This is a genomic window from Haloarcula sp. K1, assembly GCF_001647155.1.
In the GTDB taxonomy this organism is placed as follows: Archaea; Halobacteriota; Halobacteria; order Halobacteriales; family Haloarculaceae; genus Haloarcula; species Haloarcula hispanica.
This window is the reverse complement of sequence record NZ_LRHL01000046.1, coordinates 57,672-115,342: the sequence shown is the minus strand read 5'-3', so window position 1 is coordinate 115,342 and position 57,671 is coordinate 57,672. Positions and strand designations below refer to the sequence as shown.

Sequence of the window (57,671 nt, the reverse complement as noted above, 5' to 3'; positions counted from 1 at the left end):
TGATTTGTAGGTGGCTACTTGCCGAACCTGTGTGGAAGCAATCCAATCACATTTTGTATAGCGTGATGCAGTTTATCAGAGTGGATTTGTTAACTCACACGGGTTGAGGAGGGTGAAACTAGCCGATTCAGGGGTATAGGTAACTACTCTTGATTAGAATAGTAATCAAGAGTAGATTGAAGTACCCCGACGCCGTCGGTGAAGCACGAAACGTGAATCCAACTCAGCACAGCCTTCTATTACCAGAAATCAACGGTACAGCCGACACATGGAGGGGAGCGTATGCTCGGTGACGCAGACGCCGGCACCTCTCTGGATACCACGTTCGACCGCTACTTTCTGGACATCGGAAAGGGTCGAGGCAGCGACGGCGGCCACTACCGCCGGAATAGCAAGCGAGAATTAGAACGGTTCATCGAGTGGGCAGCTGGTGATCGAGGCCCTGACGAGTGGAACGGAATCGTTCCCGACGACGCCGACCGCACCCCCACGTTCACCGACCTCTCTGAAAGCGTCTTCCGTGAGTACGCACGTCACTTAGCCAACGATCGGGGGCTCAAGCAAAACACTGTCCAGACCTATTACGCCTACATCTCTGCGTGGTGTGGATGGTGTGTCACCGAGGGGTACCTTGAGACGCACTACGCTCAGCGAGCCAGCGCGACGGCCCCACTCCCCGATGACGACGGTCGAAAACCGGGAGACCAGCAGGCGTGGACCTCCGAACAGCGACACGCTATAACCAAATACGTCAACGAGGCCGCCTACCAAGCGAGTGAAAAAGCCGCAGACATCCCCAGTGACGAATCCGAGAAGAAGTCTCGTGCCCGCTATGATGCACTCTGCGCGGCCCGTGATCGGGCACTCGTCTATCTTGTCGCCTACACCGCAATCCGAATCGGTGAACTGGTCCGTGACGTAGACGACCCACGCCGCCGTGGGGTGCGGTGGGAGGACGTCAATCTCGACGAAGGTAGCATTGACGTCTATCGGAAGAAGCAGTCGTGGGACAGCGCAAGTCTCCCCGAACCCGTGATTGACCCGCTCAAATTCTACAAGCGGCGTCTCGATGCTCCCTCAGAGAGGTGGCCAGTCTTTCCCACACTCCACTTCGCGACGGTCTCGAAACAGATTCAAGAGGAATTGGAGGATCGGGGCTTGAACGACAACGAGATCGCCGTCCGGCGTGATGAGTTTGAATACGACCTCTTCCTCGCCCTCGAAGAGGACATCCGTCTTCCGTCAATTTCCACTGACGGCGCGCGCCGTGCGCTGAAGCGAATCACCGAAGAGAGCGACATAGAAATTGAGCACCCGAAACACGAGTATCTCGCTCCACACGGTGGCCGTCGGGGGATGGGCGAAGTCCTGGTGAGAGCGTTCGGATACACCATTGCCGCCCGATATCTGGATAACTCTGAAGAGATGGTTAGGAAGCGATATTCCCACATCGAGGCCGGTGAACTCGGTGACTCTGCTGCCGAGGCGATTGAAGACATTGACGGATAACTTGGCTACAGAAGTATTTAAGCAAGACTGTACTCAGTATATAAAGTTTTTATAGTAGTGAGCCGTAATATGGCACATGAGCCATCAGACGGAGCCAAAGGGGTCAGACGGAGTTTCGATTTCTCTCTCAATACCCGCCCAGAACCCTGAATTGTTCAAAAGCAAGGCTACGAACGACATCCTGCTATTTTTAACGAACCACCGATTCAATCAGTTCTCACTCCGCGAAGTCGCCGAGCAGATAGAACACTCCCAGCAGACGGTTCGAAGGGCCGTCAACACCCTCATCGAAAACGGGCTGGTAATTGAGTCTCCCGAGAGTAGTCGACGCCTCGTCCAAATCAACCGGACGCGACTCTCCATCCCAGATGACCCGATCCTCCGAATCCCACAACCGGAATACCAAGAGCCTACTAAAGCCGCTATCGACGACCTCACCGCCCGTCTCGACAGCGTCGTCGCTATCATCCTCTTTGGAAGTGTTGCGCGTGGGGAAGCTGACCGACGAAGTGACATTGACCTCTGGGTACTCACCAAAGGAGAGCGGGCCACGAACCAGCGAGAAGCAAACGCCGTTGCCCGCGAACTTGAAGACATGGAATTTAACGGAAACAGATACGCCTACGACATTGACGTTGAGGCAGTTCAATCAGTCCCTGCGTACACGGAGGATATCCGTGAAATCGTTGTCTCAGGCATTCCAATCTACACGACTGCCACGTTCGAGACCGTCGAAAAACTTCTACTCGAAGAAGGTGATAGCAATGAATAGCGGATCTGATCCCACTGAGGTCCGAGATGGACTGGACCGTGCCCAGGACGCTTTTGAAATGGTCGGTCGTGGTAAAGCAGAATTCGAGACTGGGATCAGCGACGGCGATGATTGGGAAACTCAGCTGACAAAGGCTTGCCGGCTTATCGAAGTCATCGGCACCCTCCAAGCGGAAGGTAGCTACTACACAGCGGTGATTGAACTCAGTTTCGGGGCCATTGAACGGTCAATCGAAGCGTATGCGCTCGCGATGACGAACGACTCGATTCAGGACTTTCAAGATCACCAGTCCGGGTACGAGCGCGCGCACGAGGTCGGACTGTTCACGAAGGAGACTGCGAAGAGTATGAAAGACCTGTACGCTGAAAACCGGACAGAAAGCTACTACGGTGGTGGACGACCGACAGGAGAACAAGCAGGCGCAATGGCTGACCTCGCAACTGCTGTCCACAGGTTCTCCGTAGACCAGATTCGGGAAGGTGGTGTCTGCCTCTGTAGGTAGCAGAAGCTTAGGGTTCAAATAGTCGGTAATATACTGTATGTCGCTATAATATTCTCTGGGGGTGTTCCACCACGTTTTCGGGATCTCAAATTCTACCAACCACTAGATTGCTGATAAATTCGTTGGGCAACAATACCGTGGGACTAGACAGCTATGAGTTCGGTCAGATTCTGAAACAGTCGTTTTTGCGACTAATGTGACGACTTGAAACCACTCGCCGCCGCGCTCAGAACTACGATGACTTCAAAACGGATGTCGACGGTTGATGACGACGCCCCCGCGCTCGCGGGGGCGATCGTCTATCACGCTGGGGAAGTCTGTGAATCAGCGGATCATCTCTGGCGTGTCCTTGGAGAGGTATCGATTCCAGTTGATGGACTTACCGACGACCGCCAGCAACACAAGGCCGCAAACGGCACTGAACCGATGGCTCGGGTGTATCTCTATCAGGAGATCTACGACCTCGCCCAGAGCGAGGTCGCAGATCGCCTCGAAAACCGACCGTCACTCCTGAAGACGCTTGATTTGGACAAGGCACCGAGCCAGCAATCACTCTCGTACGCGTGGAAGCAGTTCAGTGAACAGACCAAACGGACGCTCAACGCGGCAGCTACAGGTATCGCCCAAGAAGCCGTTGACCGCGGCGTCATCTTGAAAGCACGAGTTCCACTCATCCCAGATGAAGATGATATCGAAGAAGACGGTGATGAACCAACCGTCACACGCGAACACGTTCGAAAGCAGGGGACCAAGATCGTCGAGCTCGCCCGAAGGCACGCCTTCGGCGAGTTCGACTCTGATAGGGCTCAAAATAGAGTTTACGAGGACGAACAGATCCTCGATCTGTTCGCCTCGGCATGCCTCACTCAAGGAAGCGCCCATTCAGAGGGTGAAGCTGGCTGGTTTCTTGACGAGAACGATGCCTGTGACGACTCTACGTTCCTCCGAGTGATCAAGCAGTTCGCAATGCCGGCTGATCGAGACGTGCCCGTCTCGCTCCAAGACCAACAGATCGAGGATATCGTCGCGTTCACCGAGGTGTTCCGCGAGTATCTCATGGACGCGTTCGATACTGCCACCGAGAACATCCTCCAGACGATACGTTACGAAGATCCATTCGACGACCGCCACGTCGTGGCGGCCGTCGATTTCACCCACGTCCCCTATCACGTCTGGCCGTGGATTGACAAGGACGAACAGATTCCAAAGTCGACGTACCCGCCGATGGTGAGCGGGTACGTCGACGACGGTGAGTTGAAACACGGCTACACGTTCGCGACGATCACAATCGTCGGGAACGACGTTCCGATTATCCTGGGGATTGAGGGCGTCAAAGAACACTCAGACTGGGAACCAGCCGAGGCGCCGGCTGACTCGAAAGCAGACGTCGTTGGGCGTCTGCTTTCGAGAGCCCAGCAGTACGTCGATCTGGACGAAATCCTGCTGGATCGTGGCTTCTACGCGAAAGAGGTCCGTGCAGAGATCAACAGTCGTGGCCTACTGTACACGATGCCAGTACCGAAATATGAGTCAGACTACAAGGCGATCAAACACATCAAGAGCAAAGACGGGGTAGACGCCGCTGTCAATCACGACGTCCCCGTCGGGATGGACGGGGACGTCGATCATACTGCAGAATATCTGTACGTTCCAGCCACCAGTGACGACGCTGAAGGCAAGTATGCCGTATTCGTGACCAATCGCGATCACGTCGCTCCCGACGAGATCGCTCACGTGACGAACGGCTACAGCCGTCGCTGGGATATCGAAAACCAGTACAAGTCGGTGAAGGCGTACCTTCCGAAGACCTCCTCAACAGACTACCGAATACGGTTGTTCAACTTCACGTTCGCAGCGTTACTGTACAATCTGTGGCGTCTCACTGACTTTCTGGTGAAAGTCGGCATAGAACGAGAGATCAGGTCGCCACCGGTCGTGACCGCCAGGACGTTCGTCCGGGCGGTCGGCCACTCTCTCCGAGAAGTCGGATGAGAAGGTGATACTGCACCTGTCGCTCGCCTGCGGCAAGCCGCAGGACTCGCGGTCTGAGCACGATATCGGCTGTTCTCTTCCAATCGGCCCGTCTCTCCTCGTCAGCCGGCGACTGATGCATAGCATCTCCGTGAGAACATCTCAAACTACGTCTGATTCGACCGATATTCGTTTGTAGATGCTCTATATCCCGAAAACGTGGTTCCACGTTTTCGGAATCACAAATTCTACCAACCACTAGACTGCTGAAGACGTTCCTTGCGGAGACCCAGTCATCCGACCACCGGTTCCGGTAGACGTGAAACCTATGCATCGTAGAAGTGTCATGACAACACCAGTCTGGGGGCGGGAGCCTCTCACACGAGTCTTTTTAAGATGGTACCGACAAAGAAAAATCAGGAATGAAGAGACGCAGCTTTCTATCGTCAGCAGCCGGTGCTGTCGTGTTAACAGCGGGTTATACAAGCAGTGCTCGCTCCAGTGCAGCAGAGAATTACCACGACATCATCAATCCAGATCCCTCCGCTTCAAACGCTGGTTTAGCCTCAAACCCAGCTGAAGTCGATGCCCGTAACGTTGAGCCGTCCTCATTCGAGACCTACACCGCCACTAACGAGGCAAACACGAACCTCCGAATGGTGCCTCTCGATATCGCTCGATACTGGTATCACACTCAGAAAGCGAGATTTATCGACACGAGAACGGCCTCACAGTACCAAGAATCACATATTGCGGGTGCTGTTTTCAGCCCCGCCCCAAATGGTAAGGAAAACGATCCAGTGGCCAATTGGGATAGGAATGAACGTGTCGTAGCCTACTGTACATGCCCACACCACCTCTCAGGGATTCGCGCCGGAAACCTCATTGAGGATGGGTTTACGGGCGCATACATCCTTGGCCCAGGGATGGAACCGTGGGTCAAGAAAGGCTACCCGACCGCTGGGATGCAGAAGAACAAAACCGAGTTCGTCGACGACTATTCCAACGTCAACGGAAACGACGAAAACGAGAGACAGGAGTGATAACCTCTCCGTCTAAACCGATATATATCAGAAAATGGCAGGAAAAATCATCGTCGTCGGGGCCGCAATACTGGGAATAATTGCCCTGATCATGCGGACTGCTTCAGTATCGTTCGACACAAGTGACGACGAAGTTGACTCCGACGTCGAGATCGCAACCGGAGATACTGGTCGCGGTGGCGGTGGTGGAGGTAACCACGGGAGTAGCTTGGAGAACACAGTAACCGCCACAATCAGCGACCGTCCCGGTGGAGGCGACATCAAAGTCACCACACACAGCCCGATCAAACCACCTCACACAAAGGGTCGGGGGCGACAATCCAGAACCCAACGAAGTACGTCTTGCGACCACTGTGGAGCAGCTAACAAAAACAAGGATTCTCGATGCTGGAGTTGTGGCTCAAGCCCGCAGGCAACGTTCAGCTCGGAAAGTCTGGAATCAGTCAACAAGCGTCTTAGAGACGCCGCTGCTGATGAGTCGTACGTCGTCAAAAAGAGCGGGGATCCAAAAAGCCGCCCTGTAGAAAGCCCTGCGATTCCTTCAGACGAAGAAGATGATTCATACGGAAACACTGCGACCGAAGAGGATGACATTGAAAGCCGTGAGGACATTCCGATCTACTGGACGTGGATTGGATTGTTCTTCGGTTGGATGGACAAATGGCGCACACTCACGAACACACATATACGGAGTATTAGCCTCGTTGCAGGAGTGACGCTTCTTTTTTGGGGGACTGGTATCATCGCCGGAGCGTTCAAGTACGGCACAAGCGGATTGACTGCGCTAATAGGAGCATCCCTCATCGCCGTCGTTACTGGGGCTGTCGCGACGTTATTCTATCTTGCTCCTGGACGAGTCAAAACCGTCGCGATAGCCCACCCATTTGCCATCAGCACACTCTTTCTCCCTACGACTGTCATTGCGCTAAACGAAATAGCGTTCAGCGGTTTCTTATATTTCAGTTGGTTGATCGTAGAATTCACCAACAATACGTTCCTTGCCCCTATCGGCTTAGAGACATTCTTCCGTACCACCTTTGACTTGGAGGGTTCGAATTATCTATTGCTGTGGTTCGCAATCTCCTTCCCGGTTGGGTGGACTTTCGGGACTGGCTCTTACCTTTTCCACAAGCTCATCGAGCAGATGAAACACACACTCCAATCGCGAGAGTCCGATTCTCCCCCTGCTGGTCCAACGCGAAATGGTAGCGATGAAGGTGAGTGATTCCTGTGGGGGTTGAGAGTCCTTCTTTCTACCATCCCAGGAGAGGTAGAGATTGATTCCTTATGGGAGACAACGTTCAGTTAGATTCATTCAACCAGACCGCAACTGAGGAGCCGGGATCACCGGGTGACACGGAGGACGCAGAGAGTCCATCCGCCCCAACCGAAGGCGTGTCGGCTTCCGAGAACACCGGGAGTGACGAATACGGGACTCCGCGTTGGCTAATTCGCCGGCTGACCGACCACCAGAAGTTCGACCTTGATCCCGCTGCTGGAGCAGAGCCGATGGCTATCGCCCAGTCGCGATTCACAGAAGAGGACGATGGATTGTCTCAGTCGTGGACGGGGCCAGGCATCGACAGCATCTACCTCAACCCGCCGTACTCTGACCCTGAGCCGTTCCTCCGGAAGCTCAAGCACTCCGTCGACCCAGACGACGACGATGCAGCTACGTACGGCATCAGCCTCACCAAGTCCGACACCTCCACTAACTGGTTTCACAACCATCTCGTTCAGGCGACTGTTCTGTGTTTCCCCGATACGCGCCTGAAGTTCCACGGGGGGAAGCAGGGTGCGAAGTTCCCGAACGTCCTCGGGGTATTCGGGGAGCCGCCTGAGCCACTTCTGGATACGCTCGCCGATCTCGGTGAGCTGTATTCGCGCGTCGAGGTCAATACGGCAGTCGAACAGCAGCGTCTCGACGACCTCATCGCTGACGGTGGATGTACTGCGGCTGCCATCCCGGTCACCACAGACAATGGTGGATTCAAGAGTCGTTACGCGAGTCTGGATTTCGTCGCTCCGGGTGACAAGATCGAACTGACGTTCGATACCGATTCGCTGGCCACTCGCCACAAAGACATCCCTGAGCGCGTCCGTCTCACAGTTCTGCCGGAAGGCAAGGAAATCGAAGCCCGTACGGGAAGCATCCTCATCGACACAATCGGTGAAACGGGCGACGGGACTGATGTCTGCGCTCAACTGCGGAACTCTGCCGAGATCGTGAGTCACCTGGAGGTCTCGCTCGCAGTCGGGATGGACCACTGGGAGCTCGTCACACCAAGCACCGTCCGCCTCCTCCCGTGAGGAAAGGGATTCCCACGGCAAACCTCAAGGGACTTCGGTGTGCAGTTGTGCTATGGAAGATCCGATTAGGAGGCAGGACTACGAACCGACACCTGATGGTATGAAACGGTGGGCGGCAAACGAACTCCCTCACGGCGTACCCCTTCTCTACGCCATCGTCGGGTTCGCCACAATCTCCACGCTCGCCACCGTCATCCTCGCGACTGTACAATTCGCGTTCAACTGGAGCGCGCCGACGTGGATGCCTGTCGGAGTCGCTTTCCTCGGCGTGTTCTGGGCGTTCGGCGGCTGGCAGCACGGCGTTGAGGCCGAAGCCGACCTCGACACCAACTCGGACGCCCGCGCCTCTGATTCGGGCATCTAAACAGCAAACTTCCTCCTCGAAATTCCGTGTCGTGAAACAGCGTAACTCTGTTTCACCACCCTCTCCCAGTGCAGGCTCGACACCAGTTCTGTCCAAGACCCAACACAACACCTATGGGAGCACCTTCCATATCTGTACGTAACGATGTCTGAAAGGAGTGAAGGGGAGCAGCAGCCAGAATCCCCGTCCACACAATTCACGAGCAAGGTGTTCGACGTCGAGGAGTTCGACGATGTCGTCGTTGGGACGGTCGAAGGGTCGACAATTCCAGAACGCGACACCAGACGACTCCGGGATACCATCCGCAGCGCCCAGCACGGAGAAGAAGTGGAACTCACGCTTGGCACGGGCGAGATGCAAGCCACTCGCCGTGGGAAAGTGGTCGGTAAGAAAGGCCCGCGATGCACGAACCCGCCTCACCTTGATTGGGAATTCGCTCTCGAGGTTGAGGTGCCACTGGATGAGGATGAACCAAGCCGGCTCTATCGGATCGGGACTGGCGATGAACGGTTTGGGGAGTGGTTCGTCTTCAGCTACGACTACCGTCCTGAACTCGGCGTCTTCAGGAACGAAACGGAAACAGCCCACGGGTGGGCCATCGAAGTGACTCGGAATCCCTAGTCCCTGTTAGAGGTCTGTTTGTATCTCCCCTCCGTGGGTAGAGGAGAGATTCCAGATGAGTGAACATCCAGAGGGCTACGTAGAGCTCCAGCCACAGGGTGAGGTCGACGGTCTCGGAGATGCCGCCATGAGTAGTATATCCCTCAGAGGCGGCTTCTCGCCCGCGTTTGACATCCCTGTCGAACTCGTCGTGGATCGTTTCAAGGAGGAGCTGATTGCGCGAGCAGCAGACAAAACGTGGGAGAACGACTACGACGGGTTCGACACCTTCCACACGAAAGCGATTCGGTCCATCGAAGCAGTCGTCGACCACGAGATCCCTCGCGTCGATCGGTGTTCCGCGGCGGGTATCGTCAAAGAGAACATCGGCCCGCAAGCAGAACAGCACTATGACGACTGGGAAGTGCTCGCTGAGTCCTGGATCAGCCAGTGGTTGATGCTGTACAACTCGATTCTCGAAACGAACGTCGGTGCAGACGTCGAAGCATTCGAGGACGCCCTTCGAGGCGTGTACGCGAACGAATTGATGGATGGAGAAGACGCTCGGGCGCTCGCAGAGCACCTCCTTGACCAAGTAGAGTCGGAGTGACGCCCACGGGTGAGTAGAGTCTCCGCAAGTAGTTTTTCACCCCCAGAATAGGTGAAGGGATTTCCAGTAAGTGGATTCAGTCCAATCAAATCGTCTCATATCTCACACAGGAGAGTGAATACAATGTCCCAATCAGAGTCTCCGTCAGGAGGAACCCAGCAATTCCAGACGGCTGCAAGCATCGTCCCAATAACCGATCTCGTCGAGCAGGAAGGAACCGTCCCGTTCCTTGGAGTAAACGGAGCAGCTGACGCCGAGTACCCCGAGGGAACGGCTACAATCGGTTCCCGGTACGTCGGAGACAACCCACGCTCGTTCAAAGAAGCGCTCGATGTTCTCCCCCATCCCGCAGAGGGGGATTTGTGGGCGGACAATGAGTTCGTTACTCCCGGCGACAGCAGCAACAGCGTTAATGTTGATCTAGAAGCGATCCGTGACGTCCATGGTCTCAACATCAGCGACCTTGAACAGCGTACGGGGATGACGCTTCGAGAGATGGTGAACGCGGCGGATCCAGATCCACTTATTCCAGTCAACTCGAACAAGGACATCATTGACCACCGCCGGCTCGCGCTCAACACGCTAGGGTTCGACTGTAAGTTCCGATGGCAGATCGCATCCAGTCGATACGACACTGGGAATATGCGGGAATTCTTCAAGCGGAAGATCGCGGCCTGCCAGCAGCACAACGCCGATGATGCGTTCGGGTGGATTCGACATCACGACTGGGGTGGGTCGGTCACCATCACGACCATCTATCCGAGCAAGGCGTACGAGGTCGGGATGCCGGACGATACGGACATCGACATCCAGCAGGACCAGCTCACCATCGCGGACAACCCCGTGGGGCAGAGCTTCAACGAGCGAGAGGACGGTGACGGTGAAAGCATCACCATCTACTACGGGGACCGGATGGGGTACGACTTCCGGGGGACGCAGAAGCTCTGGGCGAAGCCAGTCATCTTCGTGCCATCTGTGGGCGCGATGATTCCGATCCCCTACGACGGGACGGATTTCAGCCGGAAGCACACGGGCAACCTGATGGAGGACGCGATCAAGTGGCACGGGAAGATCCTCTCTAAGATCGACGACCTCACCGAGTCCGTCAACCAGACCATCGTCCGGGCACGAATCGCGGCGCTGGACTTCGAGGAACTGCCGTTCGCCATCGAGGACTTCTATCGGTACGTCGGCATCAAGAACGACACGTACTGCGAGAAGGCCGCAAAGCGCGCGCGGACACTCGCCTCGCCCGAGACGCAACCGAGTCTGTGGAACCTTCAACTCTCCCTCAAGCTCGCGATTCTGGACAACTACGAAGGGTCGAAGGCGGGGAAGACCTACCAGGAGTATCAGGAGATCGCCGGCCAGATTCTTCGCTACCCGTCGACGCAAATCCAGCTCGCGATGGAGCAATACGAGTACGAAAAGGACACCGTCGACGATGACGAGCCGCTCATCGACGACGAGCAGCAGACCCTCGTGGAATCTCTCGAGGACGTCATCGACCTGAAGGGCGTCACGGAGAACCGCCTGAACGCAACCGACGCGCAGAAAATCGAGAGCCGTATCCAGCAACGGCTCCCGACCAGCGGCGACTGAATCGCTCGCGAACACGTCTTAGTGATACAAAATGTCGAGCTCAGCCACCCCAACTGACAGCGCAACCGACGAACAGATTCTCAGCCACTTCGTCTACCGGCGAATCCGCGAGAACGGTGGCCCGGTCGGGTACGAAGAAACCGTCCTCTCTGTGAGCGACGTAGCGAATCTGACCAGCCAGCAAGCGAAAGACCTCATCGAATCCGGGAAGCAGTCCGGGGTCTACGAGACCAAGCGTGACCCCAGTGGGAGCATCCTCATCACGAGTGCGTCCCCCATCGGCCAAGAGCCCGCAGTCATCTCCCAGCGCTTCGGTAAGCGAGTCCACCAAGGGGCGGACTTCATCGTCCTCGATGGCGTCGACTCAGAGACTGAAACCATCCTCGGGAACCACTACGACTCTTTCGAGGAGCTCGCAGACGCCGACCCCGCCACCGTTGCGAACTACGTGAACACGGGGTTGGACGCTCGCGCAGAACCGAGCGAATTCAACGAACTCACTCGCCTCACAGGAAGCGAAGTGGCGGCCCTCCAAGACAACGGGATTACGACCAAACGCGATCTCGTGCAAGCCGACCCTGAGCAGCTTGCGTCCATCAAGGGGACGACGCTCACGGAGGCGAAGGTCACGCGAGCCCAACAGCAAGTCGAGGACGACGTCAACGTTCTCACTTCGGCGGACGCGAGTACAATCATCGCGAGCGCTCGTCAGCACATCCCTGTCGGTGGGAGTCTCGCTGAGTACGCGGTCTCGAAACACGAAGAGCGGAAAGCCGTCCTCGGCGCTGCGAAGGCGAAGGTGTCGAAGGTCGAAGACGAAACCGGGCGGGTCGGAGAACCGTTAGCGGTTGTTCGCGGCGACCTCGATGCGAGCGATGAGGAGGCGAACTACGTGAGCGATACCGGGCACAACGAAGGCAACCCGGTCAACACCGGCCTGCCGGTGCTCGAGGATGTCGGGTACGACAAAGTCCCGAAGCTGGCGACAGAAGCAGACGCCGGCCACTCGGCGCTCCCTGTCGACGAAGACGGGAACGTGGTTCCACCCACCATCCCGCTGGAACGTGACCTGAAGATGCCCATCGATGAACTGGTCGCGAAGAAGCTCGCCCGGAACGTCCCGGTTCGAATCGTCGGGCCGCGTGGGTCGGGGAAGAACTATTTGATGAAGTATCTCGCCTACAAGACGAATCGCGGCTACCGGAGTCTGGACGTCGACAAGGCGACGATGCCACAGGACCTCTTCGGACACATCTCCCCCAACAAGGACGGCGTTCTCGAGCCGAAGAACGCGGACGTGAAGCAGGGACTCATCAGCGGCGACTTGATTGTGATCAATGAGTTCCCTGTGATGACTGCCGGGGCTGCTATGTCGATGCACCAGCTCCTGAATGAGAACAAGATCGTCATCAAGGAACACGGCGAGGAAATCGAGCCTCATCCGCAGGCGCGGATCATCATCACGATGAACCCGCCGACGCGCGAGTACCGCGACAGCGAGCCAATGAACTCAGCTACTCGTGGTCGGTTCCGGACGTTCTGGCAGGGCTATCCGGACACCGTCGAGGACGAGGTGCGGACGCTGGACCAGCAAATCAACACGACTGAGACGGTCGTACAGCAGGGGACGCTCAAGAAAATCGTCGAGTTCGCGCACCGGACGCGGCGAGACAATATGAGCACATGGCCAACGCTCTCCACGCGGAACCTGACTATCGTCTGCGAGCACATCGGTGACGGTGCCTCTCCCGCCGCTGCTGTGAAGAACGTGTTCCGGAACGTCGCTGAGCCGAATCAGAATCCCGAGGATGCGTTCGACGCGATCGGAGACCTCTTCTAGAGACCAACAACCGAGTTGGTCTGTCTACTTCGGGCCATAGCGCTTCTCGCAGGTTGTTCCACGAGACCCGTCATTTGTGACACATAGCGCCACCCAGTCACCCGACGCGAACGAGGGGAAATCTCGGGAGCTGTTTTCGTATTCGCCACGCCTGAACTCTTGGACGACAACGCGACCACCTGAATCCAAATTGCCCGCTTCTGTCCCACAATTTTCGCATGCATCTGCCATAATTTCTATTCTGGACTACCCCTTCTTAAAACCAACGAGAGCGCCTGCGGCGAACCCGCCGCTCAGGGGTGCTGCCGAGGGGATATCCGCGACGAACGGTGGTATCCCAGACTCACCCGCCATAGTGCTGAACGCGGCTGCGTTCTCGAGTTGACTCCAATTAACGGACACGATGCCCTGATTCTCCAAGTACGCAAGGGACCCGAGTTGCACACCAACCAGGACAGCAACCAGTTTCACGATCTTCTTCGCGGCAAAACCGATTACGCCCCCGACAACGGCACCTCCACCTGCCTGTACGCCTAACTGTGTCGGGTCGAACTCCATACGCTCGCTTGATGGGAAGCCTCCTAATACATTCCGGTCAGGCTAGACATCCCCTTAGAGGGACGCAGTGAGGTTTTTTACTCCTCCAGAGGAGGTAGAAGGAGTTCTGTCCAGATGAAGTTGGGAACCCAGATTGAACTATGAGCCAATCAGCAGACACCCCTACGTCGCACTCCCGCGCGGCTGAGATAGCAACCCCGAGTCCAGCCGAGGTGCGAACCTCGAAACAGCGGGCGGAAGAAATCAAGCAGTACATCCTTGGTTTACTCCCCGCTCACATCAGCAAGTCCGTCGACGTCGTCATCACCGAGCAAGTCCCGACAGCAGCAGTTCTCCCGGCGACAGAAGATGCCTTGCTCACAGACGGACAGGCGGAGTTTGACCGACAGCAGGCCCGCCGGCTTATCGAGTCAGTCGACGGCGACTATCTCGTTCTCATCACGGCACGCGAGACGCCGGACGCTGGCCCACTCAACGACGAACAATCCGCTGATCGGGCACACCAGTTCGGGCTTGCCTTCCACGAGACTCTCCACATCCTGAAAACGGCATTCAAAGGCATCCAGACGCTTCTCGCGGACGATGTCGAAGACCAGTACCGTGATTTCGTCCACGACCTCATCAACGCCACCGAAGACGGGGCTATCGAACACGAGGTCTACGTCGGGGAGGACTTCTCAACGCGGGCTGGGAACCGCCTCCGGCTCGTTCGCGAGATTCACAAGCGCAAGCCAGAAGACTATGAGGCACTCCCTGACGACCGGTCGGAGTTCACATTCAGGGACGCACTCCAGAAAGCGCTCCACGATAACGTCATCCTGCCCCCATCAGGGACGACGAGCGCTCTCCTCGACGAGGACGACGACCGAGTAACGTTCGCCTCAGACGAAGAGCGCACAGTCTTCTTACAGATATACCCCGAGATCGAGCGGCTGGCAGACGACATCCACAGCACCCGTGGGGACGTTGGGACAGAACTCCACCGGAACGACGCTGAGGCATCTATCCGGCGAGCGAAACGGACGATCAAGTTCTGGCACGAGGTCGTGAAACCGCTCGTTGATACCGATGCGAGCGAACAGGAGCAAGACCAGCAACAGCAGCAGTCGGGTGGTGATGGACAGCCCAATCAGTCCGACGAACAGGGGCAAGGGCAGGACCAGCAACAGCAACAGGGGCAGGCGGGTGAATCGCCTTCCAGTACCCAGAGTTCATCAACTGGCAATGATGGTGACTCTCAGCAGGATGCTACGCAGACGGGGAGTCAGAGCCCGGATTCTCCCCAGGACAGTAGCGGTGAGGCAGCGCCGAGTGACGACATCAGTCCCGAAGACCTCTCCTTAGAACGGAACGCGGTCAGCGACTCTCTCCAAGGTGTTGCCGACCACCCGTCGATCACCGACGAACCCAATCCCGACGACGTCGACCTCAACCAAGACGGCGCAGAGGATGAATCCGGTTCGGACGACAGCACCAACTCGTCCTCTGTTCGTGAGAACGGGGACGAGCTATCCCAGCAAGAGAGCGATTCCGGCCCTTCGACAGACACCGATTCTGACTCCACGCCCGGTGAAATGCCGGACGCTCCCGGTCAGCCTGATTCCGATGGGGGAGACGACTCGGAGGGGGGTGAGTCCAGTACTGGCGATCAGGACTCTGCCACCGATGCTACTCCTGAAGACGACGCAGGCGAGAGTGAGTCTCATTCGGGAGGCGAGGTAGAAGTCGAATCCGAATCCGACAGCTCTGACCTTGCATCGAGTACGCAGTCATCTTCGGGAGCATCTACTCAGTCTACGTTCGGGGATTTCGCCCAGGATGAGTCTGAGTCAGAAGGCGTGAACGGAAACGATGACGGAGGTGAGGCCGGGTGCGAATCAGGGGCCGAGGAGGGTCAGACGGCTGGAGTCAGCGAAAACGAGGATGCGTCTGGCGAGCAGAAATCAGAATCCGGCCAGAGTGGAAACACCTCCGGGGAATCGACGTCCTCTGAGGACGCCGAGAGCGCCGACCAGAACGGCACTTCGCCTGAGGAGGGTTCTTCCCCATCCCAGTCCAGCGAAAGCGGGGAGAGTGGCCAGCCAGCCGAAGACGGCGCTCCTACAACTTCGGGCGGGAGTCAATCGCAGGATTCGGAGAACGGCCAGCCTGATGCAAGCCAGCAGTCGAGAGGGAGCTCATCTACCGGAGGAGAGCAGTCCACGTCATCAGCATCGACCAGCGGCGTGTCGGGGCCTGAGCAAACCGAAGATGAACTATCCTCCGAGGACTTCGAGAGTGACCGCAAGCGCGCCCAGCAGACCGCAGACGAAATCTCCAGCGACGGTGACGCACTCCAACGTGAGCTTGAGGCCCTCGATAAGATGCTCGGTGATGAAGCCGAAGCAGACCCCGACAGCGAAGCCGGCGGTTCTGGTGCAGGAGCCGGCTCTATCAACGAACTTTCGGTGCTCCCAGACCCGCAGGATGAGAGTGCATCCGAAATGGACTGGGGGACGGTCGAAAAGGCCGCCGGGACGGTCGCGGATACCCTCGCGAAGCAGCTCCAACTCGATCAGCAAACGGGCGTTCGGTCGGGATTGACCTCTGGAACAACCGTCAACCGGAAGGCTGCCTACCGACTCGGGTACGGAGACCCGCGTGTGTTCGATACGCAGATTCCGGGCGATGAGAAGGAATACTTCATCGTGATCGTGCTTGACCGCTCGGGGTCGATGGACCCGGCGCGGTACAACAGCAACGGCTCAAGTGGGCCGACGAAGATCCAAGTCGCAACGAGCGCTGTCGCCCGTTTCGCAGTCGCCTGTGAAGACCTCGGCATTGACGTGGCTGTCGTCGACTTCTACGACGATACTGCTCGGCTCGCCAAGCCTGCCTCCGTCGACGCTGAGTTCGCACAGGAGGCGCTCCTGAACACGGACGCGGGTGGTGGAACACCGCTCTCGGACGCGCTCACGCTCGCCACGTCGCTATCAGAGATGGACTCCAAGGAATCCATCATCATCACAATGACCGACGGTAAGCCACGAGACGTAGACGCAACCGCTGAGGTCATCAAGCAATCGTACGCTCCGGTCTGTTCGCTGACTGTCGCCACGGACTGTGAACCAGGGAATCCGCCCGAACGGGCAGCAGAGTTGGAGCCGCACTTCGACCAGACAACAACCGTGTTCGACCCGGAGAAGCTAGACGACCGCCTAGACCAGTTCGCAGCACTCCTCGGGATGTACTAAGCGCTAACTGTTGGGTAGGGGAGTCGCAGTAGGAGGCTTTTGGCCCCCTACGGTAGTGAAGGATATTCAGAAATGAGTAGTACCACGACTGCTACTGTCGTCGTTCCGGTCAACCCCGCGTCTTCCACGGACGTGGACGAGCAAGCCGCAGACCACGCCCGAGGCGTGTTCCACGACTTCGAAGACCATCGGTTCTTCTACCACGACGTCCAGATCGATGAGCACTGTGAGGGGGACGCGGTCGTCGCCCTCGATTCCAAAGCTGGCGAGGAGCGCGTCGTCAAGCGGATGGAGCGGACTACGAAGGAGCGCGTGAACAACCTCGAGGAGGTTCTGGAGGCTGCCGAACAAGAAGGGACTGTCGAGAAGGCGGCGCAGAGCCGCGACCTGTTCAGCGCCGCGCACCGACTCGGTGCCTACCACTACCCCGAGGCGGGCTACCTCTTCGACGGGTGTAACTGGGCGTACGGTTCCCCGATCCTGAACCGCGAGCACCTCGACAAAATCATCGAGCACCACGACGAGGACCTGTATCTGGTCGACCTCAGGCTGACCTACTAACGAGCCTCTGTAATGACGACTGAGCCGCTCCACACCCACAGCGAAACGCACCTGTACGGGGATTCCTTCGAGGAATTCGCCGCTGGGCGGATTACTGAGGGAGACGAGGTTCTCGTTGCCGCCCCAACCGACGAGATCACGACCAGCATCATCGACCAGCTCGAATCGGAACCCGGTATCAGTACAGGGAGCGCCGAGGCCTATCTGAAAGCCGCGATTGGTGTCTCTGGGGATGAGACTGAGGCTGGACATCGTGAAAGCGTCTGTAGGAGTGGTGAAGGCCTGTCGGGTGCTGGTAGGACCACGAACGCAGACTGATTTTTCACCCCCTACGCGGGGTAGAGGGATTGGAATATGTCCAAGTTAGAGTACATCCGGAAGTTGGAGGAGATGGAAACAGACGTGAAGGTCATCGAAGCAATCGATGAAGAGGGCTCTGCTATCCTCCTAAGTGATCCTGCCACGCGGGAACTGTGTCTCGCCCTCAACGACTATCTCGACCACATCGACCCACACAACGCCGACAAGCAGGAGTCCGTTGCGTTCTTCTACGAGTCGATTATGGACAACTTCACATTCCATCGTGGTAGCTACCTTCTTTCGACGTGGATTTCCCAGACCGAGGCCAGCGAACTGTTCGAGAACTACACGGCTAATGATTCCGAGGTGTGGGAAGAACTCCGTGAAGCGTTCAGCGAAGTGCTAGAGTGACCAGTCTTATGGCTACCAAAACAATCCTCTCGGCGAACGCCACCGGGAGTGGAGGCTCTCCGCCCTCACTCAGGTATTACTCAGACACAACCGAGGGATCAACGTTTGAGTCACCGAAGCTCCGTCAGTGGACAGAGTCGTACCTTGAAGGGGCGGACCGCATCCTGAACCCGTGTGCTGGGAACGCCCGGTTAGGTGTCGATGGCGAGGTCCTCCGAGTTGACCTGAATGAAGACGCCGATGCGGACCTCCACATCGACTTCCGGAACCTCCTCAAGCACGCCGATCCTGAATCCTTCGACGCGATCGTCTACGACCCTCCATACTCCTACAACCAAGCAGTCTCGAAATACGGTCTCGGTATCGACCGGGACGGCTTCTACTTCTTCGACGACGAAGTGATGGAGCTGTTCGACACGCTGCTTGCGCCCGGTGGTGTGTTCATCCAGTTCGGGTACACAACAGCAGCGATGCCACCGGAACTCGGGTACAGCGTGGCCGCCGTCGGCCTGTTCAACAAGCTCGGGTCTCAGAACGACTACCTCGGAATCGCCCTCAAAAAACCCGAAGTCAAGTCCTCGAAAACGCTCCCACTCACCGTCGAGGACGCTGTCCTTCCGAACGTCGATGCTAACCAGATCTCCAACAACAACGTATCCGCTGGGGGGAACGGTGGCGACCCTATCGAGATGCGCTACCAGCGTAGTGGGCGCAACACCGAGTACGAAGCCGCCGTCTCGGATGCAGTCAACCAGTGGGTCAACAACACCGACCATGTGCTCCACATCTACGAGTCGAACCCAACCGTACAACCTGCAAGTGCCGAAGTGACGCGGTGTGCATATCGATGCGTCGACCTACAGGCACCGAACGAAGAGGTTGCTGCCGACGTCGTCGAGACACCGTGGAATATCGCTTCGACGTTCGCGACCGGCGTCTTTGATACGGTTATACTGGACCTGCCCTACTCGGCGTTCCAGCAGAACATTCGGACGCCGTGGAAGGAAGCAGCGAGCGGTGGGGACAAAACGCACGTCGCGACGGCACTCAAACGAAGCATCACGGACCTCGTGTGTGGCGACGGCGGGCGCGTGATACAGATCGGTCGAACAGCGACGTTGATGAGCGGCCTAGATTACGACTACCGGAGAACTGGCGTCAGTATCATCCAGCACCCGTCAAAGGATACCGACCGGATCGTCGTCGTCGACGAGAAGCCCCACGAGAACTTAGAGACGGTGGGGCTGCCAGACGGTGAAGTAGACCGGTACGAAAACCACCACATCATTACAGGCCGAGAGAACGCGACTGGAGCGGCCAGCAAGCACAGTCGAACCGACCTGCCACCAAGCGATTCAGCGCATTTCTGCGTTCACTGCGGTAACCACTTCTACTACCATCCGGCGATGTATCTCTCGTGCGTTGAATGCGGAGCGCAGCCGGGGAACTACTGTGTCGATAGCGACAGAGACGTGCTCTACAACACCATCCACGACAGTCGCATTTCTGACGCGACAAACCGCCACAGCGGGTCGTGCAACCACAAGAAGCCATCCTACCTCTCCGCCAGTGAAGACCGCGTCGAGGCCATTGTAGGCGCTCTGGAAGAACACGTCAACCCAGAAGAACTGGACGAAGGGTTCACCGAAGACACCCTCCGGAGACGCCTCGAAACCGAGGTTGCAGAGACACCACGGTCGACCGATATTGTCGAACGTGCCCTATCTGAACTCCAGACACCTACGCTTGGTGCAGCTCCTCACAACGGGAAAACTCCGTCCCGTACAACGGAGACGTCTCTAAGCGACTACCTCTGATTGTAGGGGCACCGAAGGAACCAACACACGCGATCACAAACAAACACGACAACTAATGGCGACTGAAGATACTGAAAGCATCTCCAGTACGGCCAGTGGAACCGAACCACCGAATGACGCCGGCCCAGAGAACGAGGCCGCACCATCGCAGTTCCGAGCGTTCCTTTCCGCAATCGGCATCAGCGTCGTGTCGATGCTCCTCCTCGGATTGTGGACGGCGTTCCTGGGTGCGTGCCATTACGCGCTTACTGGCGGTATCGATAGGCCAACAAGCCTCCTCCTCGAGAATCTGGGATTGCTCCTCAGTACAATCACTCTCGGCCTGCTCTTTCTCCAATTCTCCGACCACAGCACCAACTTCTACGACTTCGAACTCCCATCGGTGAAGCAAACGCTAATCGGTCTTGGTGGTGCAGTCGTACTTCTCATCGCCTCTAACGGGATTGCCTTCATCTTCCAGCAATTCGGCGTATCCGGGTCGCAGCACGCGATCACTCAAATGGCGACCGGCGAAAACGCGGTCTCACCAGAGTTCTTCCTTCTGCTCATTCCCGTCTCGATCTTCCTCATTGGGCCGTGTGAGGAATTCATTTACCGGAACATCGTCCAGAAGTCCCTCTATCCGACATTTGGGAAGACGTACGCCATCCTCTCTACAAGTATCATCTTCGCTGCAATCCATTTCCCCGCTTATCTCACGGGAACGCCGGGAGAAGCAGTCATCACGCTCCTGTCTGTGCTCGCGCTTTCGCTTGTGCTGGGTGGAGTGTACGCCTCTACGGAGAAGTTAGCCGTTCCTGCGATTGCTCACGGTGTCTACAACGCCATCCTGTTCTTCGCCCTCTACGCGGACCTCACTAACCTAATGTGAATCCGCAGGGGGAGCGGCGTTCGAGTGGAGGTCATTCGGCTCTTACCTAACATTTGGAAGAGATCCTGTGGATGTGTTTGGTAAGACGCGACCAAGATTTCTCTCTCCTTCCGTGATGTCCTGTTTGTATCTCCCCACACAGGTGAAAGGGGGTAGTGAGTCAGGAAGTGGAGAACACTCCCTGTAAACCCTCTCAAAGCCACCTATGACAGACGCAACTAACGCTGACTCCGCAACGTTCACATGTAACGGATTCGCAGGACGCAACCTCAACATCGAGGTTTCCGCAGAAGCCGGTGACTACAAGCAGGCTGAACAGGAAGCCCAGCAGCAGGCCGAAGAACAGCTCGAAGCACTCGGCATCGACCCGTCCACAGTCCTCATCGAGTTCGACGAGATCGTGGAGGTCGACGATGAGTGAGTCGAAACAGCACTACGGCCAGGAGCGCGGTGTCTACAGGGGAGACGCAAAGGTCGAGATCGATGAGATCGCTCGGCGTCGAGGCGGGTTCCTCGCCGAGTTCACGGACGCCCAAGACGCAGAGCGGGACGACGAGAACCCGGAGACTGTCTTCTACCTCACGTACACTGCCGTCGCACCCGGCGAGAACGAAGCGTACCATCGGATCGCGAAGCTCATCGAGGCGAAGGCGTGCGTCGGTGGATACAGCGGGCACTTCTCCATCGAAAACATCGACGTGACTCACACCGCGTAACCAGCCGCCGACTTCTCGTTTCAACTATGGCCATCAGAGAAATTCCCACCAGTCAGGGACTCCCCCCGCTGCGGCTCCCTGCTGGTGCGCTATCGTCACAGGATAGAGAGCACAGTATCGACCCGGTCCAAGACCAGCCCGCGATCGAGCCTATCGAGCACAAGCTCCGGGTCGACTTTATGCAGGCAGGTCCGCCGGACAACCTGAAACAGCTGTTGGACTCCTACGTCCACTACCAGTCCGGGCCGGGAGATGAAGACCCGTGGAGCGAAGCCAGTGTAGGAGAGAAGCCGCTCGCGCTACAGTACGCTGAAACGACCATCGAGAAGCAGTGGGAGTCTGAGCAGCGTTTCTTCGAGAACTTCGAGTCAGACGACGTCCTCGCGGATGCGCCTGCATATCTCGCGAACGCCCTACGTGAGTGTCGGAGCAAGTCGAACCCAGAGCAAGCTGTTCAACAGGAGCGAGAGAACCGAGCCAAGTGGTATCGGCTGATGCCCTGGAAGAACCTGTACGCCGTCTTCAAGCGCAGTACACTCGGTGATCTCTCGCGGCCCCTGATTCAGAACCCTACTCCTGGTGCTGGCTACGGTGGGTCAAACTCGTCCGAAACCCGGTATGTCGGCGTGCTCGTCATCCCCAGTGACGCCAATGTCGACACCGTGGCGGATGAATACGGTGTCAATCCGACATACGTTCGCCGCGAATCGGAATTCGAGACACACCATTCCAGCAGTGCCGAGATGCCTGTCCCATCTGACTACGGGATCGAGCTTCCCGCACCCCTCCTGTTGGGGGATTATCCCGGTCAGAGCGAGTACCTCTTCATTCCGTGGTCGTCTGGGTTAGTCTGTCAGGGGCCGTTCAAGCAGGAGCACGCTTATCGAGTGACCTGTAAGCACGAAGTCTTCGCGTCCTTCGTCCTCCGTGAGGAGGGGAGTGTCTTTCTGCCCGTCGACGAAGGCATCAGCGTCCCAGCGCGCGCCCGTCGGTTCATCGACCCACAGGTAGCCGTCAACCACTCCCCAGAACAGTGACCCGAGATGCTCCACGCGACAGCGAGATGTACTGGAAGCCCCGTGGACGAACTCCTCACCCCGACGATACCCCGCTCGACCCTTACAGTCCGAGAGAGTTAGACACGGAGCCAGAGACTGAGTTCAAGCGTCCGTTGTTGATGATCGCGAAGAAGATTCGGACAACAGAGGCGCAACTGAAGTCCCATCTCTCAAAAGCGGGTGTGGCTACGTCCGATGACCTTCGTGACGCGACCATCAATCCACAACGTGAGATGGTGCTGAATCCAGCGAAGTACCCTGCGTCGAAGCGGGCGAAGACAGCGCAATCGCATCTCGAGTCTCACTACCGACGGTGGGCAACTCTGTGCGAGAAGCATTCAGCAGCTGTCCAGATGCTGGACGAGCAAACAGACGCTGACTAATAAGGATCCATCAGAATGGTAGTGTTTCTTTCTGCGGTCTCCGGTCCAGACAGGCCTGCGAAACTCCAAGAGTTTTATCGGAAACTCGGTGTGCTCCACGAGAGGACTGACGGCCCCTACTACCTGTCCGATGCCGACGGTAGTCTTGATTGGCCAGACCGTGGAATCTACATCTTCTTCAGCACGGACACCGACCTCAAGTTAGATCCCGTTGAGGAGTGGCACATCACTCGGATTGGCACCATCGGTGACTGTGCCGGGTCAAAAAGCACCCTCTGGGAACGACTCCGAGCGCACCGGGGAACGAAACAAGGCGAGTACGCTGATGGAGGGAACGCGCGTGGGTCGATTTTCCGTAAGCACGTCGGGCGGGCAATCATCGAAGATGAAGGGCTGGAAGAAAAGTACCCTAATTGGGGGACACCCCACCGGAACCTCCCTGATGAACTGAGCACACCCGAACTCCGAGCTCAGGAACACTCGCTTGAACTTCGGGTGTCGGAGTATATTCGCGACCTCCCGTTCTTAGTCATCGATATCCCCGGTGACCCTGGCCCTGACTGTGACCGCGCCCGGTTCGAGAAGAACCTCATCGCTCTCGTTGCACACGCACGAAGAACCACACCAGCCCTCAAGAAAGACGGCTGGGTCGGTCATTGTTCGCCACACGCGGAAGTGACGAAAACGGGACTCTGGAACATTGACCACGTAAACGCCTTCTACACAGGGAGTATTATGACCGAGCTTGACCCCTTCATTGAGAGTACCGACCCCGTGGGGTACGCCGACACCGATTGAGCATCCCCCTCATTTTTGATGGTATAGAACCGAAAAAGCAGTACCAGACCAATGCTCCCCGAACTATCTGAACAACAGCAGCGCCGTCTCGCACCCGTCAAACGGTACGCTCTCTACGTGATTGGCCTCCTATTCGTGATGAACGGGCTGGGGTACTTCGCGGTCTACACGTACGCGGGCGGTGTCTTGATGATCGCAGCAGGCCTGTTCCTCTTCCCTGCGGTGCGTTCATCTCTCGAAATCCGACTCGGGGTTGACATCACACCGTTGGTCGCTCTCGGCGTGTTCGGGCTTCTGTTCTTGTCATCATCGGTGTTCGCCCTTACAGCGGTCGATATCAGCCAAGCACCCGATATCGTGGCACCGTTCCGATAACGGATGCCGGAGCGCAGAAGCCCAAGAGATTATATTTACCGCCGATAACAATCCGGGTAAGAAATGGCCACCGTCAGCTTTCTAGTCGCACTGGTGCTCGTCAGTTTCATCCTCGCAATAATAGTCGGGTTCGGCGTACAGCTCGCTGCTAGCCAGTTCGAACTCGGCCCGATCCCGCGTGCGTTCATCGGCGGATTCTTCAACCTATTCGTCATCATCGCTCTCGTCATCGACTTCGGCGTCATCTACTTCACCCCGATACTCCTGTTCGTCTACTACCTCGGGACGTTCCAAATGGGAACGCGAATCGGACACGCCGTAGGCCTCCAAGCTCCTGACGATAACGACCCGCCGGATGTCTTCTGGGAGATGATGAACCGCTACCAGTAGTTATTCTCACTCGTTAGTTTGTATCCCCCAGCCCGAGTAGAGGCTAAAGTAATGAGAGTTGCCACCACAGGCGAGAATGAGCCATTCAACCGCGCTTCAGTCCCATCAGAACTCGCCCCATACTGGCCGTCACGTATCGAACACGACCGCCTCTGGTACCGGAAACTCGCCGTCGAAGGCGAGCGCTTCTATTGCCCTCACGAAGACCACGTCTACCGGCTCACCGACATCCAGAACGATGGAGACGTCTTCTCGCTACACCCCTGCGCGAAGACAGAAGACCTCACAGATGGGTTTGAGGAACCTCTCTCCGAGCCTAACTTCGTCGACAACGTGTGTGCGCTTGCCGGAGCCATCGAAGCCGGCGACCTCATCCACTTGGAGTCCGGTGTCATAAAGACGGTCGGAGACGCGGCATTTCTGACAGTCGGTGAGCTAACGGTTGAACTACCGGAAACGGAAGCAGACTCCAACGCACTCCTCAACCGACTTGACCCACCGAATGGGCCAGCCTCAACTGACATCGCGAAACTCGCGCCAACCCTCCGCTCACTCCAAACTACCCCTCTAGTATACGTTCCAACAGCCACCCCCCGAACAGAATCTGCGACACCAACCACCCAAACACAGTCCTCTGCCCGAGTCGGAGAAGATGTCGATACGCAGTTCTTCTCAGTACAACCATTCAGCCGGTGGACGTTCGAAGACGCAACCATTCGAGCGTGGGTCGAGTCACACTTTGAATCCGGAGACCGGATTCTAAACGCCTGTGCGGGTGCTACTAAACTCACACCACCGCCGGGCGGGGATATCGTTCGCAACGACACGAATCCAGACCGAGATGCTGACTATCACCGGGATGTAGCAGAACTCGCAGCAATCCCTGACTTCCAAGCCGATGATTTCGATGTAATCATATTTGACCCGCCATGGTCCCTCTATCAGGCGAATCTCCGGTACTCAGGCGAATACGTAACCAAGGAAGGTATACCGGAAATCGACCTATCAACGTTGCCATTCGAGACGCCCGATCCGGAAGAGAAGACCCAACTTGGCCACTCCCGATTAGCGAAGGAGGGCTTTAATCATCTACTACGTTCTGGCGGCATCGTAATCGAACTGACCTTCCACGGGACCGCAATGCCGAATCGCCTCGGCTACGAGCAAGTTCGGCGGGCAATGTTCAATCCGCTTGGAGAAGCGAAAGCAGTCATCGGAAGTGTCGACCGTAAAGTCCGACAAGAACTGACTGATTTCTTCTGAGTGAATAACCTTCGAGACCAGTTTTTATACCTCCACAGGCGAGTGAAGTGTTGTGTGAGTTAATCTCAGCTCCACAGAGGAATCCTAGTTATGACCACGCCACGAAAAGCCAAAGACCCGACAAAGACGCTACTTTCCAAGTCCAAGTTACACAAGAAGTATCTTTGTGACTACGTGCTGAACATCTGCTCGGGTTGTCGTCACGGATGCGTCTGGTGCTACGTCCCAGGAACCCCTAACATCCGAGCACGAAAGAAGATGCTTGCCGAAGAAGTTGAAGTAAACGATCCGCAGGAGGAGTGGGGTGAGTACGTCCTCTATCGTGACCAAATCCCAACAGAACTCCCTGGAACCGTAGAACGTAAGCAAAAATGGAAACGCACAGACAAAGGTCGGGGAATCATCGGCATCAGTTTCCATACAGATGCATATATGGATCAGCGGGCAGCCAACCTCGCAACTCAAGCAGTACGTATCCTCACTGACAGGGGCCGCCACGTTCGCGTGCTTACTCGTGCACCGATGAACGCCGTAACACACCCAATCCGCCACGACCCAGCTGGACGGGTAACTACCAGAGGCATCGACGCACTTGCGAACGCTGGAGACCGCTTAACTGTCGGCTCATCAATTAACTCTCTGAATAACGATGAGGTGACGGCCTTAGAAAGGAATGCTCCGCCAGTTGAATCACGGTTCGCGGGTTTAGAACGACTCAACGAAGCTGGTATCCAGACGTTCGTGTCGATGTCCCCAACATACCCGACACAAGAGCGAAACGACCTCCGGCAATTGATGGAACGAATCGCCTGCCTCGATCCCGGAGTCGTGTTTCACGAACCAATCAATCCTCGGGGTAACAACTTCGAGCTCACCGTCGCCGCCGCCGAACGTGCTGGTGAAATTGAATTGGCACGGGCGTTGACAGAGATTCAATCACCCTCCGCATGGCGTGAATATGCATGTCGACAATTCCAAGCAGTGCAGGAAATAGGGGAGGAGTTGGAACTTCCTATCCACCTGTGGCCTGACAAAGCGCTGGTAGAGTCCTGCGAAGGCAAGCGTAAAGAGTGGCTTCAAGCGTGGCGTGACCGGCAATCTCCTGAAAAGTTCGCTGGTCGTAGTACCCCCGACATTCCGATGCCGGACCCGCCAGCAAAACAGCAGTCGTTAGTCTGATTGCTTGGGAGAACCGCTGAGTATAGTTTTTATCATCCCACCGTAGATGAAGAACGTTCAAAGAGGTAGTTAAGAAGATGTCCAAATCGAACACCCAGAGCAGCAGTGCTGCAGAGCCATCGAACAACGAGTCGGACTCCGGAATCGTCATCACTGGAGGCCTCGACACTCCCGATCAAGAGCCCGAGTCCCCAACCCCTCCAAACAAGGAAACGGAGTCCAAAACCGACGACGAAGAGCCCGAGGCCAAACCAGAACCCAATGTCGAAAGTGCTGGCAAAGAGCTTGATACCGGAACTGAAGAAACTGAAGAGAGGGTAGAGGCAGACTCCGAAGCCAGTGTGGACCGAAACGAGGCCAGCACCGACGACACGCTAGGAGAGGAGATCGAAAAAGAAGGAGCATCCACTGTGGATGCTGACAAGGAAACCAAACCTGCCGTCGAGGAAGAACCAGAATCCACAAAGGAAGTTATCGACGAAGCGGAGGCAGCAGAGATAGAAAATAGCGAAACCGGAAACTCGCCTAGCATGACTGAAGCCGATGGGACTGAGGCTGAAGCCGTCGAAGAGACAGACGCCGACGACGACGACAGCGAGGTCGATGTGGAGGACGAATCCATGGAGACCGGAGAGGTGAATCACCCACCGAAGCGATTCAGTGCGACCGCCGAAGCAGACGAACTCGCCAGGTTTCTGGACAGCCTCACCGTCATGGCCGATGAGTGTAAGATCCGAACTTCCCCGAATGGTCTTCAGGCTCGCGCCGTTGACCACGCTAACGTAGGAATGGTGGATGGAGAACTGAACGCCGATGCATTCGAGAGTTTCGACACGACAAACGGTGTTCTCGGCGTCAACCTGACTCGGTTCGAGGATGTCGTCAATTTCGCTGACAGTGGCGAACTTGTCACGCTGGAGTACGACACAGAGAAGCGGAAACTACATATCACGGTAAACGGTATGGAGTACACGCTCGCACTTATCGACGCCGACACGATCCGGCAAGAGCCAGACATTCCTGATCTGAACCTTCCCAGCACGTTAAAGGTCGAAACAGGCGACCTCAAACGTGGTATCAAGGCCGCCGATATGGTGTCTGATCATATCGAGCTCAAGACCCAACTCGCACACAGCAGTGACCAACTCATCATCGAAGCAGAAGGTGACACGGACGACATCAAACTCGAACTGGACGACAGAGATCTCATCTATTCATCCATCGGCGATAATGTCGCGTCCCTGTTCTCACTCGAATATATGAAAAATATCAAGAAAGCTCTTCCGACCAACGGCTCTGTCGAGATGGAAATAGGCGACGAGTTCCCCGTCAAGCTCCGATACGGCAACGAAGAAGAGACGCTGAGCGTGGAGTTTATGATCGCTCCACGCATTTCCTCCGAATAGGTCACACTATACAGAGCAGGCAGCGCTCACTCTAGTTTCATCAATTCGTTCAACGAGGCTCCGGATTGGAGGCCGTTATTCTATGCTAGCGCCCTTCAATCAGCGAGAGAAACCACGATTAGTTATGTTTTAAAGGTGCTTCTTAACTCACGATAGCAAGGAAGAAGATCAATCTCTTACTTCCGTGCCCGTTTTGCGATAGGTTCGATTTCGGAGTGGACGACCTCGGCGTCGACCTGCGTCCAGCCGCTAACGGAAAGTTCTTTCGCGAAGTTGAGTTGGACGGACTCTGTGTCTTCGTCTTCTTTTACGGTGTGTTCACGCACAAGCGGGATAATTTCGTTCTCGGCCACCTCTGTCTCGATAGGTGTCCAGTTCGACAGATTCGACTCAGCACCAAAGTAGATCTTCGAGTACGACACCGCCCCACCTTGGTCGGGGGTAGAATCAGTCGAGCTGGTCTGCTCTCTTGTTTCTCGCGAAGTTGTCGCCGTCTCGGTCGTGGGAACAACGTCTTGGGTTGTCGCGTCAGCTGTAGGCTCTTGAGCATCACTCGACTGTTCGCCTGTTTCGGTCGCGGCCTGGGCTGTTTGCTGCTGGCGCTCGTCGATGTCGTCCCAAAACGTCGAGAGGACTTGGGTCGTACTCTCGGGGCGGACGGTCTGGAACTCTTGTCGCTCTTGTTCGGAGAGGTACTCGTTCACACCGTCCCAATCCATAGACCCATAGCGTTCATCGATGAGCAAGCGGAATCCAGCCTCATCCGGCCCACGGATCACGCGCCCGAATGCCTGACGGACCTTCCGGACAGCAGGAATCGTGAGCGCAGTTTCGAACCCAGACCCGGAACTGATTCGCTCGTCGTATGCGGCAATCGTCGCGTCGATGCGCTTGGAGTTCGTAGGGAGGAGCGGAATCCCGACCGCGATACAGCCGTGGAGTTTCTCGCCGTCGTAGTCGACGCCTTCTGTGATTGTGCTGCGGGAACTGGTGAAGATCACCGCGTCACCCTCTGCAAAGAACGCTTCCAGCGTCTCGTCGGTTTCGAGTGCCGAACTGGACTGGTCGAGGTGGAAGCGCTTGGAGATTCCTGTGTCTTCCAAATACTCGTACGACTTTCCCGAGTCCTTCAAATAGTTGTATGCCCACTTGGCTTCTCGGTAGTTCGGCATCGCGACGAGTATGTTCCCCCGCGTCTTTAGGACGTTCCTGATGAGGTTGATGTATTGCTTGCGTACGGGCTTCATATTGCTGGGGTTCTGTGTCTGCTTTCCACGGTTCCGGTTGGTGTACTTCGGCAGGTCCGCGATCAGAGAGACGCGGTTTTCTTGGGGGAATCGGAGTGGGTACTGCTCGAACGCGGTCGGGCGAGTGTCCGAATCATCGAGGTCAGAACTATCCGACGGTTTCGACGAGACGTTTATGCTCTCGTCCTCGTCGTCCTCGTCGTTCTCCTCATCTTTTGTGGGGTAGGGGATGCCGTTGATACCCACTGCTTCCTCGAATACGTCTTGTGGCTGTAGTGTAGCACTCATCAATACGCCACCGCCGAGTTCCCCAAACACAGCGCTGAGCTCGTCGCGCGGGATGCAGTTGTAGAGCTGGAACTTTGGCGTCCACGCTTTGACCCACTGGGGGAACTCTGTGGGGATGGTGTCTTTCATCCGGTCATCGAGTACCACTTCTCGGTGATACTCTACAGAGTCCTCCGATGCCCATCGCTTGAAGAACTTCCCGACCTCGACGCCCTGTGGCGTCCGGTCGTAGAGTCCGGCTTCCTCAAGTGCTTCAAAGACAAACTTCGTGGCCAGCATCGACGGATAGACCTTGAGAAATGAGCGTGTATCGAACTCGTTCTCAGAGATGACGTCCGTGGTGAATTCGTCAGTGCTGTCGAAGTCGTCAGGCTCAGCAAGCGCCTTCTCGACAGGATCGGCACCCCACCGTTCGACAGCCTCCTGCCAAGATCCGTCCTCATACCGCTCGTTCAGCCCTTCAGAACCGTACTCAGACAACTTCTGCTTGGCAAACCGGAGCAATCGCTCAGATTCTGCAAGGTCGTCGACGGAGACTGAATAGTTACCGACCGTATCAAGCGCCCCATCTGCGAGCGACTCTGCGAGTCGCGCATCACTATTGTCGAGGTTCGGTGTTGGCGTCTTCGGGATATCACCCACCGCGTACTGCCGAGCTATTTCGAGGTCGTTTATCGCGCGATCAAGTGTGTAAATGTCCAGCGACATTGAGAGCATATCGCGGACACGCTCCTCAATCTGGTGAGCTTCGTCGACGGCAACAATAGTCTCGGAATCAAGCAGGCCGATTTTCTCCTCGGTGAGCAGGCGCGTCTGGGGATCAGCTAGGTGGTAGTAGTTACCCAGAACGACTTCGGCCTCGTCCGCTAGCTCTGCCATCGCTTCGTGCGGGCAGATCCCGCGAGATGCAGCTGCGGTGAACAGCGACTCTTGATCGAAGACGTATTTGTCCGAATCTTGGAATCCGAAGGGGAGTCCCCGCTCGTCAGCGAACGCGCCTGCGTAGAATGGATCAAACTTCCCTTGAAGATCTAAGGGAAGTTGCCCTGTTCCACGAGACTGAAGCACATCCGTATCAACGACATCGTTCGTGTGCGGAACGTACTCGGGGTACGGTGTTTTTACGCCGTTGACGACGAGGCGGTCATAGCCCCCAGTCGTCTCGGGTTCCATTTCAGCAATGATGCGCTTGACAGCCTTTGCTCGTTGCGGGTCGTACCGTAGCTTCTCTCGGTGCTGTTCCGCCGTAACCGAGGCCTCCTCCCAATTGTAGGTCGACTTTGAGAACTCTGGTGGAGACATATCCTCCGGCCAGTCGAGAGGAATGTCGCTTCCGAACTTGATGATTTCGCGCGTCATCTCGCGTAGATCGTCCATCTTCTCGCCGACGCCATGGTGGTCGAACGGCGGCAAGTCGACGTAAGCGTACGGCATCATATCTCCCCGGCCCCGGATGACGACAGTCGGGACTGGGGACTTCGTCTTAGGGAGAGATTGGTTGATGGCTCTCATTTCCCGGACGAATTGTCTTAGCTGCTGCTTCAACGGTGTGACCACGAGCATTCGGGAGAAGTCGGGGAACTCATCGGCTCCCTCGTTGAGGGTTTCGGTCAGCTGGTCTTGGTCGCGGATTGCGTGGATACCACCAGTAACCGCAGCCAGCGTCTTACCCGTCCCACACGCGCCTTCCAGTGCGTAATAACCGTTCTGTGACAGAAGAGTGAGGAACGTATCAATCGCATCGATCTGATCTTGGTAGACCGATTCGTAGCGGAAGTACGGTGCCCACGTCCGGTCGAGGTCAGCAACGTCAACCCGCTTAAGCCCCCGCGACTCAGACGAGTCGCCGCTAGCAGACACCGAACTATTCGCACCAGGACCACCTTGGATGACTTCCGGTTCGGGAGACTCATCACCCCTAACAAAGGGGGGAACCGGAGGAGAGTCGTCTTTTCCATCTCCGTTGTCGGGTGCCATTATATACTCATTCTTTAGCCGCTATCACTCTTGAACCTTTGTCTCTGAGTGAACGCTACATCCCGATATCGCTACCACTCCCCGAATGTATTCAAAAATCCCCTGTCCATGACTGAGTTATGTGAGAGTGTACACGCAAGTTTTTATCTGTCCACTCTGAAAAAGACGCTAAATTCAGCGTACAGGGTGAACTCACTGATGATACAACACTATATCCCCAGCTGGAATCGAGTTCAGAGACTTCTCTTGATCGCAACTGCGTTCGGTGTGATCATTCACGAACTCGCCCACAAGGAGATGGTTGAAGACTTCGGCCTTCGAGTTAGAGACCATTGCTACTTCCAGTTGAACAATCCTTCTGGGTACGTCATCCACGACGAACCGCGCGGATACTTTCCGACATTCGCCATTTCGACAGCTCCATTCTTTCTGAACAGCGCCGTCACATACACCACATTCACTATCGCTGGTGGGATGTTGACCTCTCGGCCCATCGGTAGCTTATCACAACTCCAAGTCGGCGGCATAATCGTTCTCATCTGGCTCGGGATTTCCTCGGGCGTTCACGCATTCCCCAGCAGTCAGGACACGAAGAACATCTGGAACGCAACAAAACGACGTTGGTGGAATCCGATTGCGATTCTGGGCATCCCAGCCATCATCTTCCTTCTCTTCCTCGATAAAACGAAAGCTATCGGCTCCAACTACGTGTTCACTGCTGGAATTGCATATCTTTCATACCGATTTCTCCGCTTCCTCTTCACAAGCAACAGTCTTGGCTGGTTCTAACAGGCGAACTCCGTTATTGGGGCACTTTGATATAGCGCCCGGTTCAATCCACAATTAGCCATGAGTAACGTCGAGAGCCGCATGAATTATATCTATACACAATCAGGCCAACGTCAGCTCCTTCTCGCGATGCTCACTGCCGGAGTTGTCTTCCCGGTTTTGTTCGCTGAGTTCCTCTCGCCAGTCATCGTTCTCTCTCCGGTTGTAGTCATTGGAGGGACGCTATTCGTCCGGCATGGGTTCCCCAAGGGAATCCCGACCTGGATCACATTCAACTGCGTTAGCTTCTTCATTATCATCTATGCGGCGTACACAATCGGGACAACATTGCCCGTCCACCTGCTGTTGCTCTTCTTGCTTGGGCTGTTGGTCTACGATGTCGTTGGAGTCGAGACAGGGAAGATGCAGAAGATGAATCAGACGATGCTTCTTTCAGGCCTCCCTATTGTCCTGTTACTCCCGCACTCCCCAGAATTCTCATACGACTCATTTCGGGATATTATCCGAGAAGACGGCTTAGAAGGACTTCACGGGTCCGCCCACGGCGTGACGATGCTCGGCATCGGAGACGCTGTCCTCCCAGCAGCACTTGGAGTCGGAGCCGGTATAGTTGGTACAGCATACCACTTCGGGCCGGTCACCATCACAACGGTCCAATGCTTTGCTGCGCTTGGCGGTGTTTTAGGACTTGCAGCGCTGATCTGGGCAGACCTTCCCCGACCAATCGCAGCACTCACGGTCTCAGTTCCCGGCGCGCTACTCGGGTTTGTTGTCGGACTCCTTGTAGACCCCACGGCCACCCTATCGTGGCTCCCAGTCTAACAGTAGTTAGTAATATAGCTTCTTTATTCAGCTCGCAGGGTCAACTCCCACTAAATCGGCTTTTGTCCTGACTCGGATGCAATAACGTCAGAAAGAACATCTGTGTCCGCTAGTTCGCCTTTCAAGTTCGAGAGCGGCGTTCCAAAATAGTTCACCAAATCCTTACCTGCTTCCGCATAATTCTCATTTAGCACTTCAACGGCATTCAAAATTGGCGTATACCCCCCTAACCTCTCTGCTGTCCTCTGCAGACCAGATATGGTTCCGGCCAGTGCTACAAGTGGATCGTAGTGGTCGCGTGACTCATATTCGATATCAAAGATACTCGCTGCAAAATCCGGCTCAGAAACGGGATTTTCGGGGAATCGGTGTTGCTCAAGCTCACTAATCACCTGTCCATATGCCCGCCCCTTCGTTTCAAATAAGAGAAGATGCAGTGAGATAGGCGGGCGGACACTTTCAGAGGGAATGAACTGAGCAACAAGTACAGGCTGATTGCAGTACGTCCGCGCATCCTGAAACAGTCGGGGATCACATCCTGGTCCATAGTCCATATGTATATCACTCAAAGGGGATTTACAGATTGATAGTCACAAGTCGAGGTTAAAAGTCCATCGGGGACGCAGTTGGCGGCGGTGGCTCCGGTTTCATTCTCCTCTCTACGACGTTCTCACATCCATCTGGGAAGGAACAGTCGGCGAATGGGTGGCTTCTCGAACAGACCTAAACATTCCACCCGGCCACGACTTCGACAGTTGGCTGACCAACCAGTTCAAACGGTTGATAAACGGACTCCAAACAGACTACGGATCTATCATCGATATTAACATCGATTTGATCAGGAGTTGAACCATACACACCAGCGTAACGCTTTCTCAGGTGTGACTCCTGGGAGAGGAACTATTAAATCCCTATTCTCGGTATATTCGGTATTCAGAAGGTCGTTATGAATAGGAAAGGCCATATTGGACTTGTGTTACTGGTAAGCGTGCCGTTCGCCCTCTTGCTTGGGCTGATACTAAATCCGCCTTGGACAGTCATCGTCGTAGGGACCGCGCTCCTCGCTGACCGAATTCCAGATAAGGACCACCAAATCCCATTCATCTTGCACCGTGGAATCACTCATACAGTCATCTTCGGGGCCATCGCCAGCTTCGTTCTCGCCGTGTCCTTCACAACCATCGCAACCATCACGCAACCGTCATCACCGTTCGAGGTGGGTCTCTTTGAAAGCATAGCCACCAATCCCCTCCTGTTCGCGGTCTCGCTACTCGGGTCCGCCCTCGGATTCACAGCCCACCTTCTCGGAGATATGCTGATAAAGGCCTACGATTACGCAGTCACTCCATACTGGCCGTTCTCAAGAAGACCAGTCGCCTTAGGCTGGGCTCGCGCAGAATCAAAGCATCTCTGGGATTGGGGGCTCCTCTTATTCGGTATTCTAACGAGTGTCGGTCTAGTGGCCGGCGTTTTCGCTCTTAACTAGCTACACCTGAATCAATTGTCTGTTAGGGAGTTAGTCTCTCTTTCTGTTTATACTTCCCAGAGATGGTGAAAGAATTCATTCCATAAAAAGAGACTATGTCTACGAATGCATCCAGTGCCGAATCAAGCAGTACAGACACTAAAACTCGGGATATCGAATCTGCCCTCAACGATTCTTCGGAAGATATCTCCGTAGGAGAGACTTCTGAAGGTACCAAGGATACAAATGGTGTTGAAGAGCATAAAATCCAGACAGAACAGCAGATGCAGTTCGGGGATAACGGATCTCTCGAACCCGCGGAAGAGACGGTCGAAACGACACTCGGACAATTCGATGTAGAAATCAGTCATCGCGACCCAGATACTCGACTTGAACAGCCCAAAGCATCCGGCATAATGCGCGACGACCGCCCAGAAGCACAATCCCAGAACGCGGGCGAGCAGACGAACCTACTGCCCGACGTTGAAGACGACCAGATCACCTTGGATGGAGGCAGTGCCCAAGATCGGACTCTGTTCAAGGACGACGATTAGCTAAAACCAGAATCCAAGTTTCTCTCTATTATGAGTACTAATTGTATTACAGTGACGTCGACCACTACTCCGTCTCAAAAAGGCTGTCACAACGACAGTGAACTGACGCAGTGGCGAAGTTTAAATGCGAACGGGAGACAAAGATGGCGTATGAACAACGAAGAAAACCCCGACACCCGCCTTCCGGACGTCGAGAACCCTGGCTCAGCTGGAACGCACCGGCACTCTGGTCGCCAGTACCACCAGCACTCAACAAACTTCGAGCAGGGTATTGGTGAAAGCAGTCCCAGTAACTGCGAAGTCTGTGGATGTTCAATCCCGCCAAACCGCTTCCGATGTAGCGACCACCGACAGTCCGGTTCCGAAGCACGGACGAACTCCGAGTTCGAGTGGTCTTTCTCTCATATCGCAATCGCAGTCGTCCCTGCATCGAACATCTTCCACGCAACTGCGATGGGGAGTTCTGCGTTCTTCTTGCGTGACGATAGTGATTCAAAGGACAGTTTCGACCTGATCTACGACTTCAACGAACCATCGAAGACATTCACCTCCGGTTGGAGTGAAACCCTGCCTGACGCTGTCCCGATCGACTCCGAGGACGGGCAGCGGCTACTTGAGTGTGCCAAGAAGAAGACGAACTGGGGAGGCGTGCTCAATGTGGAGAAGGCACTTGGTGTCGACGAGTCACCCCTCTCAGATTCGAAGACATACATTTTCAGCGAGGGTGGTGAAGAGATTGTTGAGAAAGAGCAACTGGAGTCTATGCTTGATGAGTCTGAAAAGGAGCTCTGGGTCGTCCCTGCCGCACTCTACAATCGGAAGCGAAACACATCAGGAAAGACAATCCGCAATCGCCTTTGCCCGTCATGTGATGCGAGGACGAAACACGTTTTCGACGAATATGACGGTGGTCACCCGTCCCTCCACACCGGCGGAGTGGCCATCTGGGTCTGTCTCGAATGTGAGACCTCGCACGCTGGATCTCCTCCCACCGGTAGCATCCCCGACGAGCCTTGGGAGGACGACAACTTTGCTGGCGGTGACCGCCGTAACGTTGATACTGCTGCTGACGAGCAGCATCGTGCTGTGATGAACCGGTTGGACGATGAAGGGAAACTTGATTAGACCCTCTGCGATAGGTGTACAGTAAGGCGACTCCCAATGTTGAACATACTACCCTTTGGGGGCGACTCTGAGGCCGACTCAACCGACCCCCCAGATGATTCCAAGGAAGACTCAGCAGAGAAACTGACCCGCGCCGAGAAAGTCGGCCAGCTCACATACGGTCTGCCTCAGACATACCGGATACTCCGATCCGAATGGAAAGAAGAGAAGGCCCAATTCTATTTTCTCCTGTACTCCGTTGCTGCCGCATTCGCAATGCTGTTTTCGATACTCAACGAAAAACAACTTATTCTCTACGGGATCTTTGCAGTTTACGCTATCACCGCAATCCCGCTGCTCTATATTTATGAAGAAGAGCGATACTTTAGTCACGACGAGAATCCGTTTAGCAATGACGAAGACTGAACTTGATTCCGCTCCGATTCCGTGCTCACAGTGACGAGTTTTCTAGTCGGTCCTCTACTTCGCGGATGCTATTCATTACGCTCGAGGATTGAATATCTCGGAGAGAAGCGAGGGCTTCAGGACTTGCGTTCGGTTTTGATGCGTTCGTGTACAAGAAATAGTACACCGCCGCCACAAAGTGCTCGCTGCCCACCTCTTTCAGAATCTGAGCGAGTGTGTCTGCTTGATTGGTGGGGTGGTCCTTCCATTCGAGTGAGAATGTCTCGAACTGGTCCGTTTCCCTGTTGTATTCGCCAGCACACCTCAGATGGCCTTCTCGCCGGAGTTTTGTCCTCGCCCACAGCGGGAGACTCTCCAATGTTTGGTGGAGTAATGGAGTACTCTCCAAGATTACTGATGCGAGAACATCGTAGATTGGGAGGTTAGCCATCGACTCAGGAACGAATCGAATCGCATAACCTGTCACAGTTTCCGGTTCCTTGTTCTGTACTTGATAGCCCTTCTCGCTGTGATCGGTGGTCCCAGTAAATGTATCCTTTGCAGGTTCTACGACCTCTTGTAAAGCCGTGTGAATAAGCGCGTAAACATGTACGGTATCGTCTTGTCTCGCTTGTAATGAGGGCTCAAACGGGCTTGGTTTCCCAGCTCTGTTTGCTTCGTCAGTGGGTTCCGCGCTGGAATCGATTCCGAATAAGACGTCCTCTGGATTCCGTGGTTCTCGCTCTCGCCTCAAAGGCTCGCTCATATCACCTCGTTTGTCATCCTGTACCAAAAATGTACTTGGGCCTATGACATCACAGTCATTGCACACCACAGGACTGCCTCGAAAGCGGTTTCTTAACTAACATTCTAAAGAGTTACCGTGGCCGTGTTTGATAAGATCCACCCACGCTCTATTCAGTACCCCCACACATTTTATACCCTCCTGTGAGTAGTATACAGCAACCGAAGAAACGGGAGCCCATAGACACGGAAGTTGCTACCAGCAGGAGCATGAGGCTCTGCCGGCCTTCGGAACGCACCCAATCCGTACTATGACAGACAAAAACCATCAAGAACACGTCGACGACATCTTAGAAATCGTCGACACTGCCGAAACGGAAACCGGCACCACAATCAACGTTGATGAGGCCGAGATTGCAGACCGACTAGATAAATTCGTCCAAAAACGGATGGAGCCCGAAGATGGCGTCCGAGTCATCGCAAAAGAAATCATCCGAGATGCGGGTGAAGACCCCTACAAGTTCGTTCGTGGTAGTGGGACTGGCAGGCAAGCATCGGGCAGTAATGAACAGTTAGTCGCTGGAGATATCGAGGAAGAAGGCCGCTGGATCGCTTTCGAGGGGACAGTTATAGATCTCAATGACCCAAACCCAGAAGGGATGATCCAAACCGGGCGTCTCGCAGACGACACTGGCTCCATACGATTCACTATCTGGGAGACCTCTGACGGGCAAAACCCAATCGACATCAGTCTTGAAATCGGTGAAAGCTACCGAGTTAATCCGGTCGTCACCAATCTCTACGAAGAAGCAGAGCAAATGGAGCTCAACTTCCGTGAAGTGAGCGAGGTCACCAAGCTGGAAGGCGACGATGCTCTCGATATAGATCCCGACACATACACCGAGACCGTGAGTGGCACCATTATCGACTTCCAAGATCCGATGGGACTCGTCGATCGGTGCCCAAATAACGACTGTGGGCGTGTCGTCAAACAGCGAGACCACTGCCCGGACTGTGGCGATATTGAGGCTGAAATCGATCTCCGAACAAAAGCCATTCTCGACGACGGAGAAGCCACATGGGTGATTATCCTGGATGCAGACCAAACCGCTCAGGAAGCAAACCTCACACTCGAAGACGCAGAAGAGCTTGTCCGCGAACACAACGACCGAAATGTCGTGGACCAGTACATTGAAGCACAACTCCATGGAGAGTACCTCCACGTTCACGGGATGAACCATGGGCGGAACTTCAGCGTTGAGTCAACTGAACTCATCGAGCCGCCGAGTGTCAGTGATCTAGCTACCATCCGTGAACACCTGATGGAACTTCCCTGATAACCACCAACCAAACACGAATCCAACAATGAGTCAAACAAACTATCAGACACGGAATCCGGCACGCAGAACCTTTGCGTGGGAGTACAAAGATGCGACCCACGAGGAACGAAAGGGAGACGGTGACCGAGCACCCAGATACCTCCTCCTCCCCACTGGAGAATGGGCTAACCGCGTCTTCATTGTCGGGACGCTAGCAGAGATTGTCGACAGCCCTGAGAACGACCAATACATCCACGGCGAAGTCAACGACCCGACAGGACGATTCCACATCGACGCCGGCCAATACCAGCCTGACGCCATCGCCAAAATGCGTCGGATCGAAACGCCTGACATGGTTGCCATCACTGGAAAAACAGGAAAGTTCGAAGGCGACAGTGGCGTAAACACAAAAATCCGAGTGACCAACATCACCCCGATTCCCGAAGCGCTCTACGACCACTGGGTGGCAGACACTGCTGCGAAGACAATGAACCGTCTTGAGCGATTCGGAAACGAAGATAACGAAGCGGCGAAAAAGGCCGCAGAAGTATACGGCACCGATCTGGGTAAGTACCGAGATGCCGCTATCGATGCTCTTGATCGCGTTCAAGAACTAATTGAGGAGGACCAAGGCCAAAGCAAAAGCTCAGTCGAAACAGCCACTAACTAAGCCCACAAAACTCTTAGCTGACGTCGGCCCTCCCCACCACTTCCTAGATATGCCCTACGAAGAACTCATCAAGACATCCTGGAAGCTCTACGAGATCGCCATCATCACAGCCGAAATTCTAGGCTGGATGGGGATCATCATCGGGGCAATAGGATACGGAATGACGAAAACGAATCCAGCGAAGCATCGTCGGTACAGAGGGATGCTCTTTGGCGGTGCTGCTGGGCTAGCATCTGTACTTCTTACGGGGAAAGTCTATCGTGCGATCACATTCACTATGATTGGTAAGGTGAACAGTATTAACCACGACACTGCGATGTATCCCCAACAGTTCCTCGATACTTTCAGCGGCCCGCTTTTTGATGCCGTCGCGATTGCGGGAATTCTCTCACAGGTAGCAGCCGTTATCGGAATGGCTGCATTCTCGTTCGGGACTGGGTTCTGGGGCATCAGTAAGCGGCGAAGCATATTTCACACGAAAGCCGTCCGAATCATCTATGCGGGTATCGCCTTGATGGTGATGTCCGTCTGTGAACGTATCTTTGCCGCAGCAGCATACATCTTCATCGACATCTTATCGTGACCCATGCGCAGTCGTGAAACAGAGTAACGGTGTTTCATAATCAAACGACTCCTCAACCGAACAACACGACGACTGCAAGACCGAATACAAAAAACGCACTCGCAGCGGCCACACTGATCGTGAGAGCAGACCACCGATAGCTCACGCTCCTTGCTTCGTCAAGATCCCCCTCCCATTGAATCCGGAGACGTTGTTCATCGATTCTTCCAACATCATGTGGGTGACACTCTCCGAGATGATCCAAGTACTCAGGAACATCGTGTCCATCGGCGTCGATATCTTGATTGCAGTACTTACACTCGACCATAGTAACTCTATCTCGGTATGACCGACTAAAGCTTAGGGGTCTACCGTCCCACACAGAATTAGAATGGTAACAACCGATGGTCCTCACTCAGTTCTCGTCCCGTGCCCATACTAAGACCCCGAAATAGATCAAACAGCAACTGTGGGTGCGAATAGTAGAAGTCCTAATAGAATCAGAAACCTTTATTTGACAGCCAGAGTATCGTTTTTTCAGATGGCACTACTGAAGCTACCAAGCCAGTAAAATAAATCACATTATAGGTTGACCCACAGCAGGAAACCTAACAAGTAAGAAAATAAATATGAACAAGAAAATCACAAACAGGACTAGCACTATAATTAAGCTAAGTATCGGAGTTACTGCTCTGTTGACTGTGTTTAGTGGCTCCGCAGCAGCCACAACAGGAGTAATGATGCAAACCTCAGTGGCTGATCTTGAGATTATCGCTGTTCTAGGGAGGCTCCACGAATTACTCAGGAACATAGCTTACTTGCTTGGCCCGATCATCCTGCTGCACGGGCTAACACTCTGGGCATTCGGAAGTAACAATTCTTCCTGGTCCCAACGAGGGTACACTGCCATGGTTGGTGGATTCATCCTATTTGGGCTGGCTCTAGCAATGGACGTGCTACTACAAGCAGCCGCGTTCATCGGGAACGTCTAATCGCAAAAAGCAGTATCACAAAATACGCTTCATTTATGATTACAGCATCAAAGACAATTCGAAAAGTTGGCCAGTTCGTCGTAATAATAATGCTGATTAGTTCTCTCTCTTTCACATCACCTGCCTTGGCGCAGGAATTATCTTCGCAAACTTGGTACGAAGCTGACTTTATTGGCCATAGTACTGGTACCCCTCCAGATTCAACAGTCAGAGACAACCCTCCAGCTAATTCGCAAATAACAGATAAACAGTATGGCAAAGTAGAAAATTGTGGAGGCCAACTGTGTGTTCGGGATGGATACGATTCTTTAGATTTTGTAGTTGCGCCATCACAGTCTGTTACAATTGATAAAGGGAAGACTGTCGAAGTCACCCTAGATGCAAGGATCAGCAATCAGTATGGTGCCAATGGGAAGATGGTACTCCGTACCTCCGACGGTGATAAGAAACTCACTGAGAGTACCAGCTACGACGAGACATTCACCTACACAGCCAGCTCAGACAATACTGAAATTCAGGGTATTTACATTGATTACGATCATACTAAAGATCAAACGATCTACGCTAGAATAAGCGAAATCACGTATGTACAATCCGTTGAGTTCGCTCATAATATTGATGGATATCAGTCGACCACAAAGATTCAGTACAGCCCCAGTGGTGAAAATAAGTTGTATTCTAAGGGGTTTGAAAAAGAAATAACATTACCTAACAGATATGAGGAGGCAGAAAATATCTATGTTGAGATCAATTCTAAGCCCGGAAACTCCGGAGCCACTTACGAGGTCGTAGATAATGGCCGTGTGATCGGTTCAGCAGTAGCCGAAAGTGGTGTGTCAGGAGAAAGTGTGATACAGATAGAACCGAAAAGTAAAGATGTCACTCTTCGAATGACTAGCAGCGATACCGTTGCTGTGAGTAATGTATCTGTCACGGCCCTTGCTCCTACTCCAGGAAGCGATCCGCTTAATGTTGATAACAGTGGACCCGAAGAGATTGATTCACAAGGTGGATATGACCGAGTCTTGGGCGCACTGTCCCAAGTATTGTCGCTCACGACTCAAACAGTGTATTATCTCATGTTCGCCTCACTGGCGATTGGAGCAGTTGTATTCGTCTATTCGAAAGGCCTCCGGGGAACCGAGTTCTCACAATCGCTGATGATGGCTGCTATAATCGTAGGGGTCTCCGTGCTACTATTTAGTTCGATACTCAACATGAGTGCTTGGCTATTTACTGGAGACAACAGTCGAGCCTCACTAGGAAACCCAAATCTTGAAGCAGAACCTCCAGTCTACTACAATAATGGCTTCAATGACGGAAAATTAGATAACTGGAAGGCAGAAAGTGATTCAACCTCTCTAGCTGTGAGGTCACACGGCAACGAGTTAGCACTTACTGGCAGTGGTCAGTCCCTCACAATATCGAGGGAAGTTGATATTACACTCGGAAATTCCTTGGACACTGGATACATTAATTACGACATTGAAACAATTTCTAGCGATTCGGTTTCGGATCATGCAGTCACAGTATATGCTAATGTATACATAGACGGTGAACAGGTTGTCACACGGAAGGAGATCGCCCGCTCATTCGGTGGACAAACTGTCTCAAAAACAGGTTCGGTCATTTACGAACAAGCCGGGACTGACGTTACCGTGGAATTCGTAGCCGAATCTAATGATAATAGTGCAGCTGCTAACCTCCGAGTCTACGATATATCTGTAGGGGCCACTGCTGGCTCACACAATCCAGGGGAAGAATAGCTCTCATCTTCTGATAATTCTCTATTATCCTTCCTCAGATGAATGCGTTCAGCAGGGAATCGAATCAAACACACCCTATCAGCCTGAAACAGTGTAACGCTGTTTCAATCTTGCATAGATCGCTCACCTTCCGCCACTCTATTATATTGTTAACAGAATCTGCTGGAAGTCTGTTCTCTCACTCTGTCTCTCTGGAAACCCTACCCGAAGGTATTAATTAGACTGGGGAGATGGAATATATATATGGAGCCGGTACCGGTAGCAGAGAAACTCCTCAAGACAAAGCTCTTTGGCTTCTCAGTCCAACGGCTCATCCAAGCTTTTGCAGTCCCGATGGCCCCTGGTCTTATTTTGACCGTACTGAACTTCCCAGCGATAATCTTCGGCCCAATCGTCATCTTGGGAGCGGTGATTGGCATCTCAGTCTACATCCGCACCCCCTCTGGCCAGAACCCAGCTGCGTGGCTGATCGGGATGATAAAATTCAAGCTCGGCCCCGACTCGTTTTACTGGAAGCCCGTCCAATTTGACGACGACCCGGTTGAAATCCAGACTGGTGAAATGAACAGTATCACAGACGAAGACCCGGCTGAGACTCAAACAAACGAATCTATGGTTGGAAACGAAAACACTATCGAGAACCTTGACTTCGAGGCAATACACGACGATGGCGTCATCGAGACAGACGAGGCATACTCCCTTATCATCGAGATTGAAGCCCGACCGTGGCTCATTCTCGACAAGCAATCACGGCAAGCGGTTTACCAGTCGTTCTCACAATTCTTGATGGGTATCAAAAGCCCGATTCAGATATTCACACTTCCGATACCGTACGATGCAGACGATTATACTGAGAGTCTTAAAGAATCCAACAACCACAAAATCGACACTGAAAGCAAACTACTCGAATACGGTCGAATCCAACACGCACAGTGGTTAGAGAACGTCGTCGAAATGGGCGATATCCGCGACCGCCGTCACTTCATTATGGTAACCGCTCAGAAACACAAGCAGAACGAACAGGATGCCAGTGATAATTTTCTGGACCGCATCAACCCGACTAGCGACGATGTCGACCAAGAGAAGCGATACGACGAACTCTGGTCGAGAGCCCAAAGCGTAACCAGCGCCCTTCCACGAACAGGCGTGAGCACCGATATCATCAACGAACGGGAAGACACACTCAAAATCCTCTACTACTACTACAAGGGTCGGCGTCCTCCGGAGAATTTCAACCACGGGCTCCTTACCAAAGCACCATCCGAGAGCGACATGGAAGATATAGACACGCAGTCTGTACTGTAATCTTGCACTCATTCACCCACAGACTAATGTACGAACAAGAAGATTAGAGGCATAAGCAACAGTCACCTGAAGAGCCCGATAATTGCCTTGGTCCGCATGTGACCAGCGAAATCAAGATACTACAATGAATCCAGACGAAATCCGAGACAAATTCCAAGAGTTCATCGGCATCAAAGACGATAGCAGCAGGGAGCGTGGAGGCAGGATAGACATCGATTCCTTGAGCGGCACGGAACTACAGGATGCAATAGACTATCTCGATGCAATCGGTCGAGATACAACCCGTGACGATATCGAGGAAGCCGCGTACTACCTGCGAAATGTCGACGACGATGTCGAACTGTACTCCGCATTTGAGAGCGGCACAGAACGTAGTCGGGTTGATCGCTCTATCGTCGCACCGAGTAATATGGAGCGCGATACGAAATGGCATACCCGCGACGGAGACTTCTACCAGGTGCTCACCGCGACCTCAATGCCTCGTCTGGTGACTCCTGGCTGGCTCGTCCCGATTACCCTCTCGGAACATGACATCCGTCTCTCAATGCAGATCAAGCCCCGCGAAACGGCATCTGTGAAAGGCAAGCTCCAACAGCGCCTTACGCAGATGAAGAGCGCAATTCAGTGGAAGAAGCGACGTGGCCGGACTGACGTTTATGAGGAAGAGCACGAACGCAAAGAATTGGAACGCCTACTCCGAAGCGTCATTGAGGGAACAACCAAGTTGTTCAACGTCGGTTTCTATATGGAAGTCCATGGACGGACGCTTGAGGAGATGGAAGAAGCGAGCCGAAACATCCAGCGGACAGTAAGCGAACAGGGAATGGACCTCACGCCTATCGAAGGGCGACAGATCGAAAGCCAGCAGTCGATGCTTCCGGTCGGAACCGACCCGATTAGGAACTACAATACAGTCCAGCTGGAGGCGCTCGCGACATTTTTTAATTTCGTCGAACCACCGGTCAATCAGCCAGACGGAGTTCTGATGGGATTCGACGACAGCAAGCGTCCAGTTATTGTCGACCGATTTAGCCTCAGTGGTCACTCGAAAGTGGTCACCGGAAAGGTTGGTGGTGGCAAGACCTACTCAGTGAAACTCGCGCTATACCGTCGCTTACTAAATGACCCTGACCTCCGTATCATCGTCTTTGACCCGCTTGGAGACGACTTCGTCGATTTTACCGAAAAGGTAGGTGGGACTGTTATCAAATTCGGCGGAGACGACCGAATCAACCCGCTCGACATCCAGCCGCCGAGTGGCGGTGAGTCTCCCGAAGATCTCTACACGACGAAAGTTCGCAGTGCCATAGAGATACTGAAGACCTATTTCGCCCAATCCAGTCGGGGTGGAATGAGAGCAGGTGAGGAGGGTGTAATCACGCAATGTATACACTATGCATATTCGAAGATGGGGATCACCTCCGATCCAGAGACGTTTGATAACAAGTCCCCCATCATCGACGACGTAATCGAAGGCGTCCGTATCATTGCGCAGGGCGGTCTGGAATCTGATTCCTCACCCATCAATGAAGCGATGGCGGACGGGGCCGGGACTCTTGATCTCTGTCCCCCACGCGTTCGAGAAATTATGATGGACCCCTCGGACCAGCACGTCAAAATTGCCCAAGAGCTGGTCCCGAAATTCGAGTCGTTCAAAGCGGGGTCAGTAAATAATAATCTAAATGGGCAGACAAATATTGAGCTCGATGACCGGATTGTCTGCTTCAATATGGAGTCCTTCGCTGACACTGGCGAAATGCCGCTTATCATGCACACGATGCTAGACTGGGCGTATCAGGAGACACGAAGAAGTCCAAAACGGACTGACGTAACGTTTGAAGAGGTCCACTACCTCTTAGGGCGGCCCGGTGCGCGAAACCTACTCAACCTCTTCATCCGTCACGCACGCCACTTCGATGCCGGACTGACGCTTATTTCACAGACGCCAGACGAGTTCCTCGGCCACGACCAGAAGAAAGAGATCTACGACAACTGCGACATCAAACAGTTGTTCTACCAAGAGAATGTATCCCCAGAGGTAATCAACTACTTCGATTTCAGCGAGGAAGAAGCGCGGTTCCTCCGGCAGGCAGCGCGTGGTCAAAATTCGAACTTCTCAGAATGTCTCCTGTCGACGTCTGAGCACGGTCGCCGCCGCTTGGAAATCTATGCAGGACCGTATGAACGACATATGCTTGAGGAAGACCTCGATCCAGAGGGATATCTCAAACAGCAAGGCTTGCTAGAAAACGAAACAGACGTCGGTAATAGTAGCCATCTGAAAGATGCGGTTCCTCAGACCCAGGACATCAGCGAACCAATGGCACCTTCGACAGATCCCGCCAAACCGTCAAAGGACAAGCCGCTCACTCAAATCGAGAATCCCGATGACCTTACGGAAGCGAATCAGACCGTCAGGCACGACCCCAAACCGGAGGACTCCGAGGATTCAGGTAAGACATCAACCCGTGACCCCTTCCGTGTTTCTGGTAGTGGCCAAGCTGAATCTGTTGAAGTCAATGGATCTGAGACTGAACAAAACGCTGTTGCTCCAGAAGAACAACCCAATCTGCAGGAACACCCACAAAACAACTCACTCAGTGGGGAGGGCGAGGATATCCGGGGAACCGCCCCCGATGACATCTCTCTTGATGACGTGGTCAAAGAGCAGAATAATATCTCCGAGCCCACCAAAGAGCACGAAGAGGCAGAGGAAACTGACCCAAGTCTGATACATCAACTGCTCAAGCGGGTGCCGATTGGTAGTAACGGATCGTCCGAAGATGACGAACAGTAACCCGCCGGCAAAACCGGTCCAAATCATTAAACGGACACCAACACAGCAGCCACCTCAAGTGACTGCCTAGACCGCCACTGTCGTGTGCTCCTGAAAGTGGAAGCAACCATTTTTGTGCTCATTGTTTAGGACTCGCGGGTAAACTACCGCCACGTCGGCTGATAGCCGCCCCACCGGTAGACTGATAATGCACAAGTTGGAACAAAGTTCTAACGAGTCACAAAAAAGTGTGACCACTCTGCCAGTGCAAATCCACCCTAATAAGAGAGCATGATACCACAATTGACACTTCTCGGTCTGAATAGCAACGGAATTCACCCTATGTCGGTGTTACTACTCGTCGGTGGCGGGATTGTTGACAGACTCTTGGATGGTGTCTCGAACGCAATACGCGCAGCTGGGGAGGGCCTAAACGGCTTATTCAACTTCGGGATTGAAGTCTTCCTCCACATCGAAAACCCGTACGGGGTTGCGAAGGCGAACGAAGCATGGATGAACTCATTTGAGGTCGCTCTCGCGATCTTCCCCGTGATGATTATCTTAGGGCTGTTATCGATGCCCTTTGCTGATGAAAAAAAGACAAGCCTCTGGCGTCAAGGCCTTCGGATCGTCGGCGTAATTTTTATTATTGCTGTCTCTCGGCCTCTTATTGGATTCGGCGTCGACCTATCTAACACAATGGTGACTGCGCTGATGCCAACGGGGACAGACATCATCAATATCATGAACCCGTTTAGTAGTGGGATTGGAAGCCTCTCGAATATTTTGTCCGGATTCGCCCTCGCGGGCATTATTTGGTTCCTCGGGTGGTACTCTCTCATCGCCGTCGCCATTGTTACTGTCCTCCTGGAGCTCCGTGATTTTCTTATCTACATCGTCTACATTTCGTCCCCTATTCTCGCAGTATTCTGGTACCCCGATTGGGGCCTCCTCGAAAGCGTCAACGAGTTTGCTAACAAGTGGGCGCGAATGGGCATCTATACACTCCTCTCTGGCCCTATCATCGCGATCATCTTCCAGACCATGGTAGTTATCGCAGGCGGCTCAATGATGCAAGGCGCTGATGGAATCGCCGAAGGTATCTCTGCTTTCTGGTCTCAGTTAGTCCTTGTCACATGCTTCCCAATCATTATGATCGCAGCAGTCTGGAAGATTGTCTCATGGGCTGGCGAGCCGATCGGTGCTGGACAGGCTATGACTGGTATGACGATGGCTTTCGGTGCTGCAATTGGCGGTGCGGCAGGCGCTTTAGGAAGTGAAGGGAGCGCAGCATCTGGAGCATCGGGTGGTTCCGAAGTTGGTCAGCAAATGTCTTCAATGGCTGGCGGTGGAGGCGGCAGTAGCGGTGGAGGTGGTAGCGGAAGCGCACCAGGAGTAGCATCCGATGTTGGTGCATCGAGTCCAGGGCAAAATTCGGTGGCACAAGCTGTTCAAGATCAGGAAGGGGAAACCGTTTCTGCGAGTGGAGGTCCCTCCAGTGAATCCACAGCAGACACGAAATCGGCAAGTGCCTCTGCATCACAAGCAGGACCGAGCTCACAAGGTGGTCTCAGTGGAGACGTTCCCGGCGGCACCGGCGGTGCCGGTGGCCCGTCCGACGAAGTGACTGGTGCTGGAGGACCGTCTGGAAGCGAAAGTGAAACGCAAGGATACATCAGTGCTGCGAAGAAGCGGTACGGTGACTTCAAAGAGCGGAATGCAGCGAAGATCAAGGATACTGTCTCCGACTACAAAGACAGCGCGAAAGACCGGCTCAACCCGACAAACTTGGAACGTCACCACGCAGACCGCAAGCGGAGCCAAGCAGAAACCGTCGAACAGCAGCACCAACACTTTGAGGAGGGTGTCGATATGGAAGCGGGTGAGAATGGCACAATCGATTTAGCGCAAGCTGAAGAATCCGGTGCGTTGAGTGACTCAGTGAAAGCAACAGACTATGATACGCCCACCTCCCCAAAGGCCGAGCTCAGCGAGGACGGCACCTTCAGATACAAGAACGAGAATGATGAAATGGTCACGGGCTCTGTTGGGGCTAAACGCAAGCAGTTCCGTGATGAAAAGGCTCACCTCGAAAGTCAAGCCGAGGCCCATGAAGCTCGTGCCGACCGTATCGACGAGTCGATGAGTCACACAGGGTCAAGGCTGAAAAAGACAGGAGAAAACGCCAAGGAAAAATATGGACCAGCGGTCAAAGCAGCAAGACAAGGGTTCGGCCAAGAGATGGTTCGCGGTACTGTCGGTGCTCACTCGCCCTATTTGATGGCTGGTGGCGACGGCATTTTCGGTGGTGGACAGCGCGGCGGAGAAGAGCCCCCTCAGAACCCTGACGTCGGAACGCACGAACATGAAGAGAGTACGAACCGGCCAAGCACGGCAATCAGCCCCTCTACGGCGAAGAAGCATGAGGATACATTAGCTGAGTCAGGTGAGCGGTTTGACTTAGCGGGTGAGGAACTAAACTACGTCCCCGGCGGTGGTCGTACGCCCGACGATGTCGCGCAACAGGGCTACATAGAGACAGCAGAAGAGAACGAGCGAATTGGTGCAGTAGAAGTGAGTGAAGACTCCGATGTAAGACTTCCCACAGACGATTCATTCCGGATGGGGGATGTGAACATGGGGAAGCGCGACGGTAGTGAGGCACAGAGTCTCCCTGAAGAGAGCGGAGAATACGGAACGTTCCAAGTTGACGAGCATTCCCGCCTTCTTGATGAAAACGAAGCCCGAGTCGACCAAGTCATCGGGAACGATGAGATGGTCGGAGAAGAAGCCCAGTTCAAGGATATGCTGGTCCGTAAAGCCGATAGCGATCCTGAAGACTACGCAGCCCAATACTACGGTGAATCGCCTACTGGGGAGCGGATGCCAATCGACGCCCCGAACGAAGAAACGGAAGAAGTGATTGATGAGCATATAGGCGAGCGAGTCGATCTGACTGGAACGGTCAAGAACAAATACGGGATGTCGACTAACACCCATCCCGAATACGAGGGAGCACATGATTATGCCGCGTTAGAAGTTGACCTCAGAGATCAAGACGAAGGCGGGTCTTCCAACTCGGCTAACGACGACAGCGATACAACGTCCAACGAAACTGCTACCTCTACGGGTGCTGGCAGTTCTGATGACTCAGAGTCTACTAACCACAGCATCAGCACTAACGGGGACATTGGTAGCGACTCATCCAATGGTAGTAATTCAGCCACCAGCTCGTCAAGCGGTCACGCCATCTCAAAATCAACTGATACAGGGAGTAGCTCTAGCGGTAACGAAACTGGAGAGAAATTGAGTGCTGAAGAGATGATCGCTGGAAATGGTGATGACCACGACCGCGTCTCTTCAGACGACACATTCATGGTCGAAAATTCAGCGACCGACTCAAACAAGCACGCCAACGCATACAAATTCCGAAGGACGAACGCAGAAGGTGAACCCGAAGGCGAACCCATCGCCGTTACCCGAATGGGGGAAGAAGCAGGACCACCCGAATTGGACGACCCTGAAGAGCCGCCTGCAATGAGGGATCAGAACGGAAACGACCTCGGTCGGCAAGACCCCCAACCCGGGGATGTTGTGACTAATCTTGAGGGGTTCAAATACGGATCATACGGTGAAGACTGGAATGGTTCTCACGATGGCATTGACGCTGCTTCTCACGGCGGGGAGGAAGGCAAATACACAGAGCTCCGCCCCGACGAGAATTCGTCTCTTACCGTACTCAATCGGAATAGCGAGCCAACGTCACAGTCTAAATCGAACTCTGAAAGCACGCCTGAAACGTCCAGCAACAACAGTTCACACCCAACAAGTAAAAACGAGAGTGAGGGAAGTAGTTCCTCATCTTCTGCCAGTGGTGGAAAGAGCGAAGAAACCGCCCCAAGTGGGAATGAATCTGTTAGTAGTGATCGCCCACATGAAACCGAAAGCCGCGGTAACTCAGCCTCGGAAACAGAAGGCTCCCCGGCCAGCGAGGTAGCCCAAATTTCAGATGACGAAAACAGCTCGTCAGAAAATAAAACTCCAGCAGCCGAAAAAGGCGACAATAAGTCGGTAGACTACGGCGGCACAGTCGAAGCCAATGAAAAAAGCATTCCCACAGACAATATTGAGGGTGTAGAATCTCTTGACGATGAGCGCGTAGACGCTAAAGGCGTCGGAGGAACTGACATCCTTGAGGACGCTCAACTAGAGTCCAGCGAGATTGACAGTGATGCCAGAATCCACCTCGCAGACAAGACGAGAGACAACGAAGTCGCTGAATACGGCGAGGGTGCTTTAAGCGAAGTCGAAGAGGGTGAATCCTTTGAGGTCCGCAACGGCAAAGCCATTGAGTTCCAGAATGGGAGTCATGGAATCCAGATAGACGAAGATAGCGCCGTAGAAAAAACCGACGAACACGAAGGTAACCCTACCGTCAGTATCGGCACTGACCGGAAAGAAATCAAGGAGAATAGAGGCGAAGAGGAGCAACAAGAATCTGGTGATGAAGACCACCCTCAAAATCCCGGTAGTGGGGGGTCCACTGCCGGGGAACACTCTGACGAAGTGGACGCTTCAGAGTGGGAGGAACGCGCTCGTAACTGGCGTGAGCACTACGCCGAGTCCGAATCTGAGACTCTAAGTGAGGGAGCTGGATTCACGGCAGAATCAATGCGGATCGAAACACTTGATGATGGAGAACGGCTCTTCATCACTGACTACGACGACCTTGACGAGTCGTTAGCAGAAGAAGAGAGCATAAACCCTGATAGAGCAGAGGAACTCAAACACCAGTCCCTCGTAGGCCACGCATGGACCAACGCAATGGGACAAGAGGTCCCGAACGTCGCGTATAACGAAGAGACAAATGAAGTTATCCAGCAAGAAGCAGGTGGTGCTGATACAGAAACATGGGGAATTGACGAAGCCCCGGAAGAAGCCTTGGAACAGGTTGACCGTGAGGACTTCGAAGAAACGATGGCCATCCAACTCCTTGGCGGGAACCCCGACACCAATAAAGATAATGTCCATGTCGACGAAAATGGCGGATTACACATTATTGACTTCGACCGTACCGCCAGTTCAGTGGGCGAAGTCGATAATGCGGACGAAATGAAAATAAACGCTGGTGCAGCAGGCCGTGTCGGTGAAAAAATCGGAAAGGTCAACGAGGACTTCCACACAGATCGCTTCGAATACGAATCTGAGGTTACCAGCAAAGCTGCCGAAATCGCTACAGAATTAGAAGAAAACAGCGAAACGGAAAACGTACTCAGTTCTGTGGAAGAAGTTGACGAAAACCACAGTGGCGAGTCTGAGCCACGAACAGGCATCATCCGTCACAACATCAAAACGATTGCGAACGAAGATGTCGAGATAGACTCGCCATCTGGCACAAGCCAAGGAGAAATGGACGAAATCTTTGACGAACTTGACGAAGAAGAAGCAGACAGCGGAAAGTCTGAAGAATAGGAAGAATAGCTCACAAGATTTTTTTCTGTTTCTGAAGTGGGTAAAACCCTAACCCCATATGATTTATATAGTCCACAGAGTAGTGAGTTGTATGGGAGAAGGTGAAACCGTAGATAGGTGCCGTCCGCAGTTCTTTGACGTACGCGGCGTCCCTGCGTCTGTTGAACCGCCTGAGAAGATGGTCGGGGTCTATACATTCCGCCAAGACGAGAGCGTATCCGACCAAGATCGAGTTTATACGCGGGTCGGTGTGCTGACCTCGGAAGGATGGGTCCCACCCGTCTCGAAAATCCTTGTCCACGCTGTCGCTGAGACAGGCCGTAATCCGAACGACGTCGACGCGCTTGCGAACTACACTGTGGGGAAGGGGACACGGATTGCTATTGACCCGCGAGAGCTACGAAATCGTCTCAGTGAACAGGGGGAAATCGTTGAGGACGACGTTTCCCCAGTAATCCGCTCTCAGTACCGGGATGACGTGGATTTCTACGTCCCCGAGGGCCTGGACGATGACGATGTAGCTGAATATCTTCGTGGATGTGTCCGACCAGCGATCGGCTACTATCTGGACAAACACGATGGCGAGCACCCATCTCGAGCCCAGCTCGCAGATATCCTCGTCGACGTGTATGGCGTTAGTCAAGACGACGCCCTGCGGACGGTTACACTCGTGGTCAGTGATTCATAGCTACGATTTCTGTTTCCTTCTCCAAATATCGGGTCATAACGCCGTGCTATACTCTCAGAGGCGGAACTTTATAACTGAAAGCGCAGAAGCAAATAATAAGAACGGATGAAAGCCCACCTCGAACCCCGGCGGCGCGTGCCCACGGCTGCGGCCCGAGCGCTGGGCTTCTTTCCCGTTCACTTGACTCAAGGAGGAAATCAACAATGAGTCTCAGCCTACTGCTATTTGCCATCGTCTACATCTGGATGACCCTCACATGGTTCATCTACGCAGACAGAGTCGAACAACCACCCATCAAGAGAACCGCCGTCCAGATTGTGTCCCTAGTAGCGCTCGCCAGTATGACGAATTCTCCGGCGCTGCTCTTAGCGCCTGTGGCACTCAGCGCCGGGAGCCACCTACATTTGGATCTCTGGGAGCCTGTTCACACGGGCATCGTTGCTGGCGCTGTCGGAGCCGGAATCATCACTCTCCATGGGATGAGTCTCGGCTATGCGCCCACTGAATGGATTACTGGCGACGGCAGCGCTCAGACTTACGCCATCGCGGGCATCGCGATGACGGTCGCGACTACCGCTACGCATATCTATGGAAACCCGATCCGGTCGGTTCTGGTGCAGAGTGGCGTCAGTAGCCCTACAGCCCGCGCAAGTCGCACGAGTGAGCTTCCGTACGGGACGGTCTACAACGATGTCGTGTCTAACTCCAACCCGTCTCAGTCGAATGTGGGCGATTCTGACGCGACCAGTGAGACTGAGGAAGAAGCATCGACCAACAGCCCGGCTGAGTCAGACAGCAATTCGGAGACATCTTCCCAGAGCCACAACCACAGTATCAGACCCGCCCGAAGCGACCCAGAACCCTCAGAACAAACGGACGAACAGGAAGCCGACGCACATGACGGCAATGCAGAACCGAGTGATCAAAAGAACGCGGGTCCACAGCCTGCTGACGAGCACTCGCAGGAGGCAGCAGATAACTCAGAAGAAGAGACTGTAAGGCCCGAAGTGGTGCTTGACGAGAACGGCAAGAAGGTCGAGGAAGAGCCTAAAATGGAAGAATTCGCCTATCCGTGGGAGGAACCGCCGGATATTCGATTCGCAGACATCGGCGGCTACAACGATGTTAAGGAGGAGCTGACCAGTCAGGTTATCAATCCGCTGCGGTCGGACAGCGAGAGCTACGCTCGGTTCGACGTGCAGCCGTCGCGTGGCCTGCTGTTCCATGGCCCTCCAGGGACGGGTAAGACACTGTTCGCCCGAGCGCTGGCGAACGCTCTTGACCGTCCCTTTGTCGAACTGACGCAGGCCGACCTCACCCACGAACACATCAACAAGAGTCCGCAGCTCATCAAGCGCCTGTTTGAGGAAGCACAGCATCTCGGTGGAGTCATCTTCATCGACGAGGCTGAACAGCTACTGGGCAACCGAACGCAGGGAGAAAATGCACACGCGGAAGATAACAAGGTCACGAATATGTTCCTGTCTGCGCTCACGAAGGAGGATCAGGATTTCATCCTGTTGCTGACGACGAACCAGCGGGATAAGATGGATGAAGCAGTTCTCCGGCCCGGTCGTGTCGACAGTGAGTTCGAGATTGGACTCCCTGACGTCGAAGCACGGACAAAGATCCTTAAGCTGACTGTGCTGGAGGTACCACACAAGTTGACGGAGGCCCATGTTGCAGAGTTAGCCGAACGTACTGAAGGCTGGTCGGGGGCCGACTTGGATGCGGTCACGAATCAAGCTAAACTCTTGGCAGCCGAGCGCAGCGCAAGTTACCTCCGATGGGAGGACGTCAAGGAAGCGTACAATGAATTTGTCAGCAAAACATAACTGAGGCATCTCCACGGACTTACCCTTCGACTCTCTTCGTTCTTTTCCAGTTGTCCCACAGCTATACACCACGTAGTCTAGGCACTATCCACCAGATTCAACACAGCACGGGAGGCGATATGCTTTTATGAAACCCCTCTATCTATCCAACTGGGTAATCGCATGAGTAATTCAGAGACTACCAGTAGCCAGTCTGACCAGCCTTCGGATGGTGAAAGTGACAACCACAGTTCGGAGCCCAGCGAAGCAAAATCTGGCGGGAAGAGCAAGAAGAAATTGTTCGAGGAGGAGATGGACGTTTCCCTAATGACGAAGGGCGCACAGGGGTACATATCTTTCCGCCGGGACTACAGTATCGCCCCCAATTCCACTGTCGTCGATCAGTACCTCCGTGGATACTCGGCGATATCGTTTGCTTACGACGAGAATGCAAACGACCTGTGGATGGTTCCGCTTGAGGTCTACGATCAAGACGCAGAGGACGAGTACAAACTACCGGACGAACTCGACGGAAGTTTCAGTATTACCTCACGCCCCATCTTCAACAAGGTTGGTCTCGACTTCGACGCCTCCCATCGGTACAATCCTGAGTGGGATGACGACGTCGAGGCGCTTTGCATAGATCTCGACCAAGAACCAGACATCTACCAACACTCAAGCAGCGACGAAGACTCTGAGTAACGCCCTTAGCGCTTACTTGGGTGTCGATGCAGCTCCACTTTCCTCGCGATTGGGAGATGATATTCGTCCACAACACGGCTTTAAATACCAGACTTTCGTTACTCACAGTAGAGAGGTTTCGCAAGTATGAGCGAACACCAACCATCGGAGAAGGCTGAATGGGCTGATATCTTCCCATTCGATCCCTATCCGAATCAAGTAAAGGGCATCAACTCCATCATCAACACATTAGAATCGGGTGGATTCCATCTGCTTGAAGGGCCGTGTGGGACCGGGAAGACGCTAATCGGCCTCACTAGTGCGCTCTCGCTAGTCCGCGACCCCAAGACAAAATTCGAGCGGATACTCGTTATCACGAGCAAGAAACAACAACTTTCCGCATTTGAATCTGACCTCAAAGCGATCAACAATCAAGATGATGTGTACTTCCCTGGACTAACGCTGATCGGCAAATCTGAACTCTGTCCGTACGTCCAAACGGGTCATATCGGGGAACAAGAAATCTACCACGAGTGTATCTCCCTGCGGGATAACACTCAGGAGCTGATGGAAGAAGCGGTCAAGAAGGATCGAACCGCGCGTGAAGCGAACGCCGCATTCGGGCTACAAGCACGGGCAGAACAGGCTCCGAAACACGGGCGTCTCACGGTCAACGGGAAAGAAACTCCGTATATGCCAGAAATCCCCTCCGTTGGTGACACTGAATACTGTCCGTTTTACGCATCACACATCACGAATGCCGTCCAAGAGGAATACCCGCTTTCAATCCATCGCGTGACGACAGGAGAAGAGACACTCACAGAGGGGTCAGCTTGTGGAACGTGCCCCCATATAGAGATGCGTCGTCTCTATCCAGAGGCGACCGTCACAATGGGGAATTACAAGCATGCATTCGGGCCGAGAACTGTCTCCGCTCTCACCGCACCCCTCGTCGACAAGGAGACGATACTGATTTGCGACGAGGCACACGGTTTGGTCTCCGAGGTTCGAGACCAACTGTCGTACGGCTTGACTTACAGCAAACTGAATCACGGCGTCGGGAACCTGAAAGAAGTCTACGGGTGGTTGACAGGCGATGGGCACCAAGCGAAGCAACGTCTTGCCAGCTCACTTATCGCAGATAGTCCGTTGGAGACATCGGACTTCGCGACGTCAATCAAGTTCCTTGAGAAACTCCGCTCGTTTATTTCTCAAGCGATCGTTGACGGCCTGAAGGATGAGCACGGTGCGTCTTGGAGGGCAGATATTCAATCAAGCCGCCGCAGCGAGATCTCGATACCAATGCAGAGTCCGACTAAACCCGAGCCCGACCCGGTGTCTAAATGGGCCGAAAAAAACGACTATGGGAATATATGGAAGCTGTTCTTGCAGGTCGCGAAGCTCACTGATAGCGTGAAAGATATCGTCTCACGGAAAATCGATGGCAAAAGTCCAGATGGGTCATTCCCTATTGGAGCCGTCTATGAACTCTTTGAGCGATGGTGGGTAGGGAGTCACAGCGAATACTTCCGGCGAGTAACACTCTCCCCACGCCAGCGCGTACACGCCAACCCGAACGACAGTATGCCATGGCGAGCGGGTTATCTCGCGAAAATACAGATCAATAATAGCATACCCCAGAATGAAATCGCAGCGACACTCGATGCATTCGGGGGTGCCATATTGATGTCAGCAACCCTCTCGCCACTCGACATTTACAGCGAAGTAACCGGCGTGACGAAACTCAAAAACGGTACTCAGCCTCCTGGGAGCCTTGTGACGAAAGCAA

Annotated in this window: 50 protein-coding genes (1 of these 50 only partly in view); 45 read left to right on the top strand and 5 right to left on the bottom strand. The window is 54.3% G+C overall.

Annotation, left to right across the window (positions count from 1 at the left end):
* Nucleotides 1-282 precede the first annotated feature (282 nt).
* From AV929_RS20730 to AV929_RS20680, 12 genes are all read left to right on the top strand, one after another.
* A complete protein-coding gene (locus AV929_RS20730) occupies nt 283-1,509 on the top strand; it encodes a site-specific integrase (RefSeq protein WP_064289217.1) in 1,227 nt (408 codons plus the stop codon).
* A 76-nt stretch (nt 1,510-1,585) separates the two neighbouring features.
* Entirely contained in the window at nt 1,586-2,281 is a 696-nt protein-coding gene (locus AV929_RS20725) for a nucleotidyltransferase domain-containing protein (RefSeq protein ID WP_064289216.1), read from the top strand.
* Entirely contained in the window at nt 2,274-2,783 is a 510-nt protein-coding gene (locus tag AV929_RS20720; protein WP_196220013.1) for a DNA-binding protein, read from the top strand. Before AV929_RS20725 ends, AV929_RS20720 begins: the two co-directional genes overlap by 8 nt.
* Before the next feature lie 252 nt (nt 2,784-3,035).
* Nucleotides 3,036-4,775, top strand: a complete 1,740-nt coding sequence (locus AV929_RS20715; RefSeq protein ID WP_079990842.1) for a transposase — start codon at nt 3,036-3,038, stop codon at nt 4,773-4,775.
* 401 nt (nt 4,776-5,176) lie between these two features.
* Nucleotides 5,177-5,797, top strand: a complete 621-nt coding sequence (locus AV929_RS22095) for a rhodanese-like domain-containing protein (protein WP_155120793.1) — start codon at nt 5,177-5,179, stop codon at nt 5,795-5,797.
* A 34-nt stretch (nt 5,798-5,831) separates the two neighbouring features.
* Nucleotides 5,832-7,022 (top strand): hypothetical protein, encoded by a 1,191-nt coding sequence (locus tag AV929_RS22090; RefSeq protein WP_155120792.1) that lies wholly within the window; start codon nt 5,832-5,834, stop codon nt 7,020-7,022.
* A 62-nt stretch (nt 7,023-7,084) separates the two neighbouring features.
* Nucleotides 7,085-8,107, top strand: a complete 1,023-nt coding sequence (locus tag AV929_RS20705) for a DNA N-6-adenine-methyltransferase (RefSeq protein WP_064289213.1) — start codon at nt 7,085-7,087, stop codon at nt 8,105-8,107.
* Between the two features lie 100 nt (nt 8,108-8,207).
* Entirely contained in the window at nt 8,208-8,471 is a 264-nt protein-coding gene (locus AV929_RS20700; protein WP_155120791.1) for a hypothetical protein, read from the top strand.
* 144 nt (nt 8,472-8,615) lie between these two features.
* A complete protein-coding gene (locus AV929_RS20695; RefSeq protein WP_155120790.1) occupies nt 8,616-9,092 on the top strand; it encodes a hypothetical protein in 477 nt (158 codons plus the stop codon).
* A gap of 55 nt (nt 9,093-9,147) precedes the next feature.
* On the top strand, nt 9,148-9,681 hold the full coding sequence (locus AV929_RS20690) for a hypothetical protein (RefSeq protein ID WP_064289210.1): 534 nt from the start codon (nt 9,148-9,150) through the stop codon (nt 9,679-9,681).
* Nucleotides 9,682-9,804: 123 nt separating this feature from the next.
* Nucleotides 9,805-11,283 carry a hypothetical protein gene (locus AV929_RS20685; RefSeq protein WP_064289209.1) on the top strand — a complete coding sequence of 493 codons (1,479 nt, stop codon included), beginning with the start codon at nt 9,805-9,807 and terminating at the stop codon, nt 11,281-11,283.
* Nucleotides 11,284-11,314: 31 nt separating this feature from the next.
* On the top strand, nt 11,315-13,123 hold the full coding sequence (locus AV929_RS20680; protein WP_064289208.1) for an AAA family ATPase: 1,809 nt from the start codon (nt 11,315-11,317) through the stop codon (nt 13,121-13,123).
* Nucleotides 13,124-13,369: 246 nt separating this feature from the next.
* Here the strand turns inward: AV929_RS20680 and AV929_RS20675 are convergent, their stop codons facing one another.
* On the bottom strand, nt 13,370-13,681 hold the full coding sequence (locus AV929_RS20675; protein ID WP_064289207.1) for an FUN14 domain-containing protein: 312 nt from the start codon (nt 13,679-13,681) through the stop codon (nt 13,370-13,372).
* Between the two features lie 140 nt (nt 13,682-13,821).
* Here AV929_RS20675 and AV929_RS20670 point away from each other — a divergent pair, with 140 nt between their 5' ends.
* The 15 genes from AV929_RS20670 (at nt 13,822) to AV929_RS20595 (ending at nt 28,442) form a co-directional block, all read left to right on the top strand.
* Nucleotides 13,822-16,914, top strand: a complete 3,093-nt coding sequence (locus AV929_RS20670; RefSeq protein WP_080510118.1) for a VWA domain-containing protein — start codon at nt 13,822-13,824, stop codon at nt 16,912-16,914.
* Between the two features lie 72 nt (nt 16,915-16,986).
* Complete coding sequence (locus AV929_RS20665; protein ID WP_064289205.1) at nt 16,987-17,475, top strand: hypothetical protein; 489 nt, start codon at nt 16,987-16,989, stop codon at nt 17,473-17,475.
* 12 nt (nt 17,476-17,487) lie between these two features.
* Entirely contained in the window at nt 17,488-17,793 is a 306-nt protein-coding gene (locus AV929_RS20660) for a hypothetical protein (protein WP_064289204.1), read from the top strand.
* Nucleotides 17,794-17,829: 36 nt separating this feature from the next.
* Nucleotides 17,830-18,186, top strand: a complete 357-nt coding sequence (locus AV929_RS20655) for a hypothetical protein (RefSeq protein WP_064289203.1) — start codon at nt 17,830-17,832, stop codon at nt 18,184-18,186.
* A gap of 8 nt (nt 18,187-18,194) precedes the next feature.
* Nucleotides 18,195-20,003: a hypothetical protein gene (locus AV929_RS20650; protein WP_064289202.1), complete on the top strand. Its 1,809-nt coding sequence runs from the start codon at nt 18,195-18,197 to the stop codon at nt 20,001-20,003.
* Nucleotides 20,004-20,058: 55 nt separating this feature from the next.
* Nucleotides 20,059-20,874, top strand: coding sequence for a CPBP family intramembrane glutamic endopeptidase (locus AV929_RS20645; RefSeq protein ID WP_080510117.1), 816 nt, complete (start codon nt 20,059-20,061; stop codon nt 20,872-20,874).
* Nucleotides 20,875-21,079: 205 nt separating this feature from the next.
* Nucleotides 21,080-21,295: a hypothetical protein gene (locus AV929_RS20640; protein WP_064289200.1), complete on the top strand. Its 216-nt coding sequence runs from the start codon at nt 21,080-21,082 to the stop codon at nt 21,293-21,295.
* Nucleotides 21,288-21,590 (top strand): hypothetical protein, encoded by a 303-nt coding sequence (locus AV929_RS20635; RefSeq protein WP_064289199.1) that lies wholly within the window; start codon nt 21,288-21,290, stop codon nt 21,588-21,590. The genes AV929_RS20640 and AV929_RS20635 overlap by 8 nt, the downstream gene beginning before the upstream one ends.
* Nucleotides 21,591-21,616: 26 nt before the next feature.
* Nucleotides 21,617-22,627, top strand: coding sequence for a hypothetical protein (locus AV929_RS20630; protein ID WP_064289198.1), 1,011 nt, complete (start codon nt 21,617-21,619; stop codon nt 22,625-22,627).
* 494 nt (nt 22,628-23,121) lie between these two features.
* A complete protein-coding gene (locus AV929_RS20620; protein WP_230458929.1) occupies nt 23,122-23,829 on the top strand; it encodes a hypothetical protein in 708 nt (235 codons plus the stop codon).
* A gap of 51 nt (nt 23,830-23,880) precedes the next feature.
* Nucleotides 23,881-24,204, top strand: coding sequence for a hypothetical protein (locus tag AV929_RS20615; protein ID WP_064289196.1), 324 nt, complete (start codon nt 23,881-23,883; stop codon nt 24,202-24,204).
* A 63-nt stretch (nt 24,205-24,267) separates the two neighbouring features.
* Complete coding sequence (locus AV929_RS20610) at nt 24,268-24,594, top strand: hypothetical protein (RefSeq protein WP_064289195.1); 327 nt, start codon at nt 24,268-24,270, stop codon at nt 24,592-24,594.
* 51 nt (nt 24,595-24,645) lie between these two features.
* Nucleotides 24,646-25,857: a hypothetical protein gene (locus AV929_RS20605; protein WP_064289194.1), complete on the top strand. Its 1,212-nt coding sequence runs from the start codon at nt 24,646-24,648 to the stop codon at nt 25,855-25,857.
* A 90-nt stretch (nt 25,858-25,947) separates the two neighbouring features.
* Nucleotides 25,948-27,036: a radical SAM protein gene (locus tag AV929_RS21590; RefSeq protein ID WP_080510116.1), complete on the top strand. Its 1,089-nt coding sequence runs from the start codon at nt 25,948-25,950 to the stop codon at nt 27,034-27,036.
* A 620-nt stretch (nt 27,037-27,656) separates the two neighbouring features.
* Nucleotides 27,657-28,442, top strand: a complete 786-nt coding sequence (locus AV929_RS20595) for a DNA polymerase sliding clamp (RefSeq protein WP_080510126.1) — start codon at nt 27,657-27,659, stop codon at nt 28,440-28,442.
* A gap of 176 nt (nt 28,443-28,618) precedes the next feature.
* Here the strand turns inward: AV929_RS20595 and AV929_RS20590 are convergent, their stop codons facing one another.
* Entirely contained in the window at nt 28,619-31,954 is a 3,336-nt protein-coding gene (locus tag AV929_RS20590) for a helicase C-terminal domain-containing protein (protein ID WP_064289192.1), read from the bottom strand.
* A 198-nt stretch (nt 31,955-32,152) separates the two neighbouring features.
* Between AV929_RS20590 and AV929_RS20585 the strand changes: the two genes are divergently transcribed.
* Nucleotides 32,153-32,743, top strand: coding sequence for a hypothetical protein (locus AV929_RS20585; RefSeq protein WP_155120789.1), 591 nt, complete (start codon nt 32,153-32,155; stop codon nt 32,741-32,743).
* Between the two features lie 60 nt (nt 32,744-32,803).
* Nucleotides 32,804-33,565 carry a presenilin family intramembrane aspartyl protease gene (locus AV929_RS20580; protein WP_064289190.1) on the top strand — a complete coding sequence of 254 codons (762 nt, stop codon included), beginning with the start codon at nt 32,804-32,806 and terminating at the stop codon, nt 33,563-33,565.
* 50 nt (nt 33,566-33,615) lie between these two features.
* Here the strand turns inward: AV929_RS20580 and AV929_RS22085 are convergent, their stop codons facing one another.
* Nucleotides 33,616-34,119, bottom strand: coding sequence for a hypothetical protein (locus AV929_RS22085; protein ID WP_155120788.1), 504 nt, complete (start codon nt 34,117-34,119; stop codon nt 33,616-33,618).
* Nucleotides 34,120-34,511: 392 nt separating this feature from the next.
* Here AV929_RS22085 and AV929_RS20575 point away from each other — a divergent pair, with 392 nt between their 5' ends.
* From AV929_RS20575 to AV929_RS20560, 4 genes are all read left to right on the top strand, one after another.
* Nucleotides 34,512-35,051 (top strand): metal-dependent hydrolase, encoded by a 540-nt coding sequence (locus AV929_RS20575; RefSeq protein WP_064289189.1) that lies wholly within the window; start codon nt 34,512-34,514, stop codon nt 35,049-35,051.
* Nucleotides 35,052-35,146: 95 nt separating this feature from the next.
* Nucleotides 35,147-35,584, top strand: coding sequence for a hypothetical protein (locus tag AV929_RS22080; protein WP_155120787.1), 438 nt, complete (start codon nt 35,147-35,149; stop codon nt 35,582-35,584).
* Nucleotides 35,585-35,734: 150 nt separating this feature from the next.
* A complete protein-coding gene (locus AV929_RS20565) occupies nt 35,735-36,709 on the top strand; it encodes a hypothetical protein (RefSeq protein WP_064289187.1) in 975 nt (324 codons plus the stop codon).
* A gap of 36 nt (nt 36,710-36,745) precedes the next feature.
* Nucleotides 36,746-37,114 carry a hypothetical protein gene (locus AV929_RS20560; protein ID WP_064289186.1) on the top strand — a complete coding sequence of 123 codons (369 nt, stop codon included), beginning with the start codon at nt 36,746-36,748 and terminating at the stop codon, nt 37,112-37,114.
* A 25-nt stretch (nt 37,115-37,139) separates the two neighbouring features.
* Here AV929_RS20560 and AV929_RS20555 read toward each other — a convergent pair whose 3' ends face one another.
* On the bottom strand, nt 37,140-37,859 hold the full coding sequence (locus AV929_RS20555) for a hypothetical protein (protein WP_064289185.1): 720 nt from the start codon (nt 37,857-37,859) through the stop codon (nt 37,140-37,142).
* A 289-nt stretch (nt 37,860-38,148) separates the two neighbouring features.
* Between AV929_RS20555 and AV929_RS20550 the strand changes: the two genes are divergently transcribed.
* The 3 genes from AV929_RS20550 to AV929_RS20540 are packed head-to-tail and all read left to right on the top strand — an operon-like array spanning nt 38,149 to nt 40,409.
* The gene (locus tag AV929_RS20550) at nt 38,149-39,174 is read left to right on the top strand and encodes a hypothetical protein (RefSeq protein ID WP_064289184.1); all 1,026 of its coding nucleotides are present in this window, start codon (nt 38,149-38,151) and stop codon (nt 39,172-39,174) included.
* 28 nt (nt 39,175-39,202) lie between these two features.
* Nucleotides 39,203-39,826 (top strand): hypothetical protein, encoded by a 624-nt coding sequence (locus AV929_RS20545; RefSeq protein WP_064289183.1) that lies wholly within the window; start codon nt 39,203-39,205, stop codon nt 39,824-39,826.
* 49 nt (nt 39,827-39,875) lie between these two features.
* Nucleotides 39,876-40,409, top strand: coding sequence for a hypothetical protein (locus AV929_RS20540; RefSeq protein ID WP_064289182.1), 534 nt, complete (start codon nt 39,876-39,878; stop codon nt 40,407-40,409).
* Nucleotides 40,410-40,461: 52 nt separating this feature from the next.
* Here the strand turns inward: AV929_RS20540 and AV929_RS22075 are convergent, their stop codons facing one another.
* A complete protein-coding gene (locus tag AV929_RS22075) occupies nt 40,462-40,716 on the bottom strand; it encodes a hypothetical protein (protein WP_155120786.1) in 255 nt (84 codons plus the stop codon).
* Between the two features lie 301 nt (nt 40,717-41,017).
* Between AV929_RS22075 and AV929_RS20535 the strand changes: the two genes are divergently transcribed.
* From AV929_RS20535 to AV929_RS20500, 9 genes are all read left to right on the top strand, one after another.
* Nucleotides 41,018-41,380 carry a hypothetical protein gene (locus AV929_RS20535; RefSeq protein WP_155120785.1) on the top strand — a complete coding sequence of 121 codons (363 nt, stop codon included), beginning with the start codon at nt 41,018-41,020 and terminating at the stop codon, nt 41,378-41,380.
* A gap of 35 nt (nt 41,381-41,415) precedes the next feature.
* Nucleotides 41,416-43,146: a hypothetical protein gene (locus AV929_RS22070; protein WP_155120784.1), complete on the top strand. Its 1,731-nt coding sequence runs from the start codon at nt 41,416-41,418 to the stop codon at nt 43,144-43,146.
* A 243-nt stretch (nt 43,147-43,389) separates the two neighbouring features.
* A complete protein-coding gene (locus AV929_RS20530; protein ID WP_064289180.1) occupies nt 43,390-44,451 on the top strand; it encodes a hypothetical protein in 1,062 nt (353 codons plus the stop codon).
* Between the two features lie 124 nt (nt 44,452-44,575).
* Nucleotides 44,576-47,248 (top strand): VirB4 family type IV secretion system protein, encoded by a 2,673-nt coding sequence (locus AV929_RS20525; protein WP_064289179.1) that lies wholly within the window; start codon nt 44,576-44,578, stop codon nt 47,246-47,248.
* Nucleotides 47,249-47,569: 321 nt separating this feature from the next.
* On the top strand, nt 47,570-52,699 hold the full coding sequence (locus AV929_RS20520) for a hypothetical protein (RefSeq protein WP_064289178.1): 5,130 nt from the start codon (nt 47,570-47,572) through the stop codon (nt 52,697-52,699).
* Nucleotides 52,700-52,790: 91 nt separating this feature from the next.
* The gene (locus AV929_RS20515; RefSeq protein ID WP_155120783.1) at nt 52,791-53,387 is read left to right on the top strand and encodes a hypothetical protein; all 597 of its coding nucleotides are present in this window, start codon (nt 52,791-52,793) and stop codon (nt 53,385-53,387) included.
* Nucleotides 53,388-53,590: 203 nt separating this feature from the next.
* Nucleotides 53,591-55,222 (top strand): 26S protease regulatory subunit, encoded by a 1,632-nt coding sequence (locus AV929_RS20510; RefSeq protein ID WP_064289176.1) that lies wholly within the window; start codon nt 53,591-53,593, stop codon nt 55,220-55,222.
* A 162-nt stretch (nt 55,223-55,384) separates the two neighbouring features.
* Complete coding sequence (locus AV929_RS20505; RefSeq protein WP_155120782.1) at nt 55,385-55,903, top strand: hypothetical protein; 519 nt, start codon at nt 55,385-55,387, stop codon at nt 55,901-55,903.
* A gap of 126 nt (nt 55,904-56,029) precedes the next feature.
* On the top strand, nt 56,030-57,671 hold the 5' portion of the coding sequence (locus AV929_RS20500; protein ID WP_064289174.1) for an ATP-dependent DNA helicase. The gene runs 842 nt beyond the window's last position; the window shows 1,642 of its 2,484 coding nt (coding positions 1-1,642); its start codon is at nt 56,030-56,032; its stop codon lies beyond the right edge, outside the window.

Bases quoted from the DNA above. Each gene is read 5' to 3' on its own strand.
- AV929_RS20545 (WP_064289183.1), top strand. From the start codon at position 39,203: ATGAGTCAAACAAACTATCAGACACGGAATCCGGCACGCAGAACCTTT.
- AV929_RS20575 (WP_064289189.1), top strand. From the start codon at position 34,512: ATGAATAGGAAAGGCCATATTGGACTTGTGTTACTGGTAAGCGTGCCG.
- AV929_RS20585 (WP_155120789.1), top strand. From the start codon at position 32,153: ATGATACAACACTATATCCCCAGCTGGAATCGAGTTCAGAGACTTCTC.
- AV929_RS20685 (WP_064289209.1), top strand. From the start codon at position 9,805: ATGTCCCAATCAGAGTCTCCGTCAGGAGGAACCCAGCAATTCCAGACG.
- AV929_RS20605 (WP_064289194.1), top strand. From the start codon at position 24,646: ATGAGAGTTGCCACCACAGGCGAGAATGAGCCATTCAACCGCGCTTCA.
- AV929_RS22095 (WP_155120793.1), top strand. From the start codon at position 5,177: ATGAAGAGACGCAGCTTTCTATCGTCAGCAGCCGGTGCTGTCGTGTTA.
- AV929_RS22085 (WP_155120788.1), bottom strand. From the start codon at position 34,119: ATGGACTATGGACCAGGATGTGATCCCCGACTGTTTCAGGATGCGCGG.
- AV929_RS20610 (WP_064289195.1), top strand. From the start codon at position 24,268: ATGGCCACCGTCAGCTTTCTAGTCGCACTGGTGCTCGTCAGTTTCATC.
- AV929_RS20660 (WP_064289204.1), top strand. From the start codon at position 17,488: ATGACGACTGAGCCGCTCCACACCCACAGCGAAACGCACCTGTACGGG.
- AV929_RS20550 (WP_064289184.1), top strand. From the start codon at position 38,149: ATGACAGACAAAAACCATCAAGAACACGTCGACGACATCTTAGAAATC.
- AV929_RS20670 (WP_080510118.1), top strand. From the start codon at position 13,822: ATGAGCCAATCAGCAGACACCCCTACGTCGCACTCCCGCGCGGCTGAG.
- AV929_RS20705 (WP_064289213.1), top strand. From the start codon at position 7,085: ATGGGAGACAACGTTCAGTTAGATTCATTCAACCAGACCGCAACTGAG.
- AV929_RS20650 (WP_064289202.1), top strand. From the start codon at position 18,195: ATGGCTACCAAAACAATCCTCTCGGCGAACGCCACCGGGAGTGGAGGC.
- AV929_RS20560 (WP_064289186.1), top strand. From the start codon at position 36,746: ATGTTGAACATACTACCCTTTGGGGGCGACTCTGAGGCCGACTCAACC.
- AV929_RS20725 (WP_064289216.1), top strand. From the start codon at position 1,586: ATGAGCCATCAGACGGAGCCAAAGGGGTCAGACGGAGTTTCGATTTCT.
- AV929_RS21590 (WP_080510116.1), top strand. From the start codon at position 25,948: ATGACCACGCCACGAAAAGCCAAAGACCCGACAAAGACGCTACTTTCC.
- AV929_RS20565 (WP_064289187.1), top strand. From the start codon at position 35,735: ATGAACAACGAAGAAAACCCCGACACCCGCCTTCCGGACGTCGAGAAC.
- AV929_RS22070 (WP_155120784.1), top strand. From the start codon at position 41,416: ATGATTACAGCATCAAAGACAATTCGAAAAGTTGGCCAGTTCGTCGTA.
- AV929_RS20505 (WP_155120782.1), top strand. From the start codon at position 55,385: ATGAGTAATTCAGAGACTACCAGTAGCCAGTCTGACCAGCCTTCGGAT.
- AV929_RS20615 (WP_064289196.1), top strand. From the start codon at position 23,881: ATGCTCCCCGAACTATCTGAACAACAGCAGCGCCGTCTCGCACCCGTC.
- AV929_RS20715 (WP_079990842.1), top strand. From the start codon at position 3,036: ATGTCGACGGTTGATGACGACGCCCCCGCGCTCGCGGGGGCGATCGTC.
- AV929_RS20645 (WP_080510117.1), top strand. From the start codon at position 20,059: ATGGCGACTGAAGATACTGAAAGCATCTCCAGTACGGCCAGTGGAACC.
- AV929_RS20590 (WP_064289192.1), bottom strand. From the start codon at position 31,954: ATGGCACCCGACAACGGAGATGGAAAAGACGACTCTCCTCCGGTTCCC.
- AV929_RS20640 (WP_064289200.1), top strand. From the start codon at position 21,080: ATGACAGACGCAACTAACGCTGACTCCGCAACGTTCACATGTAACGGA.
- AV929_RS20515 (WP_155120783.1), top strand. From the start codon at position 52,791: ATGGGAGAAGGTGAAACCGTAGATAGGTGCCGTCCGCAGTTCTTTGAC.
- AV929_RS20510 (WP_064289176.1), top strand. From the start codon at position 53,591: ATGAGTCTCAGCCTACTGCTATTTGCCATCGTCTACATCTGGATGACC.
- AV929_RS22090 (WP_155120792.1), top strand. From the start codon at position 5,832: ATGGCAGGAAAAATCATCGTCGTCGGGGCCGCAATACTGGGAATAATT.
- AV929_RS22075 (WP_155120786.1), bottom strand. From the start codon at position 40,716: ATGGTCGAGTGTAAGTACTGCAATCAAGATATCGACGCCGATGGACAC.
- AV929_RS20540 (WP_064289182.1), top strand. From the start codon at position 39,876: ATGCCCTACGAAGAACTCATCAAGACATCCTGGAAGCTCTACGAGATC.
- AV929_RS20530 (WP_064289180.1), top strand. From the start codon at position 43,390: ATGGAGCCGGTACCGGTAGCAGAGAAACTCCTCAAGACAAAGCTCTTT.
- AV929_RS20525 (WP_064289179.1), top strand. From the start codon at position 44,576: ATGAATCCAGACGAAATCCGAGACAAATTCCAAGAGTTCATCGGCATC.
- AV929_RS20635 (WP_064289199.1), top strand. From the start codon at position 21,288: ATGAGTGAGTCGAAACAGCACTACGGCCAGGAGCGCGGTGTCTACAGG.
- AV929_RS20700 (WP_155120791.1), top strand. From the start codon at position 8,208: ATGAAACGGTGGGCGGCAAACGAACTCCCTCACGGCGTACCCCTTCTC.
- AV929_RS20690 (WP_064289210.1), top strand. From the start codon at position 9,148: ATGAGTGAACATCCAGAGGGCTACGTAGAGCTCCAGCCACAGGGTGAG.
- AV929_RS20680 (WP_064289208.1), top strand. From the start codon at position 11,315: ATGTCGAGCTCAGCCACCCCAACTGACAGCGCAACCGACGAACAGATT.
- AV929_RS20630 (WP_064289198.1), top strand. From the start codon at position 21,617: ATGGCCATCAGAGAAATTCCCACCAGTCAGGGACTCCCCCCGCTGCGG.
- AV929_RS20535 (WP_155120785.1), top strand. From the start codon at position 41,018: ATGAACAAGAAAATCACAAACAGGACTAGCACTATAATTAAGCTAAGT.
- AV929_RS20720 (WP_196220013.1), top strand. From the start codon at position 2,274: ATGAATAGCGGATCTGATCCCACTGAGGTCCGAGATGGACTGGACCGT.
- AV929_RS20665 (WP_064289205.1), top strand. From the start codon at position 16,987: ATGAGTAGTACCACGACTGCTACTGTCGTCGTTCCGGTCAACCCCGCG.
- AV929_RS20595 (WP_080510126.1), top strand. From the start codon at position 27,657: ATGGAGACCGGAGAGGTGAATCACCCACCGAAGCGATTCAGTGCGACC.
- AV929_RS20695 (WP_155120790.1), top strand. From the start codon at position 8,616: ATGTCTGAAAGGAGTGAAGGGGAGCAGCAGCCAGAATCCCCGTCCACA.
- AV929_RS20555 (WP_064289185.1), bottom strand. From the start codon at position 37,859: ATGAGCGAGCCTTTGAGGCGAGAGCGAGAACCACGGAATCCAGAGGAC.
- AV929_RS20655 (WP_064289203.1), top strand. From the start codon at position 17,830: ATGTCCAAGTTAGAGTACATCCGGAAGTTGGAGGAGATGGAAACAGAC.
- AV929_RS22080 (WP_155120787.1), top strand. From the start codon at position 35,147: ATGTCTACGAATGCATCCAGTGCCGAATCAAGCAGTACAGACACTAAA.
- AV929_RS20580 (WP_064289190.1), top strand. From the start codon at position 32,804: ATGAGTAACGTCGAGAGCCGCATGAATTATATCTATACACAATCAGGC.
- AV929_RS20730 (WP_064289217.1), top strand. From the start codon at position 283: ATGCTCGGTGACGCAGACGCCGGCACCTCTCTGGATACCACGTTCGAC.
- AV929_RS20520 (WP_064289178.1), top strand. From the start codon at position 47,570: ATGTCGGTGTTACTACTCGTCGGTGGCGGGATTGTTGACAGACTCTTG.
- AV929_RS20675 (WP_064289207.1), bottom strand. From the start codon at position 13,681: ATGGAGTTCGACCCGACACAGTTAGGCGTACAGGCAGGTGGAGGTGCC.